The following is a 57,671-nucleotide window of genomic DNA, read 5'->3' as shown; positions in this document are numbered from 1 at the left end:
GTTCTGATACTAAGATTTCATCACCAACATCAAATATTGTAGAAAGGACGAAAAGTAATGCCTCACTTCCCCCACAAGTTATAAGAATTTCTTCTTCATTGAAATCTAAATTAAAATTTTCTTTGTAAAATCTGCTCATTGCTTGACGAAGTCCTAAATTTCCTTTTGAATGAGCATATTTTAAAGTTGTTTCACCACTGTTTGCTATAAATTCAAAAAACTCTGGTGGTGTTGGTAAATCTGGTTGACCTATATTAAAATGATAAACTTTTTTTCCACATCTTACTGCTTCTTCTTGATAAGGTATTAATTTCCTTACAGGAGAAACTTTTATATTATTAACTCTTTTAGAAATATTCATATATTACACCTCTTTATTTATTTTTTCTATATATTATATAATATTTTACAAATAAATGGAAGTGCTTTTACAAGTATACTTAAAAATATCTAGGTATTTTTCTTAAAATAGTATTATTTTTTTTAAAAAACTATGCTATAATTAAAAAAAGTAATAATAACTAGAAAGGGGATAGTTATGAAAATTCTAGTTTTAAATTTTGAAAAATTAGAGGATATTGTTTTAGCAACTCCTGTTGTAAATTCTTTAAAAAAAACTTTTCCAAAAAGTGAAATAGACTTTGTGGTTTTTGAAGAATATGGTGAGGTGTTAAAAAATCATAAGTCTATCAATAAAATGATAGAAATACCTAAAGAAGAAACAACTTTTTTACATATTTTTAGAGTAAGAAAAATTTTAAAAACTAAATATGATATAATTATAGATTTAACTTCTACTAGAAAAAGTGGTTGGTTTACTTTTTTAAGTTTTGGAACAAAATATAAGATAAGATATGAAAAAGATAAAATATTTAATTGGGGATGTAGTTATCTTGTACCAAAAAGTAAAATGTATGTAGATAAGGTTTCTAAGAATTTAGAATTTTTAGAGCCATTGAAAAAAATAGAGAACACAAAAATTATTTATACAAGAGATATAACTTTAGATATAACTAATGAAAAGAAAAAAGAAATAAAAGAATTAATGAAAAAGAAAGGTATAGATGTGTCTGTACCTATTTTTGCATGTTCACTATTTGGGTATAAAAAACATTATTCAATTGAAAAATTAATTGAAATTATGAATTCATTGGCTAAAGAGATAAAATGTAATATTGTAATTTATCATTCACAAAAAAGAAAATTTTTTACAGGAGAAGCCTATAAAAAAATAGAGAATAAAAAACAAATTCATCTATTAGAGTTAAATTCTATTGAGGACTATAAGGGATTTTTTGCAAATTGTAAATTTATTTTTGGAAATGATTGTCAAGAAAGATATATCTCTCAAGGAATGGAAGTAAAAAGTTTTACTTTGTTTTTGGATAATCATAATTGGATAGAAAATTATGGAGATAAATATCAAGGAATAGTATCAAGTAATATCTCTGAAGAATATTCAGGTTATACTAAAGATAAAATATATGGAAATATAACTACAGAGTTTGTGGTTAATAAAATAAAAGAGATGTTGAAATAGAGGTCAGGTTATGAAAATATTAGTTGTAAGATTTAAACAAATGGGGGATGCTATACTTGCTACACCTGTATGTAATACTTTAAGAAAAACTTTTCCAGATGCTGAAATTGATTTTGTTTGTTATGAACATGTAGCACCTATTTTTAAAGAGGATAAAAATTTTAATACCATTACTATTACTAATAAAGTAAAAAATAATGCTTTTAGATATTTATGGGAAGTGTATAAAATTACTAGAAAAAAATATGATATAGTAATAGATTTAATGTCAAACCCTAAAAGTGAATGGTTTACATTTTTATCAGGAGCAAAATATAGAATAGGAAGATATAGTAAACATAGAGGATTTACATATACTCATAAAATAAAAGAACCTACAGAATTTAAAAATGAGGTAGAAAAAGGATTAAGATTAGTAGAACCTTTAGAAAAAGAATACAATATTAAATATGATACTAATTTTAGACTATATGTAACTGATGAAGAAAAAGAAAAACTAAGAAAACAAATGGTAGAAAAGGGAATAGATTTTTCTAAACCTATTATAGCTTGTTCTGTAACAGCTAAATATATGCATAAAGTTTATCCAATAGATAGTATGGTAAAAACTTTAAAAATGATACTAGAAAAAAATAATGATATACAACTAATATGTTTTGGAACTTCTGACCAAAAAGAATATGTAAATAAAGTATATGAAATGATGGATAGAAGTAAAAATGTATTTCCAAATATAGAAACAAAATCTGTTAGAGACTTATTAGCTTTATTTTCAAATTGTGATATGTATTTTGGAAATGAAGGTGGAGCAAGACATATGGCTCAAGGTTTAGATATACCAAGCTTTGCAGTATTTTGGCCTGAATCCAATAGAAAATGCTGGATACCTTTTGGAGGAGAAAAACATAGAGGAATAATTTCAAGAGATATTCAAGAGGATTATGGAAATTTATCTTGGGAGGAAATATTTAACTTAATAACTCCAGAGAGATTAGTGAAAGAGTTTTATATAACTTTTGATAAGTTTGTAAAGAATGTAATTTAAGAAAGAAAGTGAAAAATTATGGAAAAATTAATTAGTTTTGATAAATATTCTAAAGTAATTTATGATAGTGAGAAGAATGTTTATATAAAAATTTTTAAACCAAAAATAAAAAAAAGAATTTTATATTTTTTTAGAATAAGAAGATATCCAGGATATAATTTTAAATATATGACAAGTTTATTTAATAAATTAGGAATAAAAACAGCTGAAATTATAGATTATGGAAAATATTATGTAATTACTAAAAGCATTGAAGGAAAAACTTTAGCAGAGATTTTAGATATAGAAATAGATGAGAAAAAAATAAAAAAATATATATTTCAATATGAAGAAATATTAGAGAAAATAATAAAAGGAAAAATATATTATGCAGATTTTCATTTTGGAAATTTTATAGTTTTTAATGAAGAACTTTATGTATTAGATTTAGAAGATTACAAAAAAGAAAAAATTTTTATTTTTAACAAAGAAAAAATGTTGAAAAAATTAAGGGAGAAATTAAATATAATAATAAATAACAAACTAATAAAAAAAGGATTAAATGCAAATTTTATATATGAACAAATAAAAAGTAAAGTTTAATTTAGAAAGTGAGAAAAATGAATATTTATTTAATAAATAGTAAAGAAGATAGAATAAAAGAATTAAATCAAAATAGAAATAATATAATAAAAATAACTTTATTTAATGGAATATTAAGTACTTTTTTAAAAAAAGGAAATATAATATATAGTGAAAATAAAAATGTTATTTTAGATTTTTGTGAAAAATTTTTAAAAATTCCTTATTTATATGGAGAGATAAATAATATATTAGAATTTGAAAATCATTATGCAAAAATAAAAAAATATGAAATTCCAATTTTAATGTATCATCAATTTATGGAAAAAAAATCTGATTCTGGAAAAGCAAAAATATTTGTAACCAAAAAACAGTTTGAATTACATTTAAAAATATTAAAATTTTTAGGATATCAAACAATAACTTTTAAAGACTTAAAAAAAATAGGATTACAAAATAGATTTTTAAAAAAATATATTATTTTAACAGTAGATGATGGATATGAAGACAATTATAAAATCCTATTCCCTTTATTAAAAAAATATAATATGAAAGCAGTTATATTTCTTGTTTCTGGGTTAAAAAATAATCAATGGACTATAAATAGTTTTGGGGAAAAAGAATTTAAATTACTAAATGACATTGAAGTAAAAGAGATGTTAAATAGTGGACTTATAGAATTTGGAGGGCATACTTTAACTCATTTAGATTTTCATAAAGCAACAGATAAAGAAGCTGAATATGAAATTGAAGAAGATAAAAAAATAACAGAAAAAAGATTAGGAGAAGAAATAATAACTTTTGCTTATCCTTTTGGTCATAGAAAAGATAGCACAAAAGAAATTGTAAGAAAAAAGGGGTATTCCTTTGCTGTATCAACTGATACAGGGGAAGGGATATTCACAAAAGATTTATATGATATTAGAAGAATAGCTATAGATAGAACTTCTTTATTAGATTTTTTTAGAAAAATATCGCCAAAATATGCACAATATAAGGCTAAAAAATATAATAAAAAATGAATTTAGAGGGAAATAAATTATGATATCTTTAATAATTTCAACTTATGATAAATATGATTTTTTATATATAGTTTTAAAATCGATAGAAAAACAAACTTTTAAAGATTTTGAAGTTATAATAGCAGAAGATTGTGAAAAAGAAGAAATGAAAGAAAATATAAAAAAATGGAAAGAAGAATTTTCTTTTAAAATAAAACATGTATTTCAAGAAGATATAGGTTTTAGAAAATGTAAAATTTTAAATGAAGCTATAAAAATAGCCAGTGAAAATATTGTAATTATAGATGGAGATTGTATATTACATAATAAATTTTTAAAAAATTATAATAAATATTTTCAAAAAGGATATGATATTATTTTTGGTAGAAGATGTGAAATGAGCCAAGAGTTAACAAATAAAATTTTAAAAAATAATAATTACAAAATTAGATTAGTAGATTTAATTTTTCCATATAGTAAAGCTTGGACAGAATGCATATATTTTCCACTAATAACGAAAACTAAAAAAAGAAGATTGAATCTTTTAGGTTCAAATATGGGATTTACTAAAGATATAATTTATAAAATAAATGGTTTTAATGAAGAATATCAATTTCCAGGAGTAGGAGAAGATACTGATTTAGAATGGAGATTAAAAAAAGTTAATGTAAAATACATAGCTTTAAAAAATACAATAATTCAATATCATTTATGGCATAGTACAAGCGGAACATATGAATTTGAAAAGAATGCTAGTATTTATTATGAAAGTAAGCAAAAAAATGAATGGTATACAAGAAATGGGTTAATAAAAAGTGAGGAATAAATTATGATAAGAAAAATAATATTTTATCTAAGAAATAAAATAAAAGTAGATAATGGAAATGAAATTATTAATAATTGGAAAAATAAAATTAGAAATAGTAAAATGACTTTAAGAGGAAAAGGAAATAAAATTATTATAGGTAATAATGTTAATCTCCAAAAAATATCTTTTGAAATTAGAGGGGAAAATAACATTATAGAAATAGGGGATAATACAATAATAGGAGAAAATACATATTTAATTTTAAGAGGAAATAATCATAAAATTAAAATAGGGAAAAATTGTATGTTTTCAAGAAATATAAAATTAATGGCTTCTGATGGACATAAAATATATCAAGATGGAAATTTGATAGAAACTGATGGAGATATAGAAATAGGGGATAATGTATGGTTATCAGATAATATAATAGTTTTAAAAAATGTAAAAATATCTAATGGAATTGTTGTAGGAATTAATTCTGTTATAACAAAATCTATTGAGCAGAAAAATGTATTAGTAGTAGGAAATCCTGCTAAAATTGTAAAAGAAAATATAAACTGGGAAGTGTAAATATGATAAGAAAAATAAATAGAATGTTTCAAGACTATATGAGAGTTAGAAGACTTGCTATAGGAAAATATATTTGGGATAGAAAAGAAAATAAGTTAAATATAGAAACTGATAATTTAATAAAAGATGAAAATGTAAAGTCAATTTTGATTTTAAGATATGATGGAAAAATAGGAGATATGACAGTAAATACTCTTATGTTTAGAGAGATAAAGAAAAGATATCCAGATATTAAAATAGGAGTAGTTACTAGAGGTGGAGCTATTGATATTATAAAAAATAATAAAAATGTAGATAAAATATATGAATTTAAGAAAAAATCTTCATATATAAAAAAATTAGCTAGAGAAATAGCTGATGAAAAATATGATGTACTAATAGATTTTACTGAAATGTTAAGAGTATATCAAATGATGTTTATAAATTTATGTAAAGCTAGAATAAATATAGGGCTTTCTAAAAAAGATTGGAATATGTTTGATATTTCTATTGAACCTAATAAAGATTTTCAATGGACAGACCACATAACATTAAGATATAAAGCATATCTTAATAAATTAGGAATAAAAGAAAATATAGACTTATCATATGATGTAGAAGTACCAGAAAATATAGAAAAAGAAATAGATGATTATATAGAAAAATTACCTAAGAAAGAATTAGTAGTAATTAATCCTTATGGTGCTAGTAAACATAGAACTTTTAATAATGAAACAATAGAAAAATTAATAGAATATTATCAAGAGAAAAATATAATTTTTGTTTTTTCTCCAGATAAATATGAAAATATAAAAAAATATTCAAATTATAATAATGTTTTTATTTATAATAAAATGAAAAATATATATCAAAGTATAGAATTTATAAAAAAAGCAGATTTAGTTATTTCTCCAGATACTTCAATAGTACATATAGCTTCGGCTTTTAATAAAAAACTTATAGCTATTTATTCACCAGATAAATTAAACTTTGCAGTGTGGAAACCTACAACTAAAAATTTGAAAGTATTATTATGTAAAGATAAAGTATCTAAAAATGATGAGATTGATATAAATACTTTTGATTTTGAAGAATTAAAGAAAATAGAATTTTAGGGAGATGTTATGAAAAATATTGTAATAGGAACTGGTAGTCTTTTAATGGGTGGAATAGAAAGAGTATTACAAGAGGTATTGAAGAATTTAGATAAAAATAAATATAAAATTTTTTTATTTGTAGAAAAAGATTATGGGAAAAGTAACATTTTTTTAGATGAAATTCCAAAAGAAGTTGAAGTTTATTTTTTAAAACCATATTCTTTGATAGAAAAAGCTGAATATTATAGAGATAAAAAGAAAAATATATTTTATAAATTGCTTTATAATATTCAAATGAAAAAAGAAAGAAAAATTGGAAATAAAAGTTTGTTTTTATATTTAAAAGAAATAGAAGAAAAATATGGAAAAATAGATACATTTATAGATTTTAATTGTGGACAAAATAAAATCATAAAAAAAATTAATATACCAAATAAATTAGCTTGGATACATATTTCTATGCCTAAACTTTTAAAAAGTAAAAATAAATTATTTAGATTTGGATTAAAATTAAAAGGATATGATAAAGTAGTTACTATTTGTGATGAAATGGCAGAAGAAATGAAAAAATTATATCCATATTTAAAAGAAAAAATAGTTAGAATATATAATCCATTTGATTTTGAAAGGATAACATATTTATCAAATGATAATTTAAGCCTAATTCCAAAAGAAAAAGAGTTAATAAAAGAGAACTATATATTAGCAGTATCAAGATTAGCCTTAGAACAAAAAGATTATTATACTCTTATCAAAGGATATAAAAAAGCTTTAGAAAAAGGAATAAGAGAAAAGCTTTATATAATTGGAGATGGTTCTGATAGAGAAAAAATAGAAAAAATGATACAAGATGAAGAGTTAGAAAATAAAATATTTTTATTAGGTGAGAAGAAAAATCCATATATTTGGATGAAAAATTCTAAATTATTTGTTCATAGTTCATTTTATGAGGGATTTGGACTTGTGTTAGTAGAAGCTATGATATGTGGAAAGGTAGTTTTATCTTCTGATTGTCCAGTAGGGCCTAAAGAAATATTAACTAAAGATAGTTGTGGGGTATTATTTAAAACAAGTAATATAGATGATTTATCAGAAAAATTAGAAAGTCTTTTATTAAAAGAAAATTTGGAAGTATATCAAGAGAGAATAAAAAATAGAATAAAAGAGTTTAGTACAGAAGAAATTATGAAAGAATATGAAAAAATAATATAAGGAGCCATTATGAAAAAAATAATTTTTTATACAGATTCTTTAATAATGGGTGGAGCAGAAAAAATAGCTTTAGATTATGTAAAAATGTTAGTAGAAATAGGAAAATATGAAATTCAATTATTAATAAATGAAGATAATGGTGATAAAGGAAATATTTTAATAGATAAAATACCTAAAAATGTTAATTATCAATTTATAGTTGATAAGAATATTATGGAGAAATTAAATTATTCTAGAGAAAAAAAACAAAGAAATATTTTTTATAAGTTACAATATAATTATTATTTATTAAAAAGAAGAAAAAAAAGAGAGAAAAGAATAAAAGAAATTTTATTAAGAGAAAAATATGATTGTATAATAGATTTTTATAATATTTTACCTAATGATATAATTGATGAACGAGTAATTAGTTGGCAGCATACAACATTGCAAAATTATTCAGAAAAAAGTTTAAAGTTATTTAAAAAACGTCTTTCTAAAATTAAATATTTAATAGTTTTAAATGAAGAAATGAAAGAAGAAGTTCTAAAAATATTTTCTAATTATAAAGATAAAATCAAAGTAATTTATAATTTTTTTGATATAGAAGAAATTGAAAGATTGTCTTTAGATAAAAGCAAATTAAACAAACAAGAAGAAGAATTGATAGAAAAAGATTATTTTTTTGCTTGTTGTAGATTAGATAAATATAAAGGTATAGATATTTTAATAGAGGCTTATAAAATTTTAAAAGAAAAATATGGTATAAAAGAAAAATTATATATTGCTGGGATTGGAGACCAAAAAGAAATATTAGAAAATTTAGTAAAAAATTATAATTTAGAAAAAGATATAGTGTTTTTGGGGCTTCAAAAAAATCCATATGTATGGATGAAAAATGCAAAGTTTTTTGTGCATAGTTCATATAGAGAAGGTTTGCCAACAGTTGTAATAGAAGGTCTTATTGCAAATGGAATAGTAATATCTTCAAATTGTCCTACAGGCCCAAAAGAAATATTAGAAAATGGAAAAGTAGGAGTATTATTTTCAGTAGGAAATAAAGAAGAATTAGCTAAAAAGATATTAAATATTCTAGAAAATAGAGAATTATTAGAAAATTATAAAAAAGAAGCTAGAAGAAGGATAAGAGACTTTTCTAAAGAAAAAATTAGTAAAAAAATTTTAGAAATACTGAAATAAAATATAGGAGAAAAATGAAGAAGGTATTATTTTCAATAGAAGATTTAAAAATAGGGAATGATATAAAAAATGATATAGAAGAAGCTTTAAAAGAAAGAAAGCTAGAAACTATATTTTTAAATAATGATTTAGAAAAAACAATGATTTACAAACTTTTTAGAGAATGTACTAAAAAAATAAGTTGTAAAAATTATTTAAAAAAAATTTTTATTAAATATGAAGAAAATATAAAAAAAATAAAATAGCAAAATATAAAGAATTAAGTTACATATTTTTTATAAGTGGAGGAGAATTTTCAGAAAGTTCTTTAAAATTATTAAAAGATAATAATCCATCTGTAAAAATGATATTATTTTTATGGGATAAGTTAGAATATTCATATTGGGAAAATAAAGTAAAATATTTTGATTATATTTTTTCTTATGATAGAATAGAGGCAAAAAAAAATAATTTTATATTTAGACCAACTTTTTTTATAAATGAATGTTTAAATAATTTACCTAAGGAAAAAGAATATAGTTTATGTTATGTAGGAGCATTAAGAGATAAAAAAAGATATGAATATATAAAAAACTTAAAAAATTATTTAGAAAGAAATAATTTAAAATTTTTTTTAAAACTTTATGTAGATAAAAATACAGAAAAATATTTACCAAAAAATTATGATAAAAATCTAATAATAAATAAGAGAATTTCATATTTAGAAAATATAGATATATTAAAAAAATCTAAAGTAGTTTTAGATATGAAATATCAAAATCAAAATGGATTAACTTTAAGAGTTTATGAAGTGTTAGCAACTAATACTAAAATAATAACAGATAATGAAGATATAAAAAATTATGATTTTTATAATAAAAATAACATAAAGATTATAAAAAATATAGATGATATAGAAAATATTCCAGTAGAATTTTTTAAAATACCTGCAATAGAAATAGATAAAAAAATAAAAGATAGATATTCTGTAAAAGGATTTATAGATGAAATATTTAAAAAAGTGGATAATTTAGAATTTTAAAAACTTTATATAAGATAAACATATTGAAGGTTAAAAGATAAGAGGAAAAATTATGAAAGAAAATATAATAGTTTTAATAGTAACTTATAATAGATTAGAGTTATTAAAAGAATGTTTAAAAAAATATGAAAATTTGATAAAAAAACCAGAAAAAATTTTAATAGTTGATAATAATAGTACAGATGGAACAAAAGAATTTTTAAAGAAATGGGTTAATATTAAATCTATATTTGAAAAAGAAATATTATTTCTTCAAGAAAATATAGGTGGAAGTGGTGGATTTTATAGTGGAATGGATAAAATATTAAAAGATAGTTCATCTAAATATGATTGGATTTATATATCTGATGATGATGCTTTTCCCAAAAAAGATTTATTTGAAAAATTTCATAATATAAACAAAGAAAAAAATATTGGCGCTATTTGTTCAAAAGTTATTAACAATGGAAAGATAGATGTAATGCATAGAAGAAGAATTAATAAAAAGTTTAAAGAAAATTTTGTTTTAGAAGAAGAATATAATAAAAGATGTTTTGAAATAGATTTATTTAGTTATGTAGGGACATTTATAAAGATAGATTGTTTAAAAGAAATAGGATTACCTGAAAAAGATTATTTTATATGGTATGATGATACAGAACATTCTTATAGAATAAGTAGAAAATACAAGATATTATGTTTTCCAGAATTGGAAGTTGAGCATAATGTAGGAGAGGCTAATATAGGTTTTTCATGGAAAACTTATTATGGAATAAGAAACAGGATTCATATGTTGAAAAAATACATGTCTAAGTTTGAATTTTTTATTTATTTATTAAAAATAAATTATAGGATGAAATCTAGATTTTTAAAAAAGAAAATTTCAAAGGAAGAATATTTATGTTTCAAAGAAGCAATTAATGATGCAAAAAATGGAAAATTAGGTAAGAAATAAAAGAGGTAAAAATGGAAAAATATAATTATTTAATAGTAGGAGCAGGACTTTTTGGTTCTATATTTGCTTATGAAGCAAATAAAAGAGGAAAAAAGTGTCTAGTAATAGATAAAAGAAATCATGTTGGTGGAAATATTTATACAGAAAAAATAGAAGAAATAAATATTCATAAATATGGAGCTCATATATTTCATACAAATAATAAAAAAGTATGGGATTATATTAATCAATTTGTTGAATTTAACAGATTTACTAACTCTCCAATAGCAAATTATAAAGGAGAATTATTTAATTTACCTTTTAATATGAATACCTTTAATAAATTATGGGGGGGGTAATTAATCCTAAAGAGGCAAAACAAAAGATTAAAGAACAAGTAGATGAAAGTGGGATTAAAGAACCAAAGAATTTAGAAGAACAAGCAATTTCTTTAGTTGGAAAAGATATTTATTTAAAATTAATTAAAGGATATACTGAAAAACAATGGGGAAGGGATGCAAAAGATTTACCTAGTTTTATTATAAAAAGATTACCAGTAAGATTTACATATGACAATAATTATTTTAATGATAAATATCAAGGAATTCCTATTGGTGGGTATACAAAAATAATTGAAAAATTATTAGAAAATATAGAAGTGCAATTAAATAGTAATTTTTTTGATAATAGACAATACTATGAAAATATAGCTGAAAAAATATTATTTACAGGAATGATAGATGAATTTTATAATTATAAATTTGGTAATTTAGAATATCGTTCACTGAACTTTGAAATGGAAATATTAGAAGAAGAAAATTATCAAGGGGTTGCTGTAATGAATTTTACAGATAGAGAAACACCATATACAAGAATAATAGAACATAAACATTTTGAATTTGGAAACCAAGAAAAAACAGTTATAACTAAAGAATATCCTAAAGAATGGAAATTAGGAGATGAACCATATTATCCAATAAATGATGATAAAAATAATTTACTTTATGAAAAATATTTGGAACTTTCTAAAAAAGATAAAAATATTATTTTTGGTGGTAGATTAGGAACATATAAATATTATGATATGGATAAAATAGTGGAAGAGGCTTTAAGTATAGTTAATATGGTGATAAGTGATGAAAAATAAAGAAAATAAGTTAAAAAATAATTGGCAGGAGGAAGTAAAAGATTCTAAATTAGATTTAAGTATAGTAGTAGCAGTTTATAATATAGAAAATTATATTGGAGAATGTTTAGAATCAATAAAAAAATTAAAGAATATAGATTATGAACTTTTAATAATAAATGATGGTTCAACAGACAATAGTCAAAAAATAATAGATGAATACTGTAAGAGAAATAAAAGAGCAACATCTTATATTAAAGAAAATGAAGGAATATCATCAACAAGAAATTATGGAATAGAAAAAGCTAGAGGTGAGTATATTTGGTTTATAGATGGAGATGATATTATAGTAGCAGATAAATTTGAAAAATTTTATAAAAAAAGTCAAATGTTAAAAGATATAGATATTTTTTGTGGGAATTATAGTACTTTTATAAATGGGAAGAAAGAATTAACAAAAAATTTATCAACTATATTAGAAGAGAATAAAGTTTTTTCTGGAAAAAATTTTTTAGAAAAATTAAAAAATAATTTATCATTAAATTGTTCTGTATGGAAAAATTTATACAGAAGAAATTTTTTATTAGAAAATAATTTATATTTTAAAGAAGGAATTATTATGGAAGATGGATTATATACACTATTAACTCTACTTATTGCAAATAAAGTAGTGTATATAGAAGAATATTTTTATTTATATAGGTTAAATAGAGAAAAATCTATAACAACAGAAGCTAATCAAAAAAATAATATAGATAAAATAGCTCTTAGTTCTTTAGAATATGTTAAAGAATTATTAAAAAATTTAGATAGAATAAATAGAATAAAATTTTTAAAAATAAGAATATTAGATGAATATTTATATTATTTAAATTTTTATAAAAAAAGAGATTTAGAACTAGAGAAAAAAATATGGAAAATAAAAGGTATTTTGATTCCTAAAATAAAAGTACAGTTTAAAATTTGGAAAAGAACATATATTTATAAAAGATATCAAATTAAAAAAATATAAATTTTGGAGAAAAAATTATGCAGTTTAAACAAAAAATTACATTAGAAAAAGTAACAGAATACATATTATACTTATTTTTAATAAGTGTATGTTGTTTTAAAGGAATGATTAATACTTTTGGTGGATTATTTGTATTTACATCAGGAGCATTAATTTATAAACTACCAAATAGAAAAGAGTTTTTTAAAAGATATAAATATGAGTTAATATTTACAGGAATATTTATATTAGGAGTTTTCTTAGAAATGTTATCAGTAGATGGATTAGGGAAAGCATATAAATTTTTCTATAAAAACTTTTATTTTCTTATGATACCAGGTTTACTATATTCCTTTGAAAAAGAGGAAATAAGAAAAAGAGCTTTCTATTTAATAATTTTTAGTTTATTTATGGGAATAATAGAAAGTTTTAGAATTTTTAAAGTAGTACATAAATTTAATTATGGTGGAAGAGTAGAAAGTTTTTTTGATATTGGAAGATGGGGTTCAGCATTACAAATGGTATTACTTTTAATGTTACCATCATTACGAAAAAAAATATTCTTAATTCCAATATTTATTCTTGGTTTAATTAGTCTTATACTTAATAATTCAAGAGGACCATGGTTAGCATTTTCTGCTTGTATAGGAGTATACTTAATTTATTTATTATTTTATAAGAAAAATGTTAAAACAGTTTTAGGAATAGGTATTTTATCCTTAGTACTATTAGTAGTAGGATATAATAAATCACCTAAAAATTTTGATAAATTTATAAATAGAATAGAAAGTTATAAGAATATTCAAAATAATTATTCTAATTTAGGTAGATTAGTTATGTGGAAAGAAAATATACTATTTATGAAAGATAGTATAAAAGATAATAAAAGAGCATTTTTCTTTGGCGTAGGTTATGATAATGATGAAACTTTCGGAGAATATGTTTCAGAAAAAGAAGATTATCAAAAATTAGATAAAAGATTAAAATCTAATATATCTTTTACAGATGCTCATAACATGTATATTCATACTTTTGTAAGAAAAGGTGTAATATATGGAGTGTTATTCTGGGGATATATGGTATATTATTGTTTAAGAAAATTAAAAGAAAGATTATGGTTAGAAGATGAACTTATATTAGGAAGCCTTTTAAGTACTCTATCATTCTTTATTTGTGGAATTTTCTATAGTAATATATTTACATTTGATACTTTTATATTCTTCACAATTTTCCTATTTGGTGTAAATTATAAATATCAATTATTTGAATATAAAGAATAAAATAGGAAAAAATTTTATAATAATTTAATTTATAATATTATATGTAGATACTTGTCGAGTAGTATAGTATTTGATTAAACAAGTTTAGATAAAAGCTCTCAAGAAATTGAGAGTTTTTATTTTATAATTTTTTTATTTCTTTACAATTTTCTTAAAGGCTTTTAACATTTCTATATCCAAATTACAAAGTTCTTTTACAATATCTTCTATTATCTCAAATTTTTTATCTTCCATATCTCCTAGTATAGAAAATAATTCAGCAAATCTTTTATCTTTCTTAGGGTTAGAATCAATATGAAAATCTGTTATTTTTCTTTTGATATTACTTAGTCCCAAAAGATAATTTAAGTCAATATTAAAATAATTAGCATAGGTAATTAAATGTTTATTATCAGGGACAACACTTCCATTTTCCCATCTTGATATCATAGCTTTATTTACAGTAAGTCCATATTTTTCTGAAAAAATTCCACAAAGTTCTTCCATAGTTATCCTTTTATCTCCCTCTTTGTTAGGTTTTCTAAGTTCTTTTAATCTATCTCCAAATTTAAACTTTTTCTCTTTCATAAAAATACCTTTGTAGACTTAATAAACTAATATTATTATTTTTTATCTTAAAAAACAACTATTTTTTTAATTATCATTGATAATCATAAAATATAGGAGTAAAATTTGTTATCATAAAAGATAAAAAGGGGGAAATATTATGAAAGAATCAATAAAAAAATTGCTAATAACTGGGAATTATTTTGCAATTAACAAAAATTTAGTTAGGGAGCTTGGGATTGAAAAAGGTTTTTTTAAATTAATAGCCAAAAAATTTATAATTTAGTTTCTAAAAATTTTGATATACAGTTTCCAAAAAATTTAGAAACTAGTTTCCGAAAAACTTTAGATAATAAAGAAATAAATATAAATAAAAAATATAAAGAAAATAATATAAATAATAATATATGTGAAAAATTCAAAATGAAGAGGGAATATCTGAAAGATTAAAAGTAAAATTAATAGAATTTGTAGAATATAGAAAAGAGATAAAAAAGGGAATTAAAACTTATAGAGTAAAAAGTTGACAAAAATTTGAAGGGGGTATAGTTTTATTGTATTTTCTGAAAAAAGTGTAAAATATAATTTGACAAAATTTGACATCATAATAAATTTTAGTTGAAAATAAAAGGAGAATGTAGTATAATTATTAAGCAAGAAAAATAGGTATAGTGGGGTAGAAATTATGAAGCATTTTTTGAATGTAAAGGTTAGGACAATATATTTTTTTATTTTGTTGCTGACATATTTAGGATTGTTTGAATATTTTAAGGTCGCTGAAAATTTAATTTCAGGAATAGTATTTTTAATTATATTCTTAATGTACTATCTATTTGATATTGCTAATTTTAATTCGTATAAGGTAAATAGTAAAAAAATAATTCTTTCCATAATAATAAATGGTTTAGGATTTATTTTTATGTTGTTATTAAATAAAGATAAAAAAACTATCTTTGTTTTTGTTTTGTATACAGTAATTCAAATTTTAAGTAAATATTTACTTTCTTTTTTAAGTAGAAAAACTAGTAGAGTGTTAATTCTTGGTTATGATACACCAACAGAAAAAATAATAAATATTTTAAATGAAAATAAAGATAAGTATAATTATATTGGCTATATTCATGAAAATATAGAAATCTTAAATAATTACTTAGGAAAAGTAGAGGATATAGAAAGTATAGTTAAAGAAAAAGGAATAGATGAGATAATTTTTACAAGTAGAAAACAAGTAAAAAGATATGCTGATATGGTGATGAATCTTAAATTAAAAGGGGTAAAAGTTATAGATTATCTTTCTTTCCTTGAAGAAGAAGAGGGAAAAGTAGATGTTGACAAAATTGATAGCCTTTGGGTATTAATGGGTGGAGGATTTACATCTTTTAATGATAGTATGCAAAGAAGAATAAAGAGAGCTTTTGATATTATTGTTTCTATAATTTTATTGATAGTTTCTTTTCCTTTTATGATGATAACTTTTATTTTAGTAAAAACTGATGGGGGACCTGCTTTTTTTAAACAAAAAAGAATAGGAATGAATGGACAGGAATTTGAAATTATTAAATTTAGAAGTATGAAAGTACATGACCCAAATAAATTTTCTAAATATGCTAGTGAAACTGATGATAGAATAACAAAAATAGGACATTTTATAAGAAAAACTAGGTTAGATGAATTACCACAACTTATAAATGTTTTTAGAGGAGAGATGTCCTTTGTAGGACCAAGACCAGAATGGAATGAGTTAGGGCATGAATATGAGGAAAAAATAAAGAATTATAACTTAAGATATGTAGTAAGACCTGGAATAACAGGTTGGGCTCAGACAATGTATTTTTATAGCTCTACTCTTGAAGAAGTAAAAGAGAAATTAGAGTATGATTTATATTATATTAAACACCAAGATATAATTCTTGATATAATTATATTATTTAAAACTGTAAAAATTGTAATTTTTGGGAAGGGAATTTAAGTTAAATGAAGATTTGTTTATTTATAGATAATTTTACTCCTGATTTAGGAGCTTCATCATTTAGATTTGAAAGTATAGTAAAAGAGTTAGCTGATAGAAATCACGAAGTAACAATAATAGCTTCTTATCCAAATAGAATAAAATTAGAAGAATTTAAAGAATTTAAATATAAAAATGTAAATATAATAAGAATTAATAAAAGTGATTTAAAAAATAATATATTTCAGAGAGCAATTAAATATTTTGGATATTTTCTTGAAGCAATAAGAGAAGGAAAAAGATATTCAAAAGATTGTGATATAATAATAGCAACGAGTCCACAACTTTTAGTTGGGGTAGCAGGAGCTTTTATTTCAAAAATTAATAATAAGATATTTTTATTAGATATAAGAGATTTATGGCCAGATATAGTTTTAGATATGAATGTAATGAAGAAGTATAATCCTATATATTTATTTCTAAAGTTACTAGAAAAATTTATGTATAGAAAAAGTACTTTTTTGGTATATAACTCACCAGGCTTTTTTAAATATTTAGAAAAAAATTATAATGTAAAAAGAATGGAATTAATAACTAATGGAATAGATGATTATATTTTAGATTATTTTGAGAGTAAAGCTTTAAATTTGACTAAAAAAGAAAAATATAAGATATTGTATGCAGGTAATTTAGGAATAGCTCAAGATATAAAAATTTTAATAGAATTAGCTAAATATAGAAAAGATATAGAAATAATTTTAATAGGTAAAGGAAGTCAAGAAAAAGAAATAAAGTCTAAAATGAAAAATGTAAATAATATAACTTTGACTTCTTCTGTTCCTAGGAATGAGCTATTAAAAATATATGAAGAATCAGACATATTGTTTGTTCAATTAAAAAATATAAAAATGTTTGAAAAAACTATTCCTTCAAAAATTTTTGAGTATTTAGCTTCAAAAAAACCAATAATTTTTGGGTTAGAAGGAGTAGCGAGAAATATTTTAGAAAATGAATTTTCTCAACAATATTATTTTGAATCTAATAATATAGAAAAATTAAATAAAGTTTTAGATAAGGTAATTTATGATATAGAAAATAATAGCTATATAAAACCAGATACAGATAAATTGAGAAAAAAATATTCAAGAAAAAATTTATCTATAAAATATGCTAATTTAATAGAAAAGGTAATTGAAGATGATAAATAAATATATAGATTATTATAAGGCAACTTTTAAAGGAGAAATTTTTGAGAAGGTAAAAAGAAAACTTTTAATAAAAATGAATATTTTTGAAAAAAAGAAAGAATTAAAAGAAGTAGAATTAGAGTTGTGTTGTAATTTTAAAAAAAATAATTTTAGAAAAAAAATTGGAGAAAATAGATTTAGAATCTTTAATAAATATTTGAATATAGAAAATTTAAATTGGAAAGATTTTAAAAATGGCAAAAAATGGTATTTAGAAAATTTAAAAGATTATGGAGATATAAAAGAAATATGGGAAATAAATAGATTGCAATTTTTACCTTTGTTAATTTTAAATAATAAAGAAGAATTAGCTAAAAATATTTTGAATGAATGGATAGAAAAAAATCCATATAATATTGGAATAAATTGGAATAATAATTTAGAAGTAGCTATAAGAGGAATTTCTTTAATAAATTTTTATATATTACTTAAAGACAAAAATTTAAATTATGAAAAATTAATTTATCTTCATGGACTACATATATACAATGATATTAAATATTCAGAAAAATGTATTCCAAATAATCATGTAATAGGAGAAGCTGCAACTTTATATTGTATTTCTAAATTTTTAAAATTTTCTGAAAATAAAAAATGGGAAGAAAAAGCTAAAAGAATATTAAAAACTTATTCAAATCATTTACATATAGACGGAACCTATGAAGAAGCAAGTTTATCTTATCATAGATTTGTTTTACAAATGTATATTATGGTATTTTTATTTTCTAAAAAAAGTAATGATAATTTTTTAGAAGATGAAATATTAGAGAAATTAAAAAGAGCAACAATATTTTTAAAATCTATTGAAAAACCAAATAAGAATTATCCTGATTTTGGTGATAATGATGAGGGAATGTTTTATAAATTAGATTATAATATGGCATTTTATAATTTTGTAGAAAGTTTAAATTCACTATTTGAGAAAGAAAAAAAAGGTGAAATAAAATTATTAGAAGAAATTTATGATATTAAACTAAATAATAAAGAAGAATATGAAAAAATAGATAAACAAAATATTTTTAATATTGGAAAGTATTTTGTTTATAGACAAAAAGAAAATTATTTTTTTATTCATAATCAAAAACAAATTTATCATTCACATTCTGACGGAATGGCAATGGAATTAATGTTAAATGGAAAAGAAATTTTAATTGATTCTGGAACATATAATTATAATATAGATATAAATAAAAGAAAATATTATAGAGGAACTTTATCTCATAATACCGTATATTTAAATGAAGACCAAAGTAAACAAATAGGAAGTTTTAGATGGATTAATTCTTCACAAAACCTCTTTGAAACAAAAGAAGAATTAGATAATTTTTTTATAAAAGGAAGTAATATTCTAAAGAATAAAAAAGAACATATAAGAAAAATAAACTTAGAAAAAGATTTTAAAAAAATAGAAGTAAAAGATATTATAAAAAATACAGATAAGTTTATAATTAGTTGGATATTTTCTAGTGAAATAAAAACTATTAATAAGATTTCTGAGAAAGAAATATCATTAAATAATAATGAAATAGTATTAAATATAGAAACAAAAGATAAAATAGAAGTTAATATAGTTGATGCTTATATTTCTTTAGGATATAATCAAGAAATTTTAGTTAAAAAATTAGAAATAAAAAATATAGAAAATAAAAAAGAATATATAATAACAAGTATTTTTAAAATAGGAGAAATTTAACAATGAAAGTAGGATTAATATTTGGAACAAGACCAGAAGCAATTAAAGTGGCTCCTGTATATCATGAATTAAAAAATAATGGAATAGATGTAAAAGCAGTAGTAACAGGACAACACAAAGAAATGCTTTATCAAGTATTAAATCTTTTTGGAATAACTCCTGATTATGATTTACAAATAATGAAACAAGGACAAGGGTTATCAGAATTAACTGGTAGACTTATAATTAAACTTGATGAGATTGTAAAAAAAGAAAATTTTGATTATATATTAGTTCAAGGAGATACAACATCAGTTTTAGCAGGAGCTTTAGTAGGATTTTATAATCAAATACCAGTAGGACATATTGAAGCAGGACTTAGAACAGGAAATATTTATTCGCCATTTCCTGAGGAAGCTAATAGAAAACTTGTAGGAAATATAACAAGTATTCATTTTGCTCCAACAGATGTAAATGTAAAAAATCTTTTAAAAGAAAATTATCCAAAGGATAAAATTTTAAAAGTTGGAAATACAGTAATAGATGCACTTTATTGGGTAAAGAAAAATAAAAGTGAAGATATAGAATTTATAAAAAGAAAATATGGTGTAGAAAATAAGAAATATATTTTAATTACAATGCATAGAAGAGAGAATTGGGGAAAGTCAATGGAAGAAACTCTTAAAGCAGTAAGAGATTATTTAGAGAAACATGATGATTTATATTTAGTGTTTCCAATGCATTTAAACCCATTAGTAAGAGAAGTGGTACATAAAGTATTGGATACTTTTGAAAGAAAAATTTTAATAGAACCATTAGAATATTTAGAGTTTATAGCAATAATGGATGGAGCACATTATATAATGACAGATTCAGGAGGAGTTCAAGAGGAAGCTCCAAGTTTAGGAAAACCTACATTGGTACTTCGTGATACAACAGAAAGACCTGAAGCTATAGAAGCAGGAACAGCTAAATTGGTTGGAACAAAATATGAAGATGTAATAAAATATATGGAATTATTAGAGGGAGAATTATATGAAAAAATGTCAAAAGCTAATAATCCATATGGTGATGGAAAAACATCAGAAAGAATAAGAAAATATTTAGAAAGTGTTAGCAAATAATTTAATATATAAAGAGGGAAAAGATGGAAGAATTATTAGAAAAAGCAAGAAAAAAAGAATTAAAAATCACAATATTAGGAATGGGGTATATAGGACTTCCTACGGCCATAGCTTTTGCAAGAGCAGGATTTACAGTAAATGGATTTGATGTAAATAAAAAAGTAATAGAAACTTTAAAAGGTGGACATATTCATATAGTAGAGCCAGATTTACAAGAAGCATTTGAAGAAGCTATAAATAGTGGAAGATTAATACCAACAGACAAATTAGAAAAATCAGATGTATTTATAATCTCTGTACCAACTCCATTTAAAAAAGAACATGAAGAAAAAATAGCAGATTTATCTTATGTAGAAAGTGGAGCAAGAGAAGTAGCAACAGTATTAGAAGAAAATAATCTTGTAATATTAGAATCAACAGTACCACCAATGACAACAAAATTAATGACAGATATATTAGAAAAAGAATCAAAAATATCAAGAGAAAAATTTATGACAGTTCATTGTCCTGAAAGAGTTTTACCAGGAAGAATTCTTTATGAATTAGAACATAATGATAGAATAATTGGAGCAGAAAGAAGAGAAGCAGGAGAATACACAAAAGTTATATATGATGCAATGGTAAAAGAAGGAACTTGTTATATAACTGATGATATAACAGCAGAAATGTGTAAACTTGTAGAAAATACATTTAGAGATGTAAATATAGCTTTTGCTAATGAACTTTCTGTAATTTGTGATAAATTAGGAATAGATGTATTTGAATTAATAAAATTAGCAAATAAACATCCAAGAGTAAATATATTAACACCAGGAGCAGGAGTTGGAGGACATTGTTTAGCAGTAGACCCATGGTTTATTGTAGAAAAATTTCCAAAAGAAGCAAATGTAATAAGAGAAGCAAGACTTATAAATGATTTTAAACCAAGATTCATAGTAAATAAAGTAGATGAAATATTAAAAGGAGATAAATCATTAACAGTAGGAGTATTAGGACTTGCTTATAAACCAGATATAGATGATTTAAGAGAATCACCAGCAATGGAAATAGCTGAAATCTTAAGAGATAAAGGGTATAAAGTAATAGCTTGTGAACCAAATGTAAGAGAAAAAGAAAGTCATGGTTTTGAACTTTATAGTTTTAAGGAAACAATAGAGAAAGCAGATTATTTAGTATTAGCACAAGGACATAAAGAATTTAAAGAAAATATAGAAGTATTAAAAGAAAAGAAAGTGTATGATTGTTTAGGAATAATTAAATAAAAAAGGAGAAGAATGAAAGTAAAGAGCCTAAAACATAATTTTATAATGTTTTTTTTACGAAATTTTTTTACATTAGGCTTTACAATTTTTATTTTTCCAATAGTTGTAAAAAAATTAGGACCAGAAAATTTAGGAAAAATTCAATATGTGGAAGCTATTGTAGCATATTTTTTATTATTTATAAACTTAGGAATTGATACTTATGGAAAGAGAGAAGTAGCATTATATAGAGAAGATAGAGAAAAATTATCTTCAATAGTACTAGAGTTAATTTTTATTTTATTGATAACTACTATTATAGGTATAATTATTTATTTAATAAATATAAAATATCTTATGGATGATATCATTATAAAAAAGATTTCTATGATATATTTATTAAATATAATATTTAATTTTATAGGAGTTGAATGGTTTTATATAGGAATAGAAAATCAAGAATATATAACAAAAAGAAATTTATTTTTTAAATTTTTATCCGCTATATCTATACTGCTTTTTATAAATTCTAAAAATGATATGTATATATATGTTTTTATTGTAATTTTTTCTTTGGTTGGCTCAAATTTATTAAATATTTTAAATTTAAAAAAATATATTGTTTTAAAAAAAATAAAAATTAAAGATATAAGTAAACATTTGAAACCATTATTTGTTTTATTTTTTAGTGTTTTATCAGCAAGTATAGCACACCATTTAGATTCTATAATGGTAAAGAATATAGTTGGGGTGAAAGAATTAGGATATTACTCATTTGCAATGAAATTTGGAAAAATACCAATAGTATTAACCACTACAATTGTAGCTGTATTATATCCAAGGTTATGTAATTTATTAGGTCAAAATAAAAAAAAGGAATATTATCAATTAGCAACTATAGGAATAGAAATAATTCTTTTATTTTCAACACCAATAACTATAGGAATGTTTCTAATTTCAGATATAATAGTAAAAGTATTTGCTGGAACTGATTTCTTAAATAGTATACCAGTAATGAAAGTTTTTTCGATTTTAATTTTGGTAATGGGAATAGCTTATTCAACAGGAAGTATAACTTTGGTAGCAAATAAAAGAGATAAGGTTTATTCTTTGTCAGTTGTATTAGGTGCATTGTTAAATTTTATTTTTAATTTATTATATATTCCTAAAATAGGAGCATTAGGAGCAGCAATAGCAACAATTATAACAGAGGTTATAGCAATAATTGTAAGAATTTTATTTTGTATGGATATTTTTAAAAAAATAAAAATATCGATTTTTAATCTAGTAAAAATAATAATTTCAAGTACTTTTATGGGAATAGTAGTATACTATATAAAAAATTTTTCTTCCAATTTAACAATAAATTTGATTTTTTCAATAATATTTGGTGGAATTGCTTATTCAATATCATTACTGTTATTTAAAGAAAAATACATAATAAATTTTTTGGAAAAATTAAAAAATAAATTTAAGGAGTAATAATGTTATTTAATTCATATGAATTTATATTTCTATTTTTACCGATAGTATTAATAGTATATTTTAACTTAAATAGATTTGGAAAATGTAATATAGCTAAAGGATGGCTAGTGATAGCCTCTCTTTATTTTTATTCATATTTTAACAAAAAATATCTAATATTAATAGTAGTTTCAATATTAGTAAACTATTTTATTGGAAATATGTTAAATAATAAGAAAGGAATAGAATCATATATTCAAAGAAAATCTTTATTAATTTTAGGAGTAGTATTTAATTTAGGTATATTAGGATATTATAAATACTATGATTTCTTTGTAGAAAATATAAACTACATTTTTAAAACAAATATTCCACTATTACATATATTATTACCACTTGGAATATCATTTTTTACATTCCAACAACTATCATTTGTAATAGATAGTTATTATAGAAAAAATTTACAATATGATTTTTTAAGTTATTCACTGTTTGTAACATTTTTCCCACAACTAATAGCAGGACCAATAGTATTACCAACAGAGATGTTACCACAATTTGAAAATGAAAAAAATAAATTAATTAACTATGAAAATATGAATAGAGGATTATATTTATTTTCAATAGGATTAGCAAAAAAAGTAATAATAGCCGATTCAATAGCATTATTTGCCAATGCAGGATTTGATATGATGGAAAGTTTAAACTTTATAGAAGCATGGTTAACATCAATATCATATACAATGCAATTATATTTTGACTTTAGTGGATATTGTGATATGGCAATGGGAATAGGATTAATGTTTAATATAGTATTACCAATAAACTTTAATTCTCCATATAAATCAACAAATATACAAGAATTTTGGCAAAAATGGCATATGACATTAGGAAGATTTATGATGAATTATTTATATATTCCATTAGGAGGAAACAGACATGGAAAGAGAAGAACATTAATAAATCTATTGATAGTATTTTTAGCAAGTGGAATATGGCATGGAGCAGGATGGAACTTTATAATTTGGGGAGGATTACATGGATTAGGAATATTAATTCATAGAATGTGGAAATCATCAGGAAGAAAAATGAATAAATTAATAGGTTGGTTTATAACATTCAACTATGTAAATCTATTATGGGTATTCTTTAGAGCAGAAACACTAGATGGAGCAATAAAAGTAATAAGAGGAATGTTTGATATTTCTAATTTATATTTACCTGTTAGAATAAAAGGGGTATTGCCAATTAAATTTTTAAAATATGGAGCATATAATTTTTCAGTTATGGAACTGTTAATTCAGGGAATTATAATATTAATTTTAATTATATTAGTAATTAAATTACAAAACAGTTATGAAAAATTAATCAATTTTAAAGAAAAAAATAAAAATATATTTTTAGTAGGAATATGCATATTTTTTTCTATATTATATTTAAATTCTAAAGCAGAATTTTTATATTTTAATTTTTAAAAAGGAGAAAATATTATTGAGATGATGATATATAAAGAGGCTAAAAAATATTTTTATAAGACACTATTATTTATTCCTTTAGTAGGAATGATATATGTAACAATATTATTTGGGATATTGTTTTATATTATTCCAGATATAGAAACTTCTTATTCTTTAGGTCATATAGATAAAATGAAATTATTAAATAAAGAAGGGAAAAAAATAGTTTTATTAGGTGGAAGTAATGTTGGGTTTGGATTTAATAGTAATTTAATAAAAGAAGAATTTAATGAGTATACTGTTATTAATGCAGGAACAAGAGCTGGCTTTGGAATGAGATTTTCATTAAAAGAAATAAGTAAAAAATTAAAAAAAGATGATATATTAATAATAATGCCAGAATATAATCATTTTTCAGATGATAGTAAAGGATATGGTGGAATAGATTTATTAGATATTATAAAATATAGAAAATCAATAAAAAATATTACAATAAGAGAAATATATTATTGTATTTTAAATATAAAAAGTTATTTTTTAAATCAAATAAATTCAGGAATATCTAATAAATTATATGGTAAAATTTTTGTTTATGATAGAAGAGGATATAATAAAAATGGAGATTATATAGAGCACTATAAGTTTCCTATTATTAATAATTTAAAAGGTCAAGTAATATTTATGAAAAAGATAGATAATTCTATATTAACATTTTTTTATAAAGAAAAAATTAAATTAGAAAAAAATGGAGTAATAGTATTCTTTTTTCCACCAGTGTTGCAGAACTCTTCTGCTAATTTAAGTATTAAAACATTAAAAGAAATTGAAAAAAAAATGAAAAATAATAAAACTCCTTTTTCTGATAAAATAGAAAATTATTATTTAGAAGATAAGTATTTTTATGATACAATATATCATTTAAATAAAGAAGGGGCTAAAATTAGAACAGAAAAAGTAATAAAAAAATTAAAAGTGTTAATAGATAAGGAGTAACAATGTTATTTAATTCATATGAATTTATATTTCTATTTTTACCAATAGTATTAATAGTATATTTTAATTTAAATAGATTTGGAAAATGTAATATAGCTAAAGGATGGCTAGTGATAGCCTCTCTTTATTTTTATTCATATTTTAACAAAAAATATCCAATATTAATAGTAGTTTCAATATTAGTAAACTATTTTATTGGAAATATGATGAGTAGTAAAAATATAAATGGGGGGGGGGTCGTATCTTAAGAGAAAATCTTTACTAATCTTAGGAGTAGTATTTAATTTAGGAATATTAGGATATTATAAATACTATGATTTCTTTGTAGAAAATATAAATTATATTTTTAAAACAAATATTCCATTATTACATATATTATTACCACTTGGAATATCATTTTTTACATTCCAACAACTGTCATTTGTAATAGATAGTTATTATAGAAAAAATTTACGATATGATTTTTTAAGTTATTCACTATTTGTAACATTTTTTCCACAATTAATAGCAGGACCAATAGTATTACCAACAGAAATGTTACCACAATTTGAAAATGAAAAAAATAAATTAATTAACTATGAGAATATGAATAGAGGATTATATCTATTTTCAATAGGCCTAGCGAAAAAAGTAATAATAGCCGATTCAATAGCTTCATTTGCCAATGCAGGCTTTGATATGATGGAAAGTTTAAACTTTATAGAAGCATGGTTAACATCAATATCATATACAATGCAATTATATTTTGATTTTAGTGGATATTGTGATATGGCAATGGGAATAGGATTAATGTTTAATATAGTGTTACCAATAAACTTTAATTCCCCATATAAATCAACAAATATACAAGAATTTTGGCAAAAATGGCATATGACATTAGGAAGATTTATGATGAACTATCTATATATCCCATTGGGAGGAAATAGACATGGAAAAAGAAGGACATTAATAAATCTATTGATAATATTTTTAGCAAGTGGAATATGGCATGGAGCAGGATGGAATTTTATAATCTGGGGAGGACTACATGGATTAGGAATATTAATCCATAGAATGTGGAAATCCTCAGGAAGAAAAATGAATAAATTAATAGGTTGGTTTATAACATTTAACTATGTAAATCTATTATGGGTATTCTTTAGAGCAGAAACACTAGATGTGGCAATAAAAGTAATAAGAGGAATGTTTGATATAAAAAGTATTTTTAATTTTTTAAGTATAAATTATAAAACTTTTATATATAATGATTTAGGAAATAAAGTTATTTTTTTGATATTAATTTTTTCTATAATTTTAAGTTTAATTTTTAAAAATTCTATTTTAAAGAAAGAAACAAGATTTTCCAAGTATGAAATAGGTATTTATATTTCTATGAGTTTAATTTTTATGAATAGAATATCAACATTTTTATATTTTAATTTTTAAAAGAAAGGAAAAAATATGTTAAAATCAAAAAAAGAATTTTATATAAGAATATTAATTATAATTTTTTTAATAGGAAGTTTTATAACTTTTAATTATATAATAGACCCTCTTCAACAATATAGGATACCAAAGTTATATAAAATAGGATATTTTAGAAGTGAAGAAAGATATTTGAATGCAGGTTTAATAAGAAATAGAAATTTTGATAGTATTTTAATAGGAAGTTCTATAACAAGAAACTTTGATGAAAATTATATAAAAAAAATGTTAAATTATGATATAGTAAAGTTAACAATGAGTAGTGCAAATCAGGAAGATATAAAGTTTGTATTAGATAGCATAGATAATTTTAAAATAAAAAATATTATGATAGGAATAGATTTATGGGGATTTGGAGATGTTAAAGCTAATGTTGAAATGCCTAAACATTTATATAAAGAAAAATTAACTTTAAAAGATAATTGGAAATATTTAAGTAATATAGGTGTATTTAAACAGAGTTTAAAATTAGTATTATATAATTTTAAATATAAAGATAGAGTAGAAGAAAAATTTAAATTAGGATATCAATATAAATATTCAAAAGCTGAAGTTTTAAAAAGAGAAAAAATTTTAAATATAAAGTTAAAAGAAGATTTAAATTTAGAAAATTATTCAAAAGAAATGGAAGAAAATTATAATCAAAATTTAAAAACAATATTAGAAAAAAATAAAGATAAAAATATAATATTATTTTTTCCACCATATTCTATTTTAGCATTTCAAAATATGATAAAAGAAAACACATTAGAAAAATATATGGCATTTAAAAAATTTTTAGTAGAAGATATTTCAAAATACAAAAATGTAAAAATTTATGATTTCCAAGATGTTAAAGAAATTACACATAATTTTGATAATTATGGAGATAAAAGTCACTATTCTCCAGAAGTAAGCCAAAAATTAATAGATTTTATAAAAGAAGATGAATATAGAATTACAAAAAATAATGTAAATACTAGAATAAAAAATTTAGAAAAACAATTAAAAGAAATGGATTATATATTGTAAAATCGAAGAGAAGGTGCCTCTCATAAAAGCACCTTCTTTCCACATTCCCCCCTTTACATATCTTCTAAAATATCCACAATACTTCTATAATCCACTATCACCTCTCTATTTTGTTTTAATTTTAAAAGCTCATTAGGATTTTTAGTAAAATCATTTTCTGTACAATAAACTATATTTGCTAGCTCTTTTTTAGTATAGACTTTCTCCTTATGAATGATACAGTTATAAAAATAAATTTCATCTAAAGGAACATACATTAAATTTTCATTTTTCAAAATAACAATATCTTTTCTTAAAGAAAATTCAAATTCTCTAGGATAATTAATTCCCTCAATTTCCACACAAGTAAAATATTCCCTATCAAAATCAATATCAATCAAAGGCAAAATTATTCCCAATTCATTTTCATTCTTAAAAATAATTCCCTCTGAACAAATTTTACTTCTACTAGAAGTCATAAAGCTAGCTTTTACCAAACAATTTTTTAATTCCATAATATCCTCCCTGATAAAATATTTCTAAGCTAAGATTATTTTAATAAATTCTTTTAAATATACCAACTTAGAATATTATTTATTAGATTTACTATATTCATTTAAAAATAATTTTGAAAAATCTAAAAAGAAATTTATTTGTAAAAGATGACATATTTTAATAAATAATTTAAAATTTAATTCACTTTGACAATTTTCATAATAACTTATAGTCTTTTGAGTTACTCCAAGCAATTTAGCAAATTCTTTTTGAGTATACATCTTCTTTCTCTTACTTTTTAAAATACTTACAGTTTCAATATAGCTTTTGTCATAAATCATTAATCTGTTACTCATATATTTACCCCTTAACTTTTAAAATACATATGTTTTATTTTATCTTAAATTAGTAAATATACATAAAAGGAATATTTTTTATAACTAATAAAATTTTATGATATAATAAAAATAAACTATAAATAAAGGAGATTTAATGAGAGAGATTACTTGTCCACTTGAACTAATATTTCATATTTTAAAAGGAAAATGGGCACCTATGATAGTATGGAGAGCTAGATTAGGGAATCAAAGGCTAACAGATTTAAAAAAAGATATACTAAACTGTAATGAAAAAATGTTAATTCAACATATAAATGAATTGATAAAATATGGAGTTTTAGAAAAAATAGAATTTTTAGAATATCCAAAACATACAGAATATAGATTGACAGACTTTGGTTGGAAGTTAATTCCAATTCTTGCAAAAACTCAAGAACTAGGGATAGAATACTTACAAAAAAGTCAGTTATTCACAAAAGATGAATAATATGATATCCTAAAAGAAAACTACAGGAGGTATACAATTATGAAAAAATTAGAATTAATTAGTAAAGGGATAGAAAATGGATATATTTTAGAAAAATATGGAGTTCATGGAACAGAAAAACTTAATGGAATGCCATCACTTTCTTTACCATTAGAGTGGAAAAATACACCAGAAGGAACAAAATCATATGCTTTAGTAATGATAGACCATGATGCTATACCAGTTACAGGATTTACTTGGATACATTGGACAGCAATTATTCCAGGAGATTTAAATAAATTAGAAGAGAATGCAAGTTTAGAAAATAAAGATATTATCCAAGGAGTTAACAGTTGGATATCTTCAATGGGAGGATTATCAAAAGCAGATGCTTCTCATTTTGGTGGGCCAGCTCCTCCAGATAAAGAGCATGATTATACTTTCACTTTATATGCTTTAGATAAAGAATTAGATTTAGAAAATGGATTCTATCTAAATGAACTTTATAAAGCAATGGAAGGGCATATTTTAGATGAGGCTACAATAATAGGAAAGTATAAAAACGTTAAATAAATTTTTATAAAAAAACAGGAGATACTGCATAAAATTGCATTATCTCCTATTTTTCTAATTAGTTAAATTTTCAACAGAATTTTTAATCTCTTCTAAAAGGGTAAATCTTTTTGTATAGAGAGAACGTTTTTTAACAGGTATTTCTAGTAGATTTTTTCTCTCTATATTTCTTGGAAGTAACCAAAGTCCATTTTTATTAATGCCATTTATGCTTTCCCAAAAATTATCATAATCAGCATGTATTTTCTTTTCTTTCCTATGTTTGTATCTTATAGAAAAGTAAATATGTTTGTTTTTTCCAACTCCTATTTTGGTGTGGTTTGGGAATAGGAAATATAGTATTTCAAGAAGTAATTTCTTTGGAAAAAGTCCATACATATTTTTTGTAGCTTCCTTTATTAATTCTTTGTCCTCACCTTTTTCTAAACCTTGTAAACCTCCAATTATAATTTCATTATTATGAAATCCAAAAGTAAGTTTAGCCAAAGGTTTATCAAGATGGTTATAGCAAATTAAAGTAAATTCACCCTCTTTATCATAATTAGGATAAAGTTTTAAAATAATTTTAAATAAATTTCCATCTTTTCCAGTAAAAGAACAAATTTCTAAATTTCCATTTCTATAAATATCTTTTAATAAATTTTGAGAGAATAATTTATCTAATAAAGAATATGAAGATATTATAGAATCAACCTTTTCTCTAGTATTTAAACTATTAGTAAGGTAAGGTCTATGGATTTTACTACAAAGTACAGGATATCTGTAAACTTCATCTTTTAAATATTTATGACTAATGATGAAATTAGCCAATTTTTTAGCATGTTGGTAGAGTAAAATAAACCTAATTGTATATTTGATTTGTGTTTTAAGTGTGTTTAATTCTCCTTTGTTCCTTCCTTTTTTAATTACAGAGTAATAAAAATTAATTTCTTTTTTCATTTATACTCCCAATTAAAAACGGAAATACATTTTTGTTGAATAAACAGTATCAGCACTTTTAAATTCCTCTAATCTAATATCTAGATTAACAGAAACCCCAAAGTTTTCAGTAAATTCTTTAGTAACTCCTGTACCTATCCAACTAGTATTTTTAACTTGGTTAATTCCTCTGAAAGTATGAGTAGTTTTTCCATCAGTAAAATGTCCCTTAAAGCTTAAATCTCTATCTCCAATATTAACTAATTGTGATAAATGGTAATTGAAAGTAATATCGGAAATCTTTTGTTCTCCTTGTAATCCAAAGATTAGATTTTGTTTAAAGTAATCTTTATCATCAGCAACAATACCCCAAGATGCACCACTTTCATTAAAATCCCCTCTTCTTAAATAATCCATAGAGTATCCTATGTAAGGAGTAATATATTCAAAATGTTTTCCAACTTCAAGATAAGTAGAAACCATATTATCACTATGTTTTATTTTTCCAAACTCTACATCACCTTTTCTAGTAAGTAAAGCACGGTTAACTGTTGTATCAAAATGAGTTATACCAATACGTCCTAAAGCATAGAAGTTATCAGCAAAATATTCTTTTCCATAAATAGAGATTCCAATAGAGTCACTTCTATATTTTCCACCATAGTTTTCAAAATCTCCATATCCTTTTCCATAAGACATAGCAACTCCAACTTGGTTATTTCCAACTCTTCTATCTATTCCAAAATGTCCACCATTTATTTTTGTATCAGCAGAAATATATCCATCTTCTTTTAATTTTCCACTAGAGCCTTGGAAAATAGACCAACCTTGCCATTCATAATCACTATTATAGAAATCATTTAAACTAGCAAGATGATTTGATAAAGTTTTATTTATATTTTGAGCTTGTATAAAACTTAAAGCTTGAGCAGAAGCATAAATTTCTCCTGAAGCTATTTCTGTGGCATTTTTAAATTTGTCAATAGACATAGAAAGAATTCCATTTCCTAATTCTTTTTCATCTTCACTAATGCTTCCATTATTATATTTTTCATCTAACTCTTTTAAAGTAACTTCAATTTTTCTAGCAGTATCTTTTGAATTAGTAGGAGCATTTCCTAAATATTCAACAGCATTTTCTCTTGAAATACTAGCTACTAAATTATTATTTTCTCTATCTAAAGATATTTTTCTCATTCCATTTATTTCAACATCTTTAATATTTCCAACTAATTCCTCAGCCTTTATTAATTCAACTTTTTTCTCCTTTGGAGATACATAATTTTCAGAATAAACATTTACATGTAAATTTTCAATATCAGCTTTCTTTATATTTAAATGAGAGTTTTCTTTTAAATTAATTTTTCCACTGTCATTTTTATAGTTTTCAATATATGCTTCTTTTCCAACAATATTTAATGTTCCACCATTTGTAACAACACTAGGAATATATAAATCTCCAAATCCAACAGAAGCATTATTATGTAAAACTAAAGTTCCATTTTTTTCAATATCAATTCCAGAATAATGTTTTTTATATATTTCTAAAGAACCATTTTCAATTTTACTTTTTCCACTAAAAGTATTTTCTCCAGTAAGAACTAAAGTTCCTTGTCCAAGCTTTTTTAATCCAGCATTTCCCCAAATATTATTTTCAAAATATGAAGTTTTTCCCTCTGGAATATTTGCAGTAAAATTATCAGTTTTCAATATTTTTTCTAAAAAAGCTCCAGGTCCTTTTAAAGCTCTTTGAAGATTTAAAACTCCCCAACCATGACTTTCTGTTGGTTCATAATCTTTATATCTATTTTCTTCTGTTTCTTTATCTCCAACTCCAACTTTATTAGTTGTTGTAAATAAAGTTAATCTAACATCATTATTTGTCATCCAATCAAATTTACTAGCCACTTGTACAGCTGCATTACTAACTCTAGGAGCAGCAAAAGATGAACCAATATGACTTTTTCCTTCATAATTAAGAGTAGATTCTCCAGGAGCAGCTATAGCCCAATTTTTTACAGCTCCAGCATAGGCCAAATGAGCATTATAATCTTTATTATTATTTTTTCCATCAACACCTACTACAGATATCCAACCTTTTTCTAAAGAACTTTTTACAAGAGGAGCTGCTGATTGAAGTTGTCCATTATAAATAACATTTCCATTACTATCATAATTTCCATTAGCCCATACAAAAAGAGCATTTTCATTTCTTATAGCCTCTTCATAAAAATTAAGAGCCTCTTTTCCAGATGGGATAATTTCTCTATTAACATCACCAGTTTTAACAGAAGAAAAAGCTCTATAAATAGTATTTCTTTTTTCTTCATTTAATTTTACTTTTCCAGTAAGTTTATCTTTATCTCCAAAGAAATTTATTTCATCTCTATAGCTTAAACTACTTCCCCAAGACTGATTAAAGACTTTTAATTTTTTAGGACCATCTCCATCATTTTCTTTCATTTTTTCTAAAATCTTTTTATAGTCTTCAAGACGGTATCTTATAACATTATTTCCATTATCATTTTCACTTAAACTACTTGCTACAACTTTAGGGGCTATTCCTTGTAATAATGTATCTAATACCCCTTCACCATGGTAAGTGTGATGGTCATTTCCCTTTGGTAAAAAGTCAATTTCTACACCTTTATCCCCATATGTTTTTGCAATTCTATCTTTATATTTTACAAAATCACTATCAAGAATACCAACCATCAATCCTTTTCCATCATGTGCTACAGGTTTAATATCAGGATTTGAATATGTAAGATTAGATGGTAAACTTTTTCCAAAAATAATTCCATTTACTTCATGAATATCTTTATCGGGATTTACTTCGGGATTTGCTCCTAAGTTAGGCTTTCTTTCTGGAAGGATGACAGGTCTCATATTGTTATCACGAACAGGAGCAGCACTTCCTCCACCACCCCCTCCTCCACAACTTGTTAAAAGTAATACAAGAGCAACTTGAAATAGAGGATTTTTTATATATTTTCTTTTGATTTTCATTGAATCTCCTTTAAAATTTAAACTTTATTTTACTAGGGTATCATATCAAAAAAAATAATAAAAAAATTAAAAACTACTTGAATTTTAAAATTTTATACATCAATTCTTAAATTTTATACTTCTTTTTATTTTGACAGAATTTAGTTTATAAATTATAATTTAATATATGACAAAAAAAGAAAGGAATGATATTTTGTATTATAAGGACATAACAGCTCAAAAGAAAAAAATAAGTTTTATAGTTATTTTAACAATTATAATTTCTATTTTTGTATTACAGCTTTCTAAATCTCAAAAGGATTTTATATACATTGTTCCAAAAATTAAAAACTTTGAGATTTTAAGTTCAAACATAGGAAAATATACTTTAAAAAATTTAGATGATATAGTAGAAAATCCTACAGTAAAACAGATTAATATTCTAAATGGAAGTATTTTTTATAATGTTCCTAATGGAGAATATTTAGTAGAGGGAAGTTATTTAGGAGATACTGATGAAGTTCATTTGACCAAAGAAAAAGATTGGGAAAAAGTTTATCTAAATTTAGAGGGAGTAAGTTTTTCTCAAATGGAAGAGAGATTTTTAAATATACTTACTCTTTGTCTAATTGGTTTTAATATATATTTATATATGAATACAAAGCAAAAACTTCCAAAGAAAAATACTCTTAATTTTATGTTTTTTCTAGTAACTTTAAAAATATTTTTTGGATTGAGAATTGACCCAAGTAATAATATATTAATTTTTATAGATTTCTTTGTAACAAGACTTTTATTATTTATGCTTATTTTTTATTGTTTAAAAAATATTTTCCCTAAAAGATTTAAAAAATTAAAAAGAGTTATATTTTTTATTTTAGGATTTATATATTTATATAACCTTATAATAGGTTTGATAATATGCTCTCCACAAGTTTTAGTTTATTTTTTAAATGGACATATAACTTTTCTAAAAATGTTATCCTTTGCAAGAAAATATATAGATTTAACTAGAGTTTTATTCTTTGTTTTTTTAATTACTTTTATGACTTATAAAAATAAAATAAAAAAAGAAAATATACTTTCTTGGGCAGTATTGTGGATAACATATTTTTTATTGGAATTTTCAAAAGAGTTATTCCCAAGATTTGAAAATTTAGGATATTTCATTGATATAATGGAGATTTTCTGTGTTTATTGGGTTTTAGTTTTTTATACTTTTAAAATTTATAGTAGAAATGTTTTAAGAACTATGCTTTACTCTATTGTTATTACACTAAGTTATATAAGTTTATTTTATTTTAAAAGTATTTCACAGTCAGCTATTATATTAGGTGTATTTCTATTATTAGATTTTTATGCAGTTATAATAAATAAAATAATGGCTGTAGAAAATAAACCTATTGAGGAGATTTATAATCGTTTATGTTTAATTGATAACATAAAGGATTTTGAAAAATTTTTAAGTAAAGAATTAAAAAAATATCTTCCTTTAGAAGATGTCTTTGTAAAGATTCTTATTAATAAAAAAGAAATATATGATTATGTAGAGGAAAATCCACAGGACACAAATATTATATCTTCGGATATGTTAAAGGATAAAAATTATAACTATGCTTATAAAATTGGTTTTAATAAAAATAAAGAGATAGCACTTATTTTTATAAAAGAGGGAGATGAACCACTTACAATAGGGGAACGAAATTTTTTATTAGATTTTTCATATAAGATATCTAATATAATCAATAAACTTAGATTAGAAACTCTTTATAAGGAGTTGAAGTAATATGAAAATAGGAATAAAGGCAGAAGAAAATTTAAAAATCCTTTTAGAAGAGGTTCTTCCTTATGATTATGTAAGTTTAGATGATGAAAACCTAAATTTAAGTAATATAAATATAATTATAATAGATTCAGAAATAGAAAATTTAGAAAATTATTTGCTTGATTATAAAAGAAATAATATAAATGTAATAGCTCTGGTTGGAGAAAAAGATATTCATAAAATGAGAGAGCTTTTTTTAAGTAAATTGGTAGATGATTGTATTATAAGGAAAGAAATTTTTAGAATAGAAGAAAGTATTGAGAGATTGTCAAAAGAAAAAGGACAGCTTACAGGTTTTTATCTTTCTGATACTTTTAAAAAGGGAATTTATAAATTTTCAGATATAAATTATATAACTTATTCTGGAATTAGCAGAAAAACAGAGTTTCATCTTACTAATTCCGAAACTTTTACTGTAAAGAAAAATTTTTATGAGATTGAGGAAAAAATAAAAAATCTAACTTTCTTTTATAAATTAGATAGAAGTACTATTATTAATATCCAATTAATTGAAATTCTAGATTTTAAAGAGGAAACCATAATCTTTAAAAATAAAGATTTTATCTATACAAGCAAACAAAAATTAAAAGAGATTGAAAGTAAAAACTTCTTTGGAAAGAATATGGGATATTTGGAGATATAATTATTATAATTGCTTTTTTTTATATAATGAAGTATAATAAAATGCAAGATTATAATTATACAAGGAGAATAAAATGGAAAATAAAGATTATCAATTAAAAGAAATCCAAAATTATCATCAAGAAGATGATGAAATTGATTTAATGGAACTTTTAGCTATATTAGTTAGAGAAAAAGTAACTATATTAGTAACTTTTATTATTGTGTCTGCTATATCTTTAGGAGTAGCTCTATATATGAGAGATGCAGGAAAAAGTGCTGCAGTAATAATAAAATTAGATTCACCAGAATTAAAAAATAAAAAAATAAACTTATTACCACCAAATGTTTTAGAAAAAGTTTATATTAAAGAAAAAATAGCTGAAAAAGAAAATATAAGCTTGGATAATTTTAGAGAAGCATTTAAAATCTCTGGTATAATTCCACAAGAAATAAAGACTCAAATGGAGTTTGCTGAAAAAAAAGGTGAAACAATAGATTATATTCCAGAAAATTATTCAATTCAATTAAGAATAGGAGATTTAGAAACTAGTAAGAAAATTTTAGAAGAATACATTCAAGGATTAAATAATGAGTTTAAAAATACATATGAATCTAAATATAGAGCTGAAATTATAGATACTAGTATAGTAGATAATACAACTAGTGAATATCAAGATATTTTAGAACTAATAAAAAAAGATAGAGATATATTAGATAATGTTATTAATGAAAAATTAAAGACAAATATCTCTTATGTATCATATGGATTTGGATATAGAGATATTCAAATAAAAATAAAAAATTTAGAAAATATAAAAATAAATAAAATTGAAAGTTATTTAGAAGCAACAAATATAGTAAAAAATCCCGATTCTTTTAAAGCTATATCTACTGGAAGAATAGATAAATTAAAATTATTATTAGATGAAAAATTAAAAGTTCAAAAAGATTATTTAAGTATTATAGAGAATCAAAAAATAAAAGAAAAAGCTACAACTATTCCTAAAGGATTAAAATTAGAATTAGAAAATAATGAGGAAGATGAGTATTATTCAGCTCTTATTAATTCTAATATAAAACTTCAAAATGAAATAAGTAATATAAAAAATCAAATTAAAATTTTAGAGTTAAAAAATATTAATTTAAAAATAGGAACAGAAAATGAAATTTTATATATTAAAAATAGCATAAAAAATATAATAAATGATTATAATATGATTATAGAAGAATTTAATCAATTAGGACTTCAAGAAAATAAAATAAAATATGGAGAAATGCTAAAAAAAGCTACTCCTATTACAGTAGTTTCAGAATCAAAAGCAAAACTTATATTAGCAGCTGGAGTTGTATTAGGATTATTTATGGGAATTTTAATGGCATTTTTAAAAGAGTTTTTTAAATCATTTAAAAAGTATTTAGGAGTTGTAGTAGTATTTTTCTTAATTACATCTATAGGATATTCTCAAGAAAAATTTGTTATTTCTTTTTCTCATAAAGAGATAACTAGAGGACAAAATCCAGATAAAACACCTCTTAATATAGAAAAATTAATTCAAGATTATATAAAGAAAAATTATTCTATAGAAGATAATATTAAAATAAATGTTACTCCTATAGCAATGAAAGATAGTTATGAAAAAGTAAAAAATAGATTAGTATCAGATAGTAGTTATTTATATATTCCAACTCAATATATAGTATCTTTAGAAATTGGAGATAGTGCAAAAGAAAAAGAAATTACAGATAATATAAAAGCACAATTTTCTAATTTTTATATAGATTCATTCTTAAATAAAAATGAAAATTTCTCTAATAAAGAAAGCTTTAAAAAAGAAAATTATACTGAAAGATTAGATGCTTTAAATAATGCTCTTACAGGAATAGAAGAAGATATTGAAAATAGAAAGTTTATTGAAATGAATAATAAGAAAAAAGAAGAGTATGATAGAATATCTTTTGAAATTTGGAAAATAAGAAATAGTATTTATAGAGATTTAGAAAGCTATATTGTATCTAATAATTTAGCTATTAATGTTGAAAAGGAAAAAATATTATTATCTGGAGAAAAAACTATATTATTAAGAGAGTTAGATATTATAAAAGAAAAAATAGCTTTTTATTCAACTTTATTATCAAAATATAATTTAGGTTCTAATGAAGTAGTGGTCCTAGAAAATGGTGACTTAGCTGTAAAAAATAAAAGTTCTATAAAAGAAAAACAATATTTAGAAATATCTAATAATAATTTGAAATTATTAGAAAAAGAAAAAGAAATTAATAGAAAAGTTTTAGAAATTGAAAAACTTAGTACTAGTTTAAGAAAAGTTACAGAAAAAGAAGCTTTAGTTTTAGATGAAAAATTTAAAATCTTAGAAAAAGAAATATTCTTATTAGAACAAAAAATAAAATATATAGAACTTAGAGATTATAAAAGAGAATATGATTCAAGTGTAAGAATAACAGAATATAAAGAAAAATAATAAAAAAGGGTATTGTAAATTTTTGCAATACCCTTTTTGTATTTAAATTATAATTAGAAAGAATAAATAATTCCTCCACCAACAGCTGTAACAATATCATCATGAGCCAAAGGAGAATCAGATAACTCCTTAGATAATTTAGTTATTCCTACAAATCCAACTGTAGAAAAACTTTCAGTCAGTTGATAGTTTCCAAGTAATCCAATTCCACAAGTATATCCAGCTTTTCCATCATAAGCTCCATGAATATTATATGACTCAGGTCTATTGTATTTAGTTTCATGAGAATCTACACCAAAATAATAGTCCACCATTTTATTATTGTAGTAAGTATAATTGAAGCTAGGAACTAAAGTAAATTGAGAATTAATATAGAAAGGTTTATTAAGTTTTAAATGAATATTTCCTCCTTCTTTTCCATATTCTAAAGCTACAGAAGAAGTAACTTCAAATGGAATAAAAGTATAAGAAAATTCAGCTCCACCCATAAATTGAGTATCTCTATCATCAATTCCTTTGTAACCTGCATCCATATCTTTGGCTTCTATTTTATATCCTCCAAAAGGAATAGCATAAATAGAGAAAGAATAATTATCCTCTTCAATTAAATTGTATCCAAAAGCAAATCCATATGGTTTTCCTCCATCAATAAAAAATCCATTATATTCAATATCTACAAAGGGTAAAACATAATGAGGTTCATCACTTTTGAAAACTTTACTAGTAACTCCATATCCTAATCCAATACTGTTAGCATAAGCTCCTTGAGCAAGAATAGCTCCAATACCTAAAATTAAAAAAGTTTTTTTCATTTATTACCTCCAAATTATAAAATGACTTTTAAGTCATTTTGTAAAAATAAAGTATATCATATTTTTTAATATTAGTCAATGGAAAATAAAGTATAGTAATTGATTTTTATTTTATAATAAAGTATAATAAAATTATAAAATTATTACAAAGGGAGTAGTTTATGAAAGGAATAATATTAGCTGGAGGGTCAGGAACAAGATTATACCCTCTTACAATGGTAACATCAAAACAACTTTTACCAGTCTACGACAAACCAATGATATTTTATCCATTGTCAACTCTAATGTTAGCAGGGATAAAAGAGATTTTAATAATTTCAACACCACAAGATTTACCAAATTTTAAAAAACTTTTAGGAGATGGAAGTCAATATGGAATCTCTTTAAGTTATGCAGAACAACCAAGACCAGATGGACTTGCTCAAGCATTTTTAATTGGGGAAGAATTTATAGGAAATGATTCTTGTGCAATGATATTAGGAGATAATATTTTCTATGGAGCAGGACTTTCAAAACATTTAAAAGAAGCTGAAGCTAAAGAGGTTGGAGCAACAATTTTTGGTTATTATGTAAATGACCCAGAAAGATTTGGAATAGTGGAGTTTGACAAAGATGGAAAAGCCATATCAATAGAGGAAAAACCAGAACATCCAAAATCAAATTATTGTGTAACAGGATTATATTTCTATGATAATAGAGTTGTAGATTTTGCAAAAAAAGTAAGACCATCAAAAAGAGGAGAGTTAGAAATAACTGACTTAAATAAAATGTATTTAGAAGATGGAACATTAAATGTAATAACTTTAGGTAGAGGTTATGCTTGGTTAGATACAGGAACAATGGATTCACTAGCAGAAGCTACAGAGTTTATAAAAACAATAGAAAACCGTCAAGGAATACAAATAGCTTCTTTAGAAGAAATAGCATATTTACATAAATGGATAGATAAAGAGAAACTTTTAGAAGCAGCTAAAAAATATGGAAAATCAAATTATGGACAATATCTTTTAAAAGTAGCAGAGGATAAAATAAAATATTAGGAGAAAAAATGAAAGTTATAAAAACAGATATAGAAGATGTAGTTATAATAGAACCACAAGTTTTTGGAGATAATAGAGGTTGGTTTACTGAATCTTGGTCACAAAGAAAAATGGAAGAAGCTGGACTTTTCTATAATTTTGTACAAGATAACCATTCTTTTTCAGCAGTAAAAGGAACTTTAAGAGGTCTACATTTCCAAAAAGGAGAAGCTTCTCAAGCAAAACTTATAAGATGTGTAAGAGGAGCAGTTTTAGATGTAGCTGTAGATTTAAGAAAAAATTCTAAAACTTATAAAAAATGGGTTTCTTGTGTTTTATCAGAAGAAAATAAAAGACAGTTTTTAATCCCTAGAGGTTTTGCTCACGGATTTTTAACTTTAACTGATAATGTAGAATTTTTATATAAAGCTGATAACTATTATAACTTTGAAGCTGATAGAAATATAATTTGGAATGATGAAGAGCTAAATATCAATTGGGGAATTGAAAATCCAATTCTTTCTCCAAAAGATGCCAAAGCCCCAAAATTATCAGAAAGTGATGTAGATTTCTAAAAATATTGACTTTTTAACAAAAATATCTTATAATATATATGTAAATACCCGTTGGGTACTTTAAAGTTTGGATTCAAAAGGTCAGATAGAAGCTCTCAATTTCTTGAGAGCTTTTTTGTTTTATTTAGATATTCATTTTTGTAAAAAATAGGAATATAATCCTAATTTGAACTTTACAGATAATCATGTTAAATATTTAATAACTTTAGATGAAATTTTACTAAACTCTAATTATGATGGAATTAAAAGAGTAAATGTTATAGAGTGGCTTTTAAAAGAATAGAAGTTTTTATTTGATAAAAAAGTGAAGAATAAAATCTTCACTTTTTTGTTTTTTATATCCAACCTAAAACTTTTAATCCATTTTTTTCACAAGTGATTTTTATAGGAAAATGAGGTCCAGGTTCTCCATCAATATCAGTAGTATAATCTCCTTTATTTTTAACATCTATTTCTATCTCATCAGTTTTAAAATGTATAATACCTTTTGGGTAAGAGGTATTATTTTTTAACATTAAATGAGGGAGAATATATAATTTTTCTAAGAAATTTTCTTTAGGAATGATGATTACATCAAGAAAACCGTCATCAACTGTGGAATCATGAGCCACTTGAAAATTTCCAGCAGTTCTACCATTAAAAACAAAGAAAAGAATAGAGCTTCCCTCAAAAGAATACTCTTTAGATTTTACCATTAAATCTAACATTTTAAATTTAGGTAATTCCTTTATTCCTGTAAAATAATAAGCTAATTTTCCAAAAGTATTTTTATATTCAGTAGGAGTTTTTTGAGAAACATCTGTAAAAAGTCCAGAACTAAAAATATTTACAAAATATTTTCCATTAGCTTTTCCTAAATCTACAGTAGAAACTTCGCTATTTAATATCATATCAATGGAATATCTTATACTTTGAGGCATACCGATTAAATGAGCAAAATCATTAGCTGTACCAGCTGGAATCACTCCTATAGGTAAATCTATATTTTTTCTTTTCATAATATTTACAATTTCATTTACAGTTCCATCTCCACCAGAAATTAAAATATGATGAAAACTTTCATCAATATCTTCAAAAACATTTTCTAAATTAGAATCAAAACTAATTCTATAAGGAATTATAGTATAACCTTTTTTTTGATAAGAATAAATAATATAGTCTAGGTATTTAACAATTTCTTTTTCTCCAGAAAAAGGATTGTATAAAAACTTAACTTTTTTCATATATCCTCCTAAATTTTATTACAAGCTTTTTATAGTTTTAAATTATTAGCTTTAATATTTTAAATTATAACATCTTTAGATAAAAAAGGAAATATATAAATAGTAATTCCTATGTACAAATAATAAACAAAAATAAAAAACATTTGTTTTTATTAAAAAAACACTTTTATTTTTTTTTGAAATATGATAAGATAAAAAAATCTAAAATAAAGAGCCTAAGGCTTAAGATAAAATGGAGGACACAAATGATAAAATTAGAAAAACTTTACGAAACAGACAGAGAAATATTTGAAGCAATTGAACTAGAAAGAAAGAGACAAAATGAAGGAATTGAATTAATAGCCTCTGAAAACTTCGTGTCCCCATCCGTTTTAGAAGCTGCAGGTAGTATAATGACAAATAAATATGCTGAAGGATATCCAGATAAAAGATATTATGGTGGATGTATTTATGTAGATGTGGCAGAAAAATTAGCCATTGAAAGAGCAAAAAAGTTATTTAATGTAAATTATGTAAATGTTCAACCTCATTCAGGTTCACAAGCTAATATGGGAGTTTACAAAGCATTAATAAATATTGGAGATACAATTTTAGGAATGAGATTAGACCATGGGGGACATTTAACTCATGGAAAAAATGTAAACTTTTCAGGAAAAGATTACAATGTATATTCTTACAGTGTATCAAAAGAAACTGAATTAATAGATTATGACGAAGTTGAAAGAATTGCTATGGAAGTTAAACCAAAATTAATAGTAGCTGGAGCTAGTGCTTATGCAAGAGTTATAGATTTCAAAAAATTTAGAGAAATTGCTGATAAAGTAGGAGCTTATTTAATGGTAGACATGGCTCATATAGCTGGACTTGTAGCTACAGGAGAACATCCAAGTCCAATTCCTTATGCAGATGTTGTTACAACTACTACTCATAAAACTCTAAGAGGACCTCGTGGTGGAGTTATAATGACAAATAACGAAGAAATTGCAAAAAAAATAAATAAAACTATATTCCCTGGAATTCAAGGGGGACCATTAATGCACATAATAGCAGCTAAAGCTGTGGCATTCAAAGAAGCTTTAGAACCAAGCTTTAAAGAATATCAACATCAAGTTGTAAAAAATGCGAAAGTTTTAGCAAAAGTTCTTGAAGAAGGAGGACTTAGAATAGTTAGTGGTGGTACAGATAACCATATGGTATTAATAGATGTAAAAGCTAATAAAGGATTAACAGGAGCACAAGTTGAAAAAGCTTTAGAAATAGCTGGAATTACTGTAAATAAAAATGGAATTCCTTATGATACAGAAAAACCAATGGTAACAAGTGGAATAAGAATAGGTTCTCCAGCTATGACAACTAGAGGAATGAAAGAAAAAGAAATGGAGCAAATTGCAAAATTTATATTAGAGGTTGTTGATAATATAAATAATGTAGAAAAACTTCAAGAAATAAGAGAGGAAGTAAAAGCTCTTTGTTTAAAATTTCCTCTATATGAATAATGTTTCTAAATTTTAATAAAGATTATATAAGACAAAAGAAAAGGAAGCTTGGGCTTCTTTTTCTTTTTATTGTTTAGGAAATTATAAATTTTTGATAGAAAGTAAAATACCTTGAAAATAGTAAAAATTAAAAAAATAAGATTAAAAAATTTTAATAAAAAAACTGAGTAAAACTTTTTTAATGCTACTCAGCTTTTTTATAAAATATATTTTTATTAAATATTTACTTTAAAAAGTCTAGTTATTTCATAACCTAAAAATTCTTGTGCTTTCTTTTGAAAAATCTCTTTATCACCACTTACATAAAATTCAATCTTTCCTTTTTCATTTTTCGGATTAAAAAGATTATTAGCTTTTAATGTTCTAAATACTTCTCTAGCACACTCTTCTCCTGGGTCTAAAATATCTCCTTCAAAAATATCTTTGATATCATTAAGAATAAGAGGATAATGAGTACAAGCTAAAAGTAAAGCTTCAGCTGATTTTGGAATACGAGTGATATAATCAGCTAGTATAACTCTTCTGTCAGAAAAATTTTCCCAACCTTTTTCTATCATAGGACAAAGTTTTTCACATCCAACAGAATATATTTTCAAATTTTCATCTTTTTCCTTAATTTTTCTAGGATATTCTCCACTGTTTACAGTAAAAGGTGTACCTATTATTCCTATTTCTTTATAAGTATTATAAGGAATAGAATCTACAGCAGAATTAATTATTCCCACAATAGGAATAGGAGAAATTTTATGTAAATATTCATAAGCAGCTATTGAAGCAGTATTACAAGCTATAACTATTAATTTACAACCATTAGTAAATAGAAATCTTACTATTCTTTCACAAAGAGCTTGAATTTCCTCTTTTGTTTTTTCTCCATAAGGGACATTTTTTGTATCTCCAAAGTATATAATATTTTCATTAGGTAAAAGTCTAGAAATTTCCTTTAGGACAGTAATTCCACCAAGTCCAGAATCAAAAACTCCTATGTTGTAATCTTTATTCATTTATATATCCTCACTAAAATATTTCATAAATTAAACCCATATTAATTATAATGTATATTATATAATGTTAGAAAAAAAATATCAACTTATATTAGAAAAAAATCTGATAAAAATATTAAAAATTGAAAATAGATATAAAAAATGATAAGATATATAATAAGAAGAGAAATGGAGGTAATAATTTATGAATATAAAAAGGTTTTATACTGGCGGATTTATGACAAACAGCTATCTTCTATGGGATGAAAATAAAGAAGCATATTTATTTGATTGTGAAGGAGAAAGAATAGATAAAATTATAGATTTTATAAATGAAAATCAATTAGAATTAAAATATATTATTTTAACTCACGGACATTCAGACCATATTTGTGGATTAAATGCTATAAAAGAAGTTTACCCAGATGCTAAAGTATTTATTGGAGATGAGGATGCTGAGTGTTTAGTGGACCCAGCAAAAAATCATTCAACTTATATTTTTGGAATAAACTTTATATATAAAGGCTCTTTCAAAAGAATTAAAGATGGAGATATGATAGGAAAATTTTTAGTTATAGATACTCCAGGTCACACTAGAGGTTCTAAATGTTTCTTTGATAAAGAGGATAAAATTTTAATATCTGGAGATACAATGTTTAGAAGAAGTTTTGGAAGATATGATTTTCCAGAAAGTAGCGGAGAACAACTTTTTAATAGTCTAAGAAGACTTTGTAAATTACCAAGTGAAACAGTGGTGTATAGTGGACATACTGAAAGTACCACTATTGGAGAAGAAAGAATATTTTTAACATCACTAGGAATAATTTAAAGGAGGTTATTGATGAAAAATTATGATTTAGTTGTAGTTGGTGGAGGACCAGCAGGACTTACAGCAGCAATTTATGGTGGAAGAAGTAATTTATCAGTTTTAGTAATAGAAAAAAGAGATGTAGGAAGTTTGGCTATGGCTCACTCAATAGAAAATTATCCTGGTTTTCCTCAAGAGATTACAGGAAAAGCACTTCTTGAAAATATGAGAGAACAAGCTAAAAGATTTAATGTAGAATTTTTAGAGGGAACTTTTTTAGGAATAGATATATATTCAACCCCTAAAATTGTAAAAACAGATGTAGAAAATGTTGGAGCTAAAACAGTAGTGGTTGCTTTAGGAGCTGGTAAAAATTCTGGTAAAAAAATTCCTGGAGAAAAGGAATTTTTAGGAGCTGGTGTTTCATATTGTGCTACTTGTGATGGGGCTTTCACTAGAAATATGACAGTTTCTCTATTTGGAAAAGGTGAGGAGATAGCAGAGGAAGCTATGTTTTTAACTAGATTTTCAAAAGAGATTAATATATTTGTAACTGATAGTGAATTAAAATGTAGTGAGGAACAACTAAAACTTTTACAAGAAAATGAAAAGGTAAAAATTTATCTAAATGCTCAATTAAAAGAGCTTTCAGGAAATGAATATTTAGAAAAAGCTCTTGTTTCAGTAGATGGAGAGGAAAAAGAGTTTGAAACTCAATATGCTTTCCTATATCTTGGAACAAAAAATATGACAGAACTTTTAGGAGAGTTTGCTACATTAGATAAAGTAGGTTTTGTAGTTACAGATGAAACTATGAAAACAAATGTAGAGGGAATATATGTAGCTGGAGATATGGTAGCTAAAAAAGTTAGACAAGTAACTACTGCTGTAAATGATGGAACTATAGCTGGAATGGAAGCTATAAAATATATTTTAAAAAATAAATAAAATAAAAAAATAAAAAATATTAGAGTTGATGTAAATTAATTGTTTAAAAATTTTTAGTTTGCTTCAACTCTTTTTTATAGCAATATTTTAAATTTTATATTATAAAAAATATTATCAAATAAATATAAAATTTTAATTAAATATATAAATTTTATTTTATCAAAAAATAGAGTAAAAATCATTAATAAATTTTATTATAGTACGAAATCGAGAAAAAAATAATCATTTCAGTATAAAAATTTCTACAAAAAAACTAAAATCTTATTGACAAATTAAAATAAAGTTGCTAATATATTAATATAAAAATAATAAAAGCTGGAGAGGGGAGTGGCTATTAGAATTTTCATTTTTGAAAAAATTTTAGGCTACTTTTTTTCGTTAGGGGTGGAAGAATGTTAGTTATAGGTCATAGAGGAGCTTCTGCATATGCTCCAGAAAATACTTTATCTGCTTTAAAATTAGCTGTGGAACAAGGAGCCAATGGAGTAGAAATTGATGTCCAGTTAACAAAAGATGGGAAGTTAGTGGTTATTCATGACTGGAAAGTTGATAGGACTACTAATGGAAAAGGTTATATTTATCAATTAGATTTTGATTATATAAGAAGTTTAGATTGTGGAAGTTGGTTTTCTGAAAAGTTTAAAGGAGAAAGAGTTCCAACTCTAAAAGAAGTATTTGAAGTTGTACCTAAAGATGTTCTTCTAAATATAGAGATAAAAGAAATTGAAAGAGGAAGAGCTGATATTGAAAAACTTGTATTAAAAGAAATTTATGAAGCTGATAGATTAGATTCAGTTGTAATTTCATCATTCCATCATAGCATTATCCAATCATTACATAAATTAGAACCAAAATTAAAATTAGCTTTACTAACAGCTAGTGAAATTTTAAATTTACCAAAATATTTAGATGACAATGGATTAGTTTCTTATAGTTATCATCCAGAAATTAATTTAATAACGAAAAATACTGTAAAAGAATTAGAAGAAAAAGGAATAAAAACTTTTGTTTGGACAGTAAATACTGTTGTTGATTATCAATGGTTAGAAAGTATAGGTGTTCATGGAGTAATTACAAATTATCCAGATATTATGTTAAAGGAAAGCAATAAATAGTTAATAATACAGTTTGAAAGGAGAAAATTTATGAGAAAATTTAAAAGTCTTTTATTAGCTCTTACAGTTGGAGCATTTTTAATGGGATGTGGAGGAGAGAAAAAAGAAGCTGCAAAGGAAAATAAACCTTTAGAAATAAGAGTAAGTTATATTTTTAAAGATAATGAACCTACTCATATTGCTATGGCAGAAGCAGCGGAAAATATTAATAAGAGATTAGAAGGTCAAGTTGAATTATTACTATTCCCTAATGGACAATTACCTGTTTATAAAGATGGATTAGAGCAAGTTGTTAGAGGAGCTAATTTTATATCAGTAGAAGATTTAAGCTATATAGGAGATTATGTTCCTGAATTTACAGCTTTAGCAGGACCAATGTTATATGAAAATTATGATGAATATGTAAAATTAATGCATACAGATTATGTAGAAGGATTAAAGAAAAAAGCTGAAGAAAAAGGAATAAAAGTTTTATCACTTGATTATATATTTGGATTTAGAAGTTTAATAACTGATAAAAAAGTAGTTGAACCAAAAGATTTAAAAGGATTAAAAATCAGAGTTCCAGCTAGTAAATTATTTATAGATACTTTAAATGCTATGGGGGCAAGTGCTGTATCTATGCCATTTGGAGAAACAATATCAGCTTTACAACAAGGTGTTATTGATGGTTTAGAAGGTTCTTATGCAACTAACTATTTAACAAAAACTTATGAGTTAAGAAAGAAAATGAGTTTAACTCAACACTTCTTAGGAACTGCAGGAGTATATATTTCTACAAAAGTTTGGGATAGTTTAACAGATGAGCAAAGACAAGTAATGCAAGAAGAATTTGATAAAGCTGCTATAAATAATAATATTAGAATGGTTGATTTAGATAAAGAATTAATAGAAAAATTACAAGCTGCTGGTGTAGAAATTAACGAAGTTAATTTACCTGCATTTGCAAAATTAACTGAAGGAATTTATAAAAATTTAGGTACTCCAGAAGGAACTTATGAAAGAATACAAGAAGAATTAGCTAAAATTAGAAATGAAAAATAATCTATAAGTCTAATATGTAAAGTTTAACAGAGGCTTCTTTAAATAAAATTAAAGAAGCCTCATTTAATAAGAGAGGTATACTTATGAAAAAAATATTAAATAATTTAGAAGAGATAATAGCTGGAATATTTATCTGTATAACAGTTTCTAGTGTAATTTTAAATGTTATGTTGAGAACTTTTGGTGGTTCTCCAATCTCAAGTGCTGAAGAGATAGCTACAACTTCATTTATATGGAGTATATATATTGGTGGAGCTGCTTGTTTTAAGAAAAAAATGCACATAGGTGTTGATATGCTTGTACAATTACTACCTAAAAAAATGCAAAAAATTTTTATGGTTTTAGTAAATATTTTTGTAACAGTTTTAACAGGAGTTTTATTTTATTTAAGTATTATTTTTACAAAATATTCTGTATCTAAACCAACATCTGTATTAGGAATTTCATCAGCCTATGTAAATTCAGCTTTAATAGTTGGATTTGGATTAATATTATTTCATTCTATAGGGTTTACAATAAAAGCTATTAGAGATATAAATAAGGAGGGAGATAAATAATGGAAAAATTATTACCAGTTTTAATACTTTTTATTTTATTTTTCTGTAATATTCCAATTTCCTTTGCTTTGTTTGCATCATCACTATTTTACTTTTTATTTATGAATACAAACACTTTTGCAGATTTAATATTACAAACTTTTATAAAAAGTGCTGAATCTTTCCCATTACTTGCTATTCCATTTTTTATAATGGCTGGAGCTGTAATGAATTATTCAGGAATCAGTGATAAATTAATGAAAATGGCAGAAGTTTTATCTGGACATATGAAAGGAGGACTTGCTCAAGTAAATGTTCTTCTAAGTGTGCTTATGGGTGGAATTTCTGGTTCAGCTAATGCTGATGCAGCTATGGAGTGTAAAATATTAGTTCCAGAGATGACAAAAAGAGGATTTTCAAAATCTTTCTCAGCAGCTATAACAGCAGCATCTTCAGCTATTACTCCTGTAATACCTCCTGGAATAAATTTAATTATTTATTCTTTAATAGCCAATGTATCTGTTGCTAAAATGTTTTTAGCTGGTTATGTTCCAGGATTTTTAATGTGTATAGCTTTAATGGTTACTGTAAGTATAATTTCGAGAAAAAGAGGTTATGGAGCTACAAGAGAAAAAAGAGCTACAGGCAAAGAGGTTGCTCTTCAAATGAAGGATTCTATTTGGGCTTTACTTTTACCATTTGGAATTATTTTAGGAATGAGAGTTGGATTTTTTACTCCTACAGAAGCTGGAGCTATGGCAGTATTATATTGTTTATTTATTGGATTTTTTATTTATAAAGAATTAAAAATAGAGCATTTGGCTGGAATTGTAAAAGAAACTGTCTATGGGACAAGTAGTGTTATGTTTATAATTATTGGAGCTGGAGTTTTTGGACAATATTTGAATTGGGAAAGAATTCCACATATTATTGGAGAATATTTAATGAATATAACTTCTAGTCCTATTGCTTTCCTATTAATAGTAAATGCTATTTTATTACTTATTGGAATGTTTATAGAAGGTGGAGCAGCTATGATTATTTTAGCACCACTTTTAATTCCTACAGCAAGAAGTTTAGGAATAGACCCAGTACATTTTGGAATAGTTATGATTGTTAATATTATGATAGGAGGAATCACTCCACCATTTGGTTCTATGATGTTCTTAACATGTTCTATAGTAGATGTTCCTATTAAAGAGTTTGTAAAAGAATCTCTACCATTTATAGTAGCATTGTTTATAGTTTTAGTGATAGTAACATTCTGTCCAAAACTTATGCTATTACTTCCAAATTTAATTTAAAATAGAGAAAAAATATATATTGTGGTATTGCATAATTTTGCAATACCTTTTTAATATTTTTAAAGTGTTTATAATTTGTAAAATTAAAATATACAAAATAAAATCAAATTATATTAAATAACAATACGATTTTAAAAAAGAAAAATTGATTATTTTTTCAAACTAATGAAACAATGCTTAAAATTTATATAATATTATATTATTTTTGAAAATAATTTTCCATAAGATAACAAAAAAACATTGACAAAAAAATTTAAAACTGTTATCATATAGATATAAAAATACATAAAAGCTGGAGAGGGGAGTAGCTTAGGTGAGTTCTAATTTAGAACTTTATTTAAACTACTTTTTATTTTTAGCAATTAAGTTTTGAATGGAAAATATTTTATTTTCTATTAACACAAAGTAAAAGGAGTTCTAAAAAATTTTGAAAGGAGAAATTTCATGAAAAAATTTAAGAGTTTTTTACTAGCACTTACAGTAGGAGTATTTTTAATTGGTTGTGGTGGAGAAAAAAAAGATTCTGCTAAAGCCGAGAAAAGAGTTATAAAAGTAAGTACAAAATTTGTTGATGATGAACAAACAGCAAAATCTTTAGTAAAGGTTGTTGAAAGAGTTAATGAAAGAAGTAATGGAACTTTAGAGTTACAATTATTTACAGGTGGAACATTACCAATAGGAAAAGATGGTATAGAACAAGTAGTTAATGGTTCAGATTGGATATTTGTAGATGGAGTTAACTTCTTAGGAGATTATGTTCCAGATTATAATGCTGTTACAGGGCCTTTATTATATCAAACATTTGATGAATATCTAAGAATGGTTAGAACACCTTTAGTTCAAAATTTAAATAAACAAGCTGAAGAAAAAGGAATAAAAGTGTTATCACTAGATTGGTTATTTGGATTCAGAAGTATGATGACTAAAAAACCTATCAGAACTCCAGCAGATATGAAAGGAGTTAAATTAAGAGTTCCTACTAGCCAATTATATACATTTACAATAGAAGCTTTAGGAGGAAACCCTGTTGCAATGCCATATCCAGATACATATGCAGCTATTCAACAAGGTGTAATTGATGGTGTTGAAGGTTCAATATTAACTTACTATGGAACTAAACAATATGAAAACGTAAAAGAATACTCTCTAACAAAACACCTTTTAGGAGTTTCAGCAGTTTGTATATCTACAAAAGTTTGGGATAGTTTAACTGAAGAACAAAGAACTATATTACAAGAAGAATTTGATGCTGGAGCACAAGATAACTTAGAACAAACTATAAAATTAGAAAAAGAATATGAGGAAAAATTAAAAGAATTAGGTGTTAGATTCTATGAAGTTGATGGGGAAGCATTTAATAAAGCTGTTGCCCCTGTATATACTAAATTCCCTAAATGGACTCCTGGAATCTATGAAGAGATAATGAAAGAACTAACAAAAATAAGAGAAGATATAAAAAACGGTAAATAGAATCTATAATATTTATAATAGGGGAGAAATCCCCTATTATAAATATTTTTATGAAAAATCAGAGGTGAGAAATGAGAGATTTTTTGAAAAAATTTGAATTATATATTGGAAGTTTTTTCATTGCTATAACTACAATAGTAGTAGTTATGAATGTATTTACAAGATATGTATTAAAATTTACATATTTTTGGGCAGAGGAAATAGCAGTAGGTTGTTTTGTATGGACTATATTTTTAGGAACAGCTGCAGCATATAGAGAAAAAGCATTGATTGGTGTAGAGGCTGTTGTAGTTTTACTTCCAAAAAAAATTAGAAAAATAGTTGAATTTTTAGTGTATATATTATTATTTATTTTGAGTAGTTTGATGTTTTATTTTAGTTATACATATGTAGCATCATCTTCTAAAATAACAGCAGCATTAGAGATATCATATGCATATATAAATTCATCTATAATTATTTCTTTTGGATTAATGTCTTTATACTCTCTATTATTTGTAATAGAAAGTTTTAAAGAATTAATAAAAGGTAAAGAATAGGAGGTAAAAGAATGAATGCATTATCACCAGTAATAGTGCTATTTATATTATTTTTCTTAAATATTCCTATAGGATTTGCTCTTATGGGTTCAGCACTATTTTACTTTATGTTTATAAATCAAACTATGGCAATGAACATGGTTATACAACAATTTGTTACATCAGTAGAATCATTTCCATATTTAGCAGTTCCATTTTTTATAATGGTAGGTTCTGTAATGAATTATTCAGGAATTAGTGAGCAACTTATGAATATGGCAGAAATATTAGCTGGTCATATGAAAGGAGGACTTGCTCAAGTAAACTGTTTATTAAGTGCTATGATGGGAGGAATTTCTGGGTCAGCTAATGCAGATGCTGCAATGCAATCAAAAATTTTAGTTCCAGAAATGATAAAGAAAGGATTTTCTCCATCATTTTCTGCAGCAGTAACAGCAGCTTCTTCAGCAGTTAGTCCTGTAATTCCACCTGGAACAAACTTAATATTATATGCTTTAATAGCAAATGTTCCTGTAGGAGATATGTTTTTAGCAGGATATACTCCAGGAATTTTAATGACTGTTGCTATGATGATAACAGTATATATTATATCTGTAAAAAGAGGATATGCTCCATCAAGAGAAAAGATGGCTAGTCCAAAGGAAGTTTTTAATCAAGCAATAAAATCTATATGGGCTCTTGCAATTCCATTTGGAATAATTTTAGGAATGCGTATGGGAATGTTTACTCCAACAGAAGCAGGAGGAGTAGCAGTGGTATTTTGTTTCTTAGTAGGTTTCTTTGTTTATAAACAACTAAAATTAAAACATATACCTATTATTTTAATGGAAACTGTAAAAAGTACAGGTTCTGTTATGATAATTATAGCAAGTGCAAAAGTTTTTGGATATTATATGACATTAGAAAGAATTCCTCAAATAATAACACAGGCATTAATGGACTTTACAGATAATAAATTTTTATTATTAATAGTTATAAATTTATTATTATTATTTGTTGGAATGTTTATAGAAGGAGGGGCAGCTCTAGTAATATTAGCTCCATTATTAGTACCAGCTGTTAAAGGATTAGGTGTAGACCCTCTTCATTTTGGTGTAATTTTCATAGTAAATATAATGATAGGTGGATTAACACCTCCATTTGGTTCTATGATGTTTACAGTATGTTCTATAGTCAATGTACGGTTAGAAGATTTTATAAAAGAAGTCTGGCCATTTATTGTATCTTTATTAGTTGTTTTATTAATAGTAACTTATTCAGAAAATATTGCATTATTTATTCCAAATTTATTTAGATAAATGTTAATTTTATATTGAGCGGAGAATGGAGAGCTTTTACAAAATTTGTAAAGCTCTTTATTTATTTTTTAGGAGGAGATTATGAATGATTCTTTCAATTTAATATTATCAAATAGAGAAATTATAGTTAGAATTATCGCAGCTATTTTAGTAGGAGGAATAATTGGATATGAAAGAGGTGTTCATAATAGGCCAGCAGGATTTAGAACACATATTTTAGTGTGTTTAGGAGCTTGTATAGTTTCAATGATTCAAGACCAATTAAGAGTAAATATTATTAATTTTGCAATATTATATCCAGATATATCTCAAGTAATAAAAACAGATTTAGGAAGAATAGGAGCTCAAGTAGTTAGTGGAATAGGATTTTTAGGTGCTGGAACTATTATGAGAGATAAAGGAACTGTTGGAGGACTTACAACAGCAGCTTCAATTTGGGCAACAGGATGTTTAGGAATAGGAATTGGTTGGGGATTTTACTCTTTAGCTATTCCAGCTGGAATAGCTATTATAGTGGTATTAGTTACTTTGAAACAATTAGAAAGGTCTTTAATAAATAAACAATATATTCTTGATGTAGAAGTGGTTTTTACAAATAAATCTTCTATAAGTATGTGTTCAGTAAATATTTATGATATTTTAAGAACTATGGATATAAAAATAAAAAATATACAAAAAATAGAAAATGAAAGAAGAATTATTTATTCTTTAATAGTACCTAAACAGCTTAATTATTTAGATTTAATATCTAAAATATCATGTTATGATTTTGTTGAATCTGTAAACATAAAATAAAAAAATTATATTTTACCATTTTTTGATTTTATATTTTCTTGATAAAATTTTTGTTATAAGATACTATATAACAAAATAAAAGGAGGGATAAAAATGGTAAATATAAATATTGAAAAATGTATAGGCTGTGGAAAATGTATAAAAGTATGTTTTCCAAGAAATATTTTTTTAGAAAATGGAAAAGCTAAAATAAAAAGAGAATGTATGATGTGTGGTCATTGTTTAGCTATATGTCCTGTATCAGCTGTAACATTACCTGATTATTTAAGTGATAATATACAAGAATATAATGAAGAGACTTTTAAAATAACTCCAGAAAATCTTCTAAATTTTATAAAATTTAGAAGAAGTATAAGAGATTACCAACAAAAAGAGATAGAAATAGAAAAGTTAAAAAATATGCCATCAAACGATCCTAGTCTTAGATGGAAAGATAAATGGTTTGAAAAATATCAAGAATATAAAGAAAAAAGACCAGAAACAGATATGTTTTTCTTTAATGCTTCTATGATTATGTTAATAATAGCTGAAGATGAATTAGATGGAGGATTAGCAGCTTCTAATGCAGAAAAAATGGCTGTTGCTCAAGGTTTAGGAGTATTATTTAGTAGTTTTATAAAAATTAGTTTAAACCATAGTAATCAAATAAATAAATTTTTAGGACTAAAAAACAAAGAAAGAATAATTGCTTGTATGTTATTAGGTTATCCAAAAAATAAATATCTAAGAACAGTTCCAAGAAAAGAAAAAGAATTAGAAATTTTATAAATAAAAAAAGATGTTGTGTTTACAACATCTTTTTTTTATGATTTAAATATTTATTATTGATTTTTTAATGCATTATCTCTAAATTCTTTAGGTCTTATTCCTGTATATTTTTTAAAAACTTTTGTAAAATAACTACTATCTTCCATACCTAACTCAAAAGAAATTTCACTTATGCTTTTAGTAGTATATTTTAAAAGATATTTAGCTTGTTTTATTTTTTTTCTAGTTACAAAATCTATAAAAGTTTTACCAGTTTCTTTTTTAAATGCTCTAGTAAATTGAGAGACACTCATATTACAACAAGCAGCAGCTTCAGCTAAAGAGATATTTCCATTAAGATTTTTATTTATATATATAATTGCTGCTCCAATAGGTAAATCATTTAAACAAATTCTGTTATCGGATACATTATTTTCAATTTTATGTGTAGACCATTTTCTAGATTTTATACATTGAGTTATATAACTAGAAGTATAAGATAATAAATTAGCAACACTTGTTATTTCGGAAAAAGTCATTCTTTTTAATTGTTTATAATTTTCTTCTAATTTATATCCATCTACGTTTTTTCCCAAATTATCATTCATAACTTGTTGAATATTAAAAGTTTTTTCATCTTCTAATACTATTTGTCCTACAATAAATGCTCCTAATAACTCATTATCATATAAAATAGGAACTATCATATCAACTAATCCAGAATGACATCTATAAATATATGGTTTTAATGTTAAAAAAGTTTTATTTAAAGCATGCATATCACATTTTTCACATAATAAGTTCAAATTTTTATTATTTCTAAACATATTACAAAAATTTGAAAAATTACCTTTTTCAGTAATATAATTTCCTTCTCTATCAACGATAAGAACAGCAAGTTTAGTAACGTCTATTATTTCGTTTTGTATTTTTATTAATTCACTTTTATATCTTTTTAGCATAAATACCCCTTTAAAGTAATTAACATAAATAAAGCATATGTATTATATCACAAAAATTAAAAAAAATATATAAAAGAAAAACAAAGAAGAAAAAATGTAAAATAAAAACATGAAAATGTATTTAAAAAAAAATAATACTTCTTATTTGAAACAAAAAGATGTTAAATGTTATTTATATAAAATAGTAAAATTTGATGAGAAAATGGTAAAAAAAAGACAAAATTAAAAAAAATGATTAAATTTTTCTATTTTTCAGTATTAAATTAACTTGTTAGAAAAAATTTTTTGAAGTATTATATTTGTGTAAAGAGAAATAAACATAAACATAAATAAAGCTTGGGAGAATAGGAGAAGCTTAAAGAATAATCTTAAAATATGAGGTTATTTTTTAAGTTTCTTTATTTATCTGGAGGGGACAATGAATGAAAAATATATTATAGCATTAGACCAAGGAACTACTAGCTCAAGAGCTATTGTTTTTGATAGTGACCAAAAAATTGTTGGTGTTTCTCAAAAAGAATTTACTCAAATTTATCCTAAAGAAGGTTGGGTTGAACATGACCCTATGGAAATTTGGTCAAGTCAAAGTGGGGTTTTAGCTGAGGTAATTGCTAGAGAGGGAATTTCTCAACATGATATTATAGGTATTGGTATTACTAACCAAAGAGAAACTACTATTGTTTGGGATAAAAATACTGGAAAACCTGTTTACAATGCTATTGTTTGGCAATGTAGAAGAACTGCAAAAATTTGTGATGAACTTAAAAAAATAGATGGTTTAGAAGAATATGTAAAAGAAAATACAGGACTTTTAATTGATG

General features: G+C 23.8%; 58 protein-coding genes (1 of these 58 running past the window's edge). 48 read left to right on the top strand and 10 right to left on the bottom strand.

Going from position 1 to position 57,671, the window contains the following annotated elements:
• Positions 1-361 carry the 5' portion of a pyridoxal phosphate-dependent aminotransferase gene (locus tag T364_RS0102700; protein WP_027128208.1) on the bottom strand. The gene continues 842 nt to the left of window position 1, outside the view, so only the first 361 of its 1,203 coding nucleotides appear in the window; the start codon lies at positions 359-361; its stop codon lies off the left edge, out of view.
• 177 nt (positions 362-538) lie between these two features.
• On the opposite strand from T364_RS0102700, the gene T364_RS0102695 reads away from it, so the two are divergent.
• The 16 genes from T364_RS0102695 to T364_RS0102625 are packed head-to-tail and all read left to right on the top strand — an operon-like array spanning position 539 to position 14,323.
• On the top strand, positions 539-1,540 hold the full coding sequence (locus T364_RS0102695) for a glycosyltransferase family 9 protein (RefSeq protein ID WP_027128207.1): 1,002 nt from the start codon (positions 539-541) through the stop codon (positions 1,538-1,540).
• Positions 1,541-1,550: 10 nt separating this feature from the next.
• Positions 1,551-2,585 carry a glycosyltransferase family 9 protein gene (locus tag T364_RS0102690; RefSeq protein WP_027128206.1) on the top strand — a complete coding sequence of 345 codons (1,035 nt, stop codon included), beginning with the start codon at positions 1,551-1,553 and terminating at the stop codon, positions 2,583-2,585.
• 18 nt (positions 2,586-2,603) lie between these two features.
• Entirely contained in the window at positions 2,604-3,167 is a 564-nt protein-coding gene (locus tag T364_RS0102685) for a BUD32 family EKC/KEOPS complex subunit (RefSeq protein WP_027128205.1), read from the top strand.
• Between the two features lie 17 nt (positions 3,168-3,184).
• Positions 3,185-4,168, top strand: a complete 984-nt coding sequence (locus T364_RS0102680) for a polysaccharide deacetylase family protein (protein ID WP_245596542.1) — start codon at positions 3,185-3,187, stop codon at positions 4,166-4,168.
• Between the two features lie 19 nt (positions 4,169-4,187).
• Positions 4,188-4,973: a glycosyltransferase gene (locus T364_RS0102675; protein WP_027128203.1), complete on the top strand. Its 786-nt coding sequence runs from the start codon at positions 4,188-4,190 to the stop codon at positions 4,971-4,973.
• Between the two features lie 3 nt (positions 4,974-4,976).
• Positions 4,977-5,525, top strand: a complete 549-nt coding sequence (locus tag T364_RS0102670) for an acyltransferase (protein ID WP_035945249.1) — start codon at positions 4,977-4,979, stop codon at positions 5,523-5,525.
• 2 nt (positions 5,526-5,527) lie between these two features.
• Positions 5,528-6,619, top strand: a complete 1,092-nt coding sequence (locus T364_RS0102665; protein WP_027128201.1) for a glycosyltransferase family 9 protein — start codon at positions 5,528-5,530, stop codon at positions 6,617-6,619.
• A 9-nt stretch (positions 6,620-6,628) separates the two neighbouring features.
• Positions 6,629-7,813 (top strand): glycosyltransferase, encoded by a 1,185-nt coding sequence (locus T364_RS0102660; RefSeq protein ID WP_027128200.1) that lies wholly within the window; start codon positions 6,629-6,631, stop codon positions 7,811-7,813.
• A 9-nt stretch (positions 7,814-7,822) separates the two neighbouring features.
• A complete protein-coding gene (locus tag T364_RS0102655; RefSeq protein ID WP_051532620.1) occupies positions 7,823-8,992 on the top strand; it encodes a glycosyltransferase in 1,170 nt (389 codons plus the stop codon).
• A 14-nt stretch (positions 8,993-9,006) separates the two neighbouring features.
• Entirely contained in the window at positions 9,007-9,237 is a 231-nt protein-coding gene (locus T364_RS0102650) for a hypothetical protein (protein WP_027128198.1), read from the top strand.
• Entirely contained in the window at positions 9,234-10,013 is a 780-nt protein-coding gene (locus T364_RS0102645; RefSeq protein WP_483788271.1) for a WaaS/CpsH family glycosyltransferase, read from the top strand. The genes T364_RS0102650 and T364_RS0102645 overlap by 4 nt, the downstream gene beginning before the upstream one ends.
• A 52-nt stretch (positions 10,014-10,065) precedes the next feature.
• Positions 10,066-10,947, top strand: coding sequence for a glycosyltransferase (locus T364_RS10370; RefSeq protein WP_051532619.1), 882 nt, complete (start codon positions 10,066-10,068; stop codon positions 10,945-10,947).
• 11 nt (positions 10,948-10,958) lie between these two features.
• Positions 10,959-11,285, top strand: a complete 327-nt coding sequence (locus tag T364_RS11260; RefSeq protein ID WP_245596540.1) for an NAD(P)-binding protein — start codon at positions 10,959-10,961, stop codon at positions 11,283-11,285.
• Positions 11,273-12,073, top strand: coding sequence for a UDP-galactopyranose/dTDP-fucopyranose mutase family protein (locus T364_RS10365; protein WP_245596532.1), 801 nt, complete (start codon positions 11,273-11,275; stop codon positions 12,071-12,073). Before T364_RS11260 ends, T364_RS10365 begins: the two co-directional genes overlap by 13 nt.
• On the top strand, positions 12,063-13,064 hold the full coding sequence (locus tag T364_RS10955; protein ID WP_051532618.1) for a glycosyltransferase: 1,002 nt from the start codon (positions 12,063-12,065) through the stop codon (positions 13,062-13,064). The genes T364_RS10365 and T364_RS10955 overlap by 11 nt, the downstream gene beginning before the upstream one ends.
• A gap of 17 nt (positions 13,065-13,081) precedes the next feature.
• Positions 13,082-14,323 (top strand): O-antigen ligase family protein, encoded by a 1,242-nt coding sequence (locus T364_RS0102625; protein WP_027128196.1) that lies wholly within the window; start codon positions 13,082-13,084, stop codon positions 14,321-14,323.
• Between the two features lie 132 nt (positions 14,324-14,455).
• Here T364_RS0102625 and T364_RS10950 read toward each other — a convergent pair whose 3' ends face one another.
• Positions 14,456-14,890 carry a helix-turn-helix domain-containing protein gene (locus tag T364_RS10950; protein WP_051532617.1) on the bottom strand — a complete coding sequence of 145 codons (435 nt, stop codon included), beginning with the start codon at positions 14,888-14,890 and terminating at the stop codon, positions 14,456-14,458.
• Positions 14,891-15,029: 139 nt separating this feature from the next.
• Between T364_RS10950 and T364_RS11340 the strand changes: the two genes are divergently transcribed.
• From T364_RS11340 to T364_RS0102565, 12 genes are all read left to right on the top strand, one after another.
• Entirely contained in the window at positions 15,030-15,155 is a 126-nt protein-coding gene (locus tag T364_RS11340) for a hypothetical protein (RefSeq protein WP_281172927.1), read from the top strand.
• A gap of 399 nt (positions 15,156-15,554) precedes the next feature.
• Positions 15,555-16,838, top strand: a complete 1,284-nt coding sequence (locus tag T364_RS0102610) for an exopolysaccharide biosynthesis polyprenyl glycosylphosphotransferase (RefSeq protein WP_027128195.1) — start codon at positions 15,555-15,557, stop codon at positions 16,836-16,838.
• Between the two features lie 5 nt (positions 16,839-16,843).
• Positions 16,844-18,025, top strand: coding sequence for a glycosyltransferase family 4 protein (locus T364_RS0102605; RefSeq protein ID WP_027128194.1), 1,182 nt, complete (start codon positions 16,844-16,846; stop codon positions 18,023-18,025).
• Positions 18,015-19,757, top strand: a complete 1,743-nt coding sequence (locus tag T364_RS0102600) for a heparinase II/III domain-containing protein (RefSeq protein WP_027128193.1) — start codon at positions 18,015-18,017, stop codon at positions 19,755-19,757. Before T364_RS0102605 ends, T364_RS0102600 begins: the two co-directional genes overlap by 11 nt.
• A 2-nt stretch (positions 19,758-19,759) precedes the next feature.
• Positions 19,760-20,860, top strand: a complete 1,101-nt coding sequence (gene wecB, locus T364_RS0102595) for a non-hydrolyzing UDP-N-acetylglucosamine 2-epimerase (RefSeq protein ID WP_027128192.1) — start codon at positions 19,760-19,762, stop codon at positions 20,858-20,860.
• A 23-nt stretch (positions 20,861-20,883) separates the two neighbouring features.
• Complete coding sequence (locus T364_RS0102590; RefSeq protein ID WP_027128191.1) at positions 20,884-22,122, top strand: nucleotide sugar dehydrogenase; 1,239 nt, start codon at positions 20,884-20,886, stop codon at positions 22,120-22,122.
• 45 nt (positions 22,123-22,167) lie between these two features.
• Positions 22,168-23,583: an oligosaccharide flippase family protein gene (locus T364_RS0102585; protein ID WP_211249021.1), complete on the top strand. Its 1,416-nt coding sequence runs from the start codon at positions 22,168-22,170 to the stop codon at positions 23,581-23,583.
• A 2-nt stretch (positions 23,584-23,585) separates the two neighbouring features.
• The gene (locus tag T364_RS0102580) at positions 23,586-25,040 is read left to right on the top strand and encodes an MBOAT family O-acyltransferase (RefSeq protein WP_027128189.1); all 1,455 of its coding nucleotides are present in this window, start codon (positions 23,586-23,588) and stop codon (positions 25,038-25,040) included.
• A 24-nt stretch (positions 25,041-25,064) separates the two neighbouring features.
• Complete coding sequence (locus tag T364_RS0102575; RefSeq protein WP_158413623.1) at positions 25,065-26,015, top strand: hypothetical protein; 951 nt, start codon at positions 25,065-25,067, stop codon at positions 26,013-26,015.
• A gap of 2 nt (positions 26,016-26,017) precedes the next feature.
• Positions 26,018-26,263 (top strand): hypothetical protein, encoded by a 246-nt coding sequence (locus T364_RS11205; protein WP_211249020.1) that lies wholly within the window; start codon positions 26,018-26,020, stop codon positions 26,261-26,263.
• On the top strand, positions 26,241-27,440 hold the full coding sequence (locus T364_RS10350) for an MBOAT family O-acyltransferase (protein WP_211249019.1): 1,200 nt from the start codon (positions 26,241-26,243) through the stop codon (positions 27,438-27,440). Before T364_RS11205 ends, T364_RS10350 begins: the two co-directional genes overlap by 23 nt.
• A gap of 15 nt (positions 27,441-27,455) precedes the next feature.
• Positions 27,456-28,490 (top strand): SGNH/GDSL hydrolase family protein, encoded by a 1,035-nt coding sequence (locus tag T364_RS0102565; RefSeq protein ID WP_027128187.1) that lies wholly within the window; start codon positions 27,456-27,458, stop codon positions 28,488-28,490.
• Positions 28,491-28,543: 53 nt separating this feature from the next.
• Here T364_RS0102565 and T364_RS0102560 read toward each other — a convergent pair whose 3' ends face one another.
• Positions 28,544-28,984 carry a hypothetical protein gene (locus T364_RS0102560; protein ID WP_027128186.1) on the bottom strand — a complete coding sequence of 147 codons (441 nt, stop codon included), beginning with the start codon at positions 28,982-28,984 and terminating at the stop codon, positions 28,544-28,546.
• Positions 28,985-29,059: 75 nt separating this feature from the next.
• On the bottom strand, positions 29,060-29,320 hold the full coding sequence (locus T364_RS0102555; protein ID WP_027128185.1) for a helix-turn-helix transcriptional regulator: 261 nt from the start codon (positions 29,318-29,320) through the stop codon (positions 29,060-29,062).
• Between the two features lie 136 nt (positions 29,321-29,456).
• Here T364_RS0102555 and T364_RS0102550 point away from each other — a divergent pair, with 136 nt between their 5' ends.
• Positions 29,457-29,789 (top strand): winged helix-turn-helix transcriptional regulator, encoded by a 333-nt coding sequence (locus T364_RS0102550; protein WP_027128184.1) that lies wholly within the window; start codon positions 29,457-29,459, stop codon positions 29,787-29,789.
• Positions 29,790-29,828: 39 nt separating this feature from the next.
• Positions 29,829-30,341 (top strand): YbhB/YbcL family Raf kinase inhibitor-like protein, encoded by a 513-nt coding sequence (locus T364_RS0102545; protein WP_035945246.1) that lies wholly within the window; start codon positions 29,829-29,831, stop codon positions 30,339-30,341.
• Positions 30,342-30,395: 54 nt separating this feature from the next.
• Here T364_RS0102545 and T364_RS0102540 read toward each other — a convergent pair whose 3' ends face one another.
• Positions 30,396-31,280, bottom strand: a complete 885-nt coding sequence (locus T364_RS0102540; protein WP_027128182.1) for a VirK/YbjX family protein — start codon at positions 31,278-31,280, stop codon at positions 30,396-30,398.
• Positions 31,281-31,292: 12 nt separating this feature from the next.
• Entirely contained in the window at positions 31,293-34,268 is a 2,976-nt protein-coding gene (locus T364_RS10345; protein WP_051532616.1) for an autotransporter domain-containing protein, read from the bottom strand.
• 166 nt (positions 34,269-34,434) lie between these two features.
• Between T364_RS10345 and T364_RS0102530 the strand changes: the two genes are divergently transcribed.
• The 3 genes from T364_RS0102530 (at position 34,435) to T364_RS0102520 (ending at position 39,176) form a co-directional block, all read left to right on the top strand.
• Positions 34,435-36,033, top strand: coding sequence for a hypothetical protein (locus T364_RS0102530; protein ID WP_158413622.1), 1,599 nt, complete (start codon positions 34,435-34,437; stop codon positions 36,031-36,033).
• Position 36,034: 1 nt separating this feature from the next.
• Positions 36,035-36,715, top strand: a complete 681-nt coding sequence (locus T364_RS0102525; protein WP_027128180.1) for a LytTR family DNA-binding domain-containing protein — start codon at positions 36,035-36,037, stop codon at positions 36,713-36,715.
• Between the two features lie 73 nt (positions 36,716-36,788).
• The gene (locus T364_RS0102520; protein WP_027128179.1) at positions 36,789-39,176 is read left to right on the top strand and encodes a hypothetical protein; all 2,388 of its coding nucleotides are present in this window, start codon (positions 36,789-36,791) and stop codon (positions 39,174-39,176) included.
• A gap of 53 nt (positions 39,177-39,229) precedes the next feature.
• Here the strand turns inward: T364_RS0102520 and T364_RS0102515 are convergent, their stop codons facing one another.
• On the bottom strand, positions 39,230-39,988 hold the full coding sequence (locus T364_RS0102515) for a MipA/OmpV family protein (protein WP_027128178.1): 759 nt from the start codon (positions 39,986-39,988) through the stop codon (positions 39,230-39,232).
• Positions 39,989-40,149: 161 nt separating this feature from the next.
• On the opposite strand from T364_RS0102515, the gene rfbA reads away from it, so the two are divergent.
• Both rfbA and rfbC read left to right on the top strand, forming a co-directional pair.
• A complete protein-coding gene (rfbA, locus tag T364_RS0102510) occupies positions 40,150-41,028 on the top strand; it encodes a glucose-1-phosphate thymidylyltransferase RfbA (RefSeq protein WP_027128177.1) in 879 nt (292 codons plus the stop codon).
• 8 nt (positions 41,029-41,036) lie between these two features.
• A complete protein-coding gene (gene rfbC, locus T364_RS0102505) occupies positions 41,037-41,582 on the top strand; it encodes a dTDP-4-dehydrorhamnose 3,5-epimerase (protein WP_027128176.1) in 546 nt (181 codons plus the stop codon).
• A 335-nt stretch (positions 41,583-41,917) separates the two neighbouring features.
• On the opposite strand, the gene T364_RS0102495 is transcribed toward rfbC, so the two are convergent.
• Positions 41,918-42,805: a YegS/Rv2252/BmrU family lipid kinase gene (locus tag T364_RS0102495; protein ID WP_027128175.1), complete on the bottom strand. Its 888-nt coding sequence runs from the start codon at positions 42,803-42,805 to the stop codon at positions 41,918-41,920.
• Positions 42,806-43,050: 245 nt separating this feature from the next.
• On the opposite strand from T364_RS0102495, the gene glyA reads away from it, so the two are divergent.
• The gene (glyA, locus tag T364_RS0102490) at positions 43,051-44,301 is read left to right on the top strand and encodes a serine hydroxymethyltransferase (RefSeq protein ID WP_027128174.1); all 1,251 of its coding nucleotides are present in this window, start codon (positions 43,051-43,053) and stop codon (positions 44,299-44,301) included.
• Between the two features lie 215 nt (positions 44,302-44,516).
• On the opposite strand, the gene murI is transcribed toward glyA, so the two are convergent.
• Positions 44,517-45,305, bottom strand: coding sequence for a glutamate racemase (murI, locus tag T364_RS0102485; protein WP_027128173.1), 789 nt, complete (start codon positions 45,303-45,305; stop codon positions 44,517-44,519).
• 184 nt (positions 45,306-45,489) lie between these two features.
• On the opposite strand from murI, the gene T364_RS0102480 reads away from it, so the two are divergent.
• From T364_RS0102480 to T364_RS0102430, 11 genes are all read left to right on the top strand, one after another.
• The gene (locus T364_RS0102480; protein WP_027128172.1) at positions 45,490-46,113 is read left to right on the top strand and encodes an MBL fold metallo-hydrolase; all 624 of its coding nucleotides are present in this window, start codon (positions 45,490-45,492) and stop codon (positions 46,111-46,113) included.
• 9 nt (positions 46,114-46,122) lie between these two features.
• Positions 46,123-47,040: an NAD(P)/FAD-dependent oxidoreductase gene (locus T364_RS0102475; protein WP_027128171.1), complete on the top strand. Its 918-nt coding sequence runs from the start codon at positions 46,123-46,125 to the stop codon at positions 47,038-47,040.
• 392 nt (positions 47,041-47,432) lie between these two features.
• Positions 47,433-48,155 (top strand): glycerophosphodiester phosphodiesterase, encoded by a 723-nt coding sequence (locus T364_RS0102470; protein ID WP_027128170.1) that lies wholly within the window; start codon positions 47,433-47,435, stop codon positions 48,153-48,155.
• Positions 48,156-48,185: 30 nt separating this feature from the next.
• Positions 48,186-49,199: a C4-dicarboxylate TRAP transporter substrate-binding protein gene (locus T364_RS0102465; protein ID WP_027128169.1), complete on the top strand. Its 1,014-nt coding sequence runs from the start codon at positions 48,186-48,188 to the stop codon at positions 49,197-49,199.
• Between the two features lie 83 nt (positions 49,200-49,282).
• Positions 49,283-49,756 carry a TRAP transporter small permease gene (locus tag T364_RS0102460; RefSeq protein WP_027128168.1) on the top strand — a complete coding sequence of 158 codons (474 nt, stop codon included), beginning with the start codon at positions 49,283-49,285 and terminating at the stop codon, positions 49,754-49,756.
• Positions 49,756-51,039, top strand: coding sequence for a TRAP transporter large permease (locus T364_RS0102455; protein ID WP_027128167.1), 1,284 nt, complete (start codon positions 49,756-49,758; stop codon positions 51,037-51,039). Before T364_RS0102460 ends, T364_RS0102455 begins: the two co-directional genes overlap by 1 nt.
• Positions 51,040-51,483: 444 nt before the next feature.
• Positions 51,484-52,509, top strand: a complete 1,026-nt coding sequence (locus T364_RS0102450; RefSeq protein WP_027128166.1) for a C4-dicarboxylate TRAP transporter substrate-binding protein — start codon at positions 51,484-51,486, stop codon at positions 52,507-52,509.
• A 71-nt stretch (positions 52,510-52,580) separates the two neighbouring features.
• Positions 52,581-53,048: a TRAP transporter small permease gene (locus tag T364_RS0102445; RefSeq protein WP_027128165.1), complete on the top strand. Its 468-nt coding sequence runs from the start codon at positions 52,581-52,583 to the stop codon at positions 53,046-53,048.
• A gap of 11 nt (positions 53,049-53,059) precedes the next feature.
• Positions 53,060-54,346, top strand: a complete 1,287-nt coding sequence (locus tag T364_RS0102440) for a TRAP transporter large permease (protein WP_027128164.1) — start codon at positions 53,060-53,062, stop codon at positions 54,344-54,346.
• An 81-nt stretch (positions 54,347-54,427) separates the two neighbouring features.
• Positions 54,428-55,141, top strand: coding sequence for an MgtC/SapB family protein (locus T364_RS0102435; RefSeq protein ID WP_027128163.1), 714 nt, complete (start codon positions 54,428-54,430; stop codon positions 55,139-55,141).
• Positions 55,142-55,234: 93 nt separating this feature from the next.
• Positions 55,235-55,909 (top strand): 4Fe-4S dicluster domain-containing protein, encoded by a 675-nt coding sequence (locus T364_RS0102430; protein WP_027128162.1) that lies wholly within the window; start codon positions 55,235-55,237, stop codon positions 55,907-55,909.
• Between the two features lie 53 nt (positions 55,910-55,962).
• Here T364_RS0102430 and T364_RS10945 read toward each other — a convergent pair whose 3' ends face one another.
• Positions 55,963-56,850, bottom strand: coding sequence for a PocR ligand-binding domain-containing protein (locus T364_RS10945; RefSeq protein WP_027128161.1), 888 nt, complete (start codon positions 56,848-56,850; stop codon positions 55,963-55,965).
• A gap of 418 nt (positions 56,851-57,268) precedes the next feature.
• Here T364_RS10945 and T364_RS10335 point away from each other — a divergent pair.
• Positions 57,269-57,671, top strand: a 403-nt coding sequence (locus T364_RS10335) for an FGGY family carbohydrate kinase (protein ID WP_035945243.1), incomplete at its 3' end; no start/stop codon positions are given.

The sequence above is a fragment of the Fusobacterium perfoetens ATCC 29250 genome, assembly GCF_000622245.1.
In the GTDB taxonomy this organism is placed as follows: Bacteria; Fusobacteriota; Fusobacteriia; order Fusobacteriales; family Fusobacteriaceae; genus Fusobacterium_B; species Fusobacterium_B perfoetens.
Note: the sequence above shows the minus strand (reverse complement) of the source record. Positions and strands in the feature narration are given on the sequence as shown.

Excerpts from the sequence above, each read along its gene's own strand:
- T364_RS0102695 (WP_027128207.1), top strand. The coding sequence starts at position 539 with ATGAAAATTCTAGTTTTAAATTTTGAAAAATTAGAGGATATTGTTTTA.
- T364_RS0102690 (WP_027128206.1), top strand. The coding sequence starts at position 1,551 with ATGAAAATATTAGTTGTAAGATTTAAACAAATGGGGGATGCTATACTT.
- T364_RS0102685 (WP_027128205.1), top strand. The coding sequence starts at position 2,604 with ATGGAAAAATTAATTAGTTTTGATAAATATTCTAAAGTAATTTATGAT.
- T364_RS0102680 (WP_245596542.1), top strand. The coding sequence starts at position 3,185 with ATGAATATTTATTTAATAAATAGTAAAGAAGATAGAATAAAAGAATTA.
- T364_RS0102675 (WP_027128203.1), top strand. The coding sequence starts at position 4,188 with ATGATATCTTTAATAATTTCAACTTATGATAAATATGATTTTTTATAT.
- T364_RS0102670 (WP_035945249.1), top strand. The coding sequence starts at position 4,977 with ATGATAAGAAAAATAATATTTTATCTAAGAAATAAAATAAAAGTAGAT.
- T364_RS0102665 (WP_027128201.1), top strand. The coding sequence starts at position 5,528 with ATGATAAGAAAAATAAATAGAATGTTTCAAGACTATATGAGAGTTAGA.
- T364_RS0102660 (WP_027128200.1), top strand. The coding sequence starts at position 6,629 with ATGAAAAATATTGTAATAGGAACTGGTAGTCTTTTAATGGGTGGAATA.
- T364_RS0102655 (WP_051532620.1), top strand. The coding sequence starts at position 7,823 with ATGAAAAAAATAATTTTTTATACAGATTCTTTAATAATGGGTGGAGCA.
- T364_RS0102650 (WP_027128198.1), top strand. The coding sequence starts at position 9,007 with ATGAAGAAGGTATTATTTTCAATAGAAGATTTAAAAATAGGGAATGAT.
- T364_RS10370 (WP_051532619.1), top strand. The coding sequence starts at position 10,066 with ATGAAAGAAAATATAATAGTTTTAATAGTAACTTATAATAGATTAGAG.
- T364_RS11260 (WP_245596540.1), top strand. The coding sequence starts at position 10,959 with ATGGAAAAATATAATTATTTAATAGTAGGAGCAGGACTTTTTGGTTCT.
- T364_RS10365 (WP_245596532.1), top strand. The coding sequence starts at position 11,273 with ATGGGGGGGGTAATTAATCCTAAAGAGGCAAAACAAAAGATTAAAGAA.
- T364_RS10955 (WP_051532618.1), top strand. The coding sequence starts at position 12,063 with ATGAAAAATAAAGAAAATAAGTTAAAAAATAATTGGCAGGAGGAAGTA.
- T364_RS0102625 (WP_027128196.1), top strand. The coding sequence starts at position 13,082 with ATGCAGTTTAAACAAAAAATTACATTAGAAAAAGTAACAGAATACATA.
- T364_RS10950 (WP_051532617.1), bottom strand. The coding sequence starts at position 14,890 with ATGAAAGAGAAAAAGTTTAAATTTGGAGATAGATTAAAAGAACTTAGA.
- T364_RS11340 (WP_281172927.1), top strand. The coding sequence starts at position 15,030 with ATGAAAGAATCAATAAAAAAATTGCTAATAACTGGGAATTATTTTGCA.
- T364_RS0102610 (WP_027128195.1), top strand. The coding sequence starts at position 15,555 with ATGAAGCATTTTTTGAATGTAAAGGTTAGGACAATATATTTTTTTATT.
- T364_RS0102605 (WP_027128194.1), top strand. The coding sequence starts at position 16,844 with ATGAAGATTTGTTTATTTATAGATAATTTTACTCCTGATTTAGGAGCT.
- T364_RS0102600 (WP_027128193.1), top strand. The coding sequence starts at position 18,015 with ATGATAAATAAATATATAGATTATTATAAGGCAACTTTTAAAGGAGAA.
- wecB (WP_027128192.1), top strand. The coding sequence starts at position 19,760 with ATGAAAGTAGGATTAATATTTGGAACAAGACCAGAAGCAATTAAAGTG.
- T364_RS0102590 (WP_027128191.1), top strand. The coding sequence starts at position 20,884 with ATGGAAGAATTATTAGAAAAAGCAAGAAAAAAAGAATTAAAAATCACA.
- T364_RS0102585 (WP_211249021.1), top strand. The coding sequence starts at position 22,168 with ATGTTTTTTTTACGAAATTTTTTTACATTAGGCTTTACAATTTTTATT.
- T364_RS0102580 (WP_027128189.1), top strand. The coding sequence starts at position 23,586 with ATGTTATTTAATTCATATGAATTTATATTTCTATTTTTACCGATAGTA.
- T364_RS0102575 (WP_158413623.1), top strand. The coding sequence starts at position 25,065 with ATGATATATAAAGAGGCTAAAAAATATTTTTATAAGACACTATTATTT.
- T364_RS11205 (WP_211249020.1), top strand. The coding sequence starts at position 26,018 with ATGTTATTTAATTCATATGAATTTATATTTCTATTTTTACCAATAGTA.
- T364_RS10350 (WP_211249019.1), top strand. The coding sequence starts at position 26,241 with ATGGGGGGGGGGTCGTATCTTAAGAGAAAATCTTTACTAATCTTAGGA.
- T364_RS0102565 (WP_027128187.1), top strand. The coding sequence starts at position 27,456 with ATGTTAAAATCAAAAAAAGAATTTTATATAAGAATATTAATTATAATT.
- T364_RS0102560 (WP_027128186.1), bottom strand. The coding sequence starts at position 28,984 with ATGGAATTAAAAAATTGTTTGGTAAAAGCTAGCTTTATGACTTCTAGT.
- T364_RS0102555 (WP_027128185.1), bottom strand. The coding sequence starts at position 29,320 with ATGAGTAACAGATTAATGATTTATGACAAAAGCTATATTGAAACTGTA.
- T364_RS0102550 (WP_027128184.1), top strand. The coding sequence starts at position 29,457 with ATGAGAGAGATTACTTGTCCACTTGAACTAATATTTCATATTTTAAAA.
- T364_RS0102545 (WP_035945246.1), top strand. The coding sequence starts at position 29,829 with ATGAAAAAATTAGAATTAATTAGTAAAGGGATAGAAAATGGATATATT.
- T364_RS0102540 (WP_027128182.1), bottom strand. The coding sequence starts at position 31,280 with ATGAAAAAAGAAATTAATTTTTATTACTCTGTAATTAAAAAAGGAAGG.
- T364_RS10345 (WP_051532616.1), bottom strand. The coding sequence starts at position 34,268 with ATGAAAATCAAAAGAAAATATATAAAAAATCCTCTATTTCAAGTTGCT.
- T364_RS0102530 (WP_158413622.1), top strand. The coding sequence starts at position 34,435 with ATGACAAAAAAAGAAAGGAATGATATTTTGTATTATAAGGACATAACA.
- T364_RS0102525 (WP_027128180.1), top strand. The coding sequence starts at position 36,035 with ATGAAAATAGGAATAAAGGCAGAAGAAAATTTAAAAATCCTTTTAGAA.
- T364_RS0102520 (WP_027128179.1), top strand. The coding sequence starts at position 36,789 with ATGGAAAATAAAGATTATCAATTAAAAGAAATCCAAAATTATCATCAA.
- T364_RS0102515 (WP_027128178.1), bottom strand. The coding sequence starts at position 39,988 with ATGAAAAAAACTTTTTTAATTTTAGGTATTGGAGCTATTCTTGCTCAA.
- rfbA (WP_027128177.1), top strand. The coding sequence starts at position 40,150 with ATGAAAGGAATAATATTAGCTGGAGGGTCAGGAACAAGATTATACCCT.
- rfbC (WP_027128176.1), top strand. The coding sequence starts at position 41,037 with ATGAAAGTTATAAAAACAGATATAGAAGATGTAGTTATAATAGAACCA.
- T364_RS0102495 (WP_027128175.1), bottom strand. The coding sequence starts at position 42,805 with ATGAAAAAAGTTAAGTTTTTATACAATCCTTTTTCTGGAGAAAAAGAA.
- glyA (WP_027128174.1), top strand. The coding sequence starts at position 43,051 with ATGATAAAATTAGAAAAACTTTACGAAACAGACAGAGAAATATTTGAA.
- murI (WP_027128173.1), bottom strand. The coding sequence starts at position 45,305 with ATGAATAAAGATTACAACATAGGAGTTTTTGATTCTGGACTTGGTGGA.
- T364_RS0102480 (WP_027128172.1), top strand. The coding sequence starts at position 45,490 with ATGAATATAAAAAGGTTTTATACTGGCGGATTTATGACAAACAGCTAT.
- T364_RS0102470 (WP_027128170.1), top strand. The coding sequence starts at position 47,433 with ATGTTAGTTATAGGTCATAGAGGAGCTTCTGCATATGCTCCAGAAAAT.
- T364_RS0102465 (WP_027128169.1), top strand. The coding sequence starts at position 48,186 with ATGAGAAAATTTAAAAGTCTTTTATTAGCTCTTACAGTTGGAGCATTT.
- T364_RS0102460 (WP_027128168.1), top strand. The coding sequence starts at position 49,283 with ATGAAAAAAATATTAAATAATTTAGAAGAGATAATAGCTGGAATATTT.
- T364_RS0102455 (WP_027128167.1), top strand. The coding sequence starts at position 49,756 with ATGGAAAAATTATTACCAGTTTTAATACTTTTTATTTTATTTTTCTGT.
- T364_RS0102450 (WP_027128166.1), top strand. The coding sequence starts at position 51,484 with ATGAAAAAATTTAAGAGTTTTTTACTAGCACTTACAGTAGGAGTATTT.
- T364_RS0102445 (WP_027128165.1), top strand. The coding sequence starts at position 52,581 with ATGAGAGATTTTTTGAAAAAATTTGAATTATATATTGGAAGTTTTTTC.
- T364_RS0102440 (WP_027128164.1), top strand. The coding sequence starts at position 53,060 with ATGAATGCATTATCACCAGTAATAGTGCTATTTATATTATTTTTCTTA.
- T364_RS0102435 (WP_027128163.1), top strand. The coding sequence starts at position 54,428 with ATGAATGATTCTTTCAATTTAATATTATCAAATAGAGAAATTATAGTT.
- T364_RS0102430 (WP_027128162.1), top strand. The coding sequence starts at position 55,235 with ATGGTAAATATAAATATTGAAAAATGTATAGGCTGTGGAAAATGTATA.
- T364_RS10945 (WP_027128161.1), bottom strand. The coding sequence starts at position 56,850 with ATGCTAAAAAGATATAAAAGTGAATTAATAAAAATACAAAACGAAATA.